Here is a 55,507-nt window from a genome sequence, read left to right on the forward strand (position 1 = left end):
ACACTTTCGATACTATGAAGAGATCTTCCCTTTTGAATTCTTTGATCGCCTTTCCTATGAGTTCCTCCGTGTGTCCTCCTCCGTAGTACTCGGCGGTGTCTATGTGCGTGTATCCCATTCTTATCGCCGTTTTGAGAAGTTCCACCATCTCATCGTCTTTCGAGTAATCTGGTGTTTCAAATCCACCTATTCCCCACGTGCCAAGCCCAAGGGCGGGTATTTTCTCTCCTGTTCTTCCAAGTTCCTTGTATATCATTCTTAACACCTCCTGAATTAGTCTGATATTATTATAACTCATTTTCTGGGAAACGGTGATAGAATTCAAACAAAATCGATGGGAGGTGAGGAAATGATAGATCTTCGTTCTGACACAGTTACAAAACCCACAGAAGAGATGAGAAAAGCGATGGCTCAGGCTGAAGTGGGAGACGATGTGTACGGGGAAGATCCCACAGTTAACGAACTGGAAAAACTCGCAGCGGAGATCTTCGGAAAAGAAGATGCTCTCTTCGTGCCATCTGGCACCATGGGAAATCAAGTAAGCATCATGGCACACACTCAAAGAGGCGATGAGGTGATACTCGAGGCAAACAGCCACATCTTCTGGTACGAAGTTGGAGCCATGGCGGTTCTTTCAGGTGTCATGCCCCATCCCGTTGTGGGAAAAAACGGTGTTATGGACCCCGCCGACGTGAAGAAGGCCATAAGGCCTGAAAACATCCACTTTCCCAGAACCTCTCTCATCACCATCGAAAACACACACAACCGCTCCGGTGGCAGGGTGATACCTCTTGAGAACATGAAAGAGATCTACTCGATAGCCAAAGAATTCGGAATAAACGTTCATGTGGATGGTGCAAGGATCTTCAACGCTTCTGTTGCCTCCGGAATTTCTGTGAAGGAGTACGCCAGGTATGCCGATTCTGTCATGTTCTGTCTCTCTAAAGGATTGTGTGCACCTGTTGGATCGGTGGTGGTCGGTGATAGCGAGTTCATAAAAAGGGCAAGGAAGGCAAGAAAGATGCTTGGTGGTGGCATGAGACAGGTGGGTGTTCTTGCCGCTGCCGGAATAATTGCTCTTACGAAAATGGTCGATCGCCTGAAAGAAGATCACGAAAACGCAAGATTCCTCGCCATGAAATTGAAGGAGATTGGATACCAGGTGAATCCCGAAGATGTAGAAACCAACATGGTGATCCTGAGAACCGACAATCTGAGAGTGAACGCTTCCGTGTTTCTGAAAGAACTCGAAGAAAACGGTGTTCTGGCATCCTCCTTGTCTGACACGGAGATCAGACTGGTGACACACAAGGACGTCTCAAAATCGCAGATAGAAGACGCTCTGAACGCTTTCGAGAAACTCTTCAAAAAACTCTCCTGACACGGAAAAAATTTCACGCTTTTTTCACAGTCGAAGCGATAAGATGAAACCGGAAACTTCGAAGAGGAGGTGGTAGCATGAAGAAGTTTCTTGTGGTGATGATGGTTCTTGTGGCGGCCATGGGACTCTTCGCGGCGGGCAGAGGTTTTGGCGGATACCCCATGGGACCCGGATTCGACAGACAACCCCTGATGTATGAAAAGGAGAACTGTTTTGGCTACGGTGTGCCGGAGTATCGTATGAGAGCCGAGAGAGGCTTCAACTACGGTCTTGGATTGAGGATCAGAGACGAAGAACAGCTGAAACTCGCATTCAAAACAAGAGTGGCAGAAGCGCTAAACCAGTTGAATCTGAGCGATGATCAGCTGAAAGAGCTCTACAACGTCGTCAAAGAGGCAAAAGAAAAGATCGATTCCCTGGAAGAGAAACTGGCACAACTGCGCGAAGAGTACTACAACGCACTGGTGAAAAGAGACACAGAAACAGCAAAAGACCTTCAGGATCAGATGTGGGACCTGAAAGATGAGATCAGCGACACCTACAGAGATTTTGTAAGAAAGGTGGATGACATCATAACAGTCGACCAGTACAGAAGATTCAGAGGACTTGAAAGAATGCTCTTTGTTCTCCTCACAGACGAAGGCTTCGAGGTACTTCAGGATATGGTTCAGGAGTGAATCTCTTTCCCCACCGCCCGACGGGCCCCGCAAGGGGCCCGTTTTTCTTTTTTTGGTTCAATGTTGATAAATTTTGATCTGAATGTTTCTATATGGTAATATTCATATGGAACATCTCTTAAAAATTACTGTAACCTTTAGATAAAAAAGAGGTGGTAGGTTGTACAGAATTCTCGTCATAAATCCTGGATCGAGTTCCACAAAGATCGCCGTGTTCGAGGACGAAAGAAAGGTGTGTGAAAATAGGATCTACCACGATCTGGGGAAGCTGAAAAATTTCAAAAGGGTGATGGATCAAGAACCATTACGAAGAAATGCCATAGAGAGATTCCTGGAAAATAACAACTACAGAATTGAAGATTTTGACGCCATCGCTGCTCGTGGAGGGATACTCGAACCGGTGCCCGGTGGCACCTATGTGGTGGACGATCACATGCTGGATTATCTTTTGAATCACTCTCCCGTAGACCACGTTTCAAACCTGGCTGCCGTCATTGGGTACAGGTTGGGCAGACCTCATGGAATACCCTGCTTCGTTGTTGATCCTGTTTCCGTGGACGAAATGTGCGATGAGGCCAGATTCTCCGGGATCCCCGAAATCGAAAGAAAAAGTTACTCTCATGCACTGAACATCAAAGCCGTGGCACGAAAGGTAGCAGAGGAGATGGGAAGATCCCTCGAAGAGGTTAATATGGTGGTTGCCCATCTTGGAAGTGGCATCTCCGTGAGTGCACTCAAAAACGGCCGGATGATAGATGTCAACAACGCCAACGATGAAGGACCTTTCAGTGTGGAGCGAACGGGAGAACTTCCCGTGGGAGACGTGGTGAAAACAGCCTACTCTGGTACATATTCTGCCGAGGATCTGAAGAGAGAATTCACCAGAAGTGGTGGGTTGATCTCTTATCTTGGAACAGGAGATTTGAAAAAGGCAATGAATATGATGGAAAGTTCAGAGAAAGCCAGACTGATTGTTGAAGCCATGGCCTATCAGATAGCGAAGGAAATAGGTGGTATGTGTGCCGTTCTTGGGAAAAAGCCGGACGCCATAGTGATAACAGGTGGAATGGCTCAGGAGAGAAGGTTTGTGGACATGATTGTTGATTATGTTAGAAGATTCGGGAAAGTGAAAGTAATCCCAGGAGATATGGAGATGGAAGCCCTTGCACTCGGAGTTTTGAGAGTTCTCAGAGGGGAGGAAAAAGCCAGGTATTTTCAAAGGGTGATGCGATGAGATCCTTTTCGGAACTGATAGAAACGGTGAGTTCTTTCAGGAAAAAGATGAAACTTGCTGTGGTGATGGCTCACGATGAAGAGACCATGAAGGCCGTTTTGAAGGCCAAAGAGATGGAAATAGTGGAACCCGTTCTCTTTGGAAACAAAGAAAAGATGAAACTCCTTGCAGATTCAATGGGTGTGACTCTCGACGTGGAGATAATCAACACAGAAGATCCCATCGAGGCATCCAGGATGGCTGTAGAGAGCGTTGCAAAGGATGACGCAGGCATCTTGATGAAAGGAATGGTGAAGACAGGTGAGTTGATGTCCATCTTTCTCAGAAAAGAGTACAACCTCAGAACCGAAAGAATCCTTTCCGCTGTGAGTGTTCATGAGGTTCCCACCTATCAAAAGTTGATCGTCATTTCCGATGGAGGAATGGTCATCTCGCCGAATCTTCAGCAAAGAATAGACATCGTAGAAAACGCAGTCTTTGTTGCTCACTCCCTGGGAATAGAAAAACCAAGAGTCGCTCTTCTTGGAACAGGTAAGGAAGATTCCTTGACAGCCGAGATGATCATCCTGTCGAAGATGTTTCAGCATCGAAGCGACTGCATCGTAGATGGACCGATTACCCTGGACTTTGCACTCAGCAAAGAGGCGGGCTTTTCCGATGTTCTGATCGTTCCGCACATAGAGGCGGGAAACATCCTCAGCAAAGCGCTGGTGTACTTTTCCCACGGCAAAGCCGCTATCGTCGTTGCTGGAAGCAGAGTGCCGATCATCCTCACGTCCCGAGCAGACGGAGAGGAAACCAGATTCCTCTCGATTCTCCTTGGAGTGCTGATAGCCCAGAATGGGGTGAGGTCGAATGTTTAGAATACTCGTCATAAATCCCGGTTCCACTTCCACAAAAATGGCGATATTCGAGGACGAAAATATGGTGAAGATGGAAAACATCGCTCATACACCTGAGGAGATTGGAAGGTATCAAAAGATCGTCGATCAACTGGAGTTTCGAGAAAGCCTGATAAGGAGATTCGTCGAGGATTCTGGTTATTCTCTTTTTTCCTTCTCGGCTTTCGTTGGTCGTGGTGGGCTTGTGGATCCCGTTCCAGGGGGAGTTTACATCGTCGACGATTTGATGGTTGAAACCTTGAAATCGGGAAAAAACGGTGAACACGCTTCGAATCTAGGGGCACTCATAGCGTACGATCTTTCACTTCAAACAGAAGCCCCTGCTTACATCGTTGATCCTGTTGTGATCGACGAGATGGAAGAAGTTGCACGAATCAGCGGACATCCTGATTATCAGAGAAGGTCCATTTTTCATGCACTCAACCAGAAAGCCGTTGCAAGAGAAGTGGCAGGATCTGTAGGAAGAAGATACGAAGAGTTGAACCTCGTTGTCGCTCATATGGGAGGAGGCATCTCAATTGCCGCTCATCGGAAAGGGAAAGTCATCGACGTAAACAACGCACTGGACGGTGATGGCCCTTTCACACCTGAAAGAAGCGGTACACTTCCTCTAATACAGCTCATCGATCTGTGCTTCAGTGGGCGGTTCTCGTACGAAGAGATGAGAAAGCGTGTTGTGGGAAACGGAGGACTCATCGCCTATCTTGGAACCAACGATGCCAGAGAGGTTGTAAGGAGGATCAAAGAAGGTGACAGATGGGCAGAAAGAGTCTACAGGGCGATGGCGTATCAGATAGTCAAGTGGATCGGAAAGATGGCTGCTGTTTTGAATGGAGATGTTGACTACATCGTCCTCACAGGAGGTCTTGCATATGAAAACGAGTTTCTCGTTCCCTGGATAAAGGAGAAGGTGAGTTTCATAGCGCCCGTTCTGGTCTTTCCTGGAAGCAACGAAGAAAAAGCACTTGCTCTTTCAGTATTAAGGGTTCTGAAAGGAAAAGAAAAGGCAAAAAACTACGCAGAAGAGGCAAGAAAGTGGAGAGAAAAGCACGATTTTCATCTGGAACTGATACGATCTCGGGAAAACCGTCTCAGGCAGAGTTCAAAATGAGAGAGCGGGGGTGAAAGGATGAGAGGACACATAACGATCGATTCGGAAAGGTGCAAAGGATGCGGTCTGTGCATCAGCGTTTGTCCAGTCAAGGTGATAGGCTTTTCCAAAAAGTACAACTCGAAGGGTTACCATCCAGCCGAATACAGAGGTGAGGGTTGCATAGCGTGCGGGTTGTGCTACCTCAGCTGTCCCGATGTCTGTATCACAGTCTTCCGTGATGTCAGGAAGAAGGAGAAGGTGAGGGCTTGAGGAGTGATAGTATGAAGAAGATCATGATGAAAGGCAACGAAGCGATAGCAGAGTCCGCCATAAGGGCAGGCTGCAGACTCTACTTTGCCTATCCCATCACACCCCAGAGTGAAATAGCCGAATACATGGCAAGAAGACTCCCGGAAGTGGGTGGGGTTTTCCTTCAAACAGAGAGCGAAGTGGCAACTGTGAACATGGTGTACGGAGCTGCCTGTACGGGAAAGCGTGTTATGACCTCAACATCCTCTCCTGGTTTCAGTTTGATGCAGGAAGGCATATCGTACATAGCAGGCGCAGAACTACCGTGTGTTTTCGTCGACGTGATTCGTGGTGGTCCGGGGCTTGGTAACATTCAGCCTTCTCAGGGCGACTACTTTCAGGCGGTGAAGGGAGGAGGGCACGGAGATTACAGGCTCATCGTTCTGGCTCCTTCAACGGTTCAGGAGGCCGTTGATCTGACACAGCTCGCCTTTGACCTCGCTGATGAGTACAGAAATCCTGTTCTCGTGCTGGCGGATGGAATGATAGGTCAGATGATGGAACCGGTGGTTCTTCCTGAGATGAGAGACATTTCCACACTGCCGGATCATTCAGGTTGGGCGTTAACTGGTGCCAGAAACAGAGAACCACACAGGATCGCCGCTTTCAATATAGATCCAGTTGGACTTGAACAGATGAACATACGCTACCAGGAAAAATACAAGCGTGTCGAGGAAAAAGAGCAGCGATGGGAGGAATACAGAACGGACGATGCCGAATATCTGTTGGTAGGGTATGGAACCGTCGGGAGGATTTTGAAGAGCGTTGTGGACGAACTGAGAGAAGAAAAACTGCCGGTGGGACTTTTCAGGCCGGTAACTCTCTGGCCTTTTCCTAAAAAAAGGTTGGGTGAAATCGCAGAAAAGGTGAAGTGTATCTTCGTGGTGGAGATGAGTTCTGGACAGATGGTGGAAGATGTCAGGCTTTCGGTGAACGGAAAAGTTCCTGTCCATTTTTATGGACGGATGGGCGGAGTTGTTCCAACACCGGAAGAGATACGTCTTGCTTTCAAGGAGGTGATACGATGAAGGTCATATTCGAAAGGCCAAAATCTCTGAACGACAAAGAGTTCACTTACTGCCCTGGCTGTCACCACGGAATAATTCATCGTCTGATAGCCGAAGTGATAGACGAACTGAACATACAGGACAGAACCATAATGGTTGCCCCTGTGGGATGCTCTGTTTTTGCCTACGAGTTCTTCGAGGTGGACGGAACCGTGGCTCCACACGGACGAGCCCTTGCGGTGGCAACGGGTATTAAGAGAGCGTTGCCAGATCGCGTGGTCTTTACCTATCAGGGTGATGGTGATCTTGCATCTATAGGCATAGCAGAAACCATCCATGCGGCCAACCGGGGAGAGAAGTTGACGACGATATTCGTGAACAACGCTGTGTACGGTATGACCGGAGGTCAGATGGCTCCAACGACCCTGTTAGGGCAAAAAACCACCACGAGCCCACGTGGGAGGAACGCGGAAAACGAAGGATTTCCGCTCCATGTTTCCGAACTCCTGAGCACGATCCCGGGTGTTGCGTACCTTGAACGCGCCACCGTCAGTTCTCCTCGAGACATTCTGAACACAAAAAAAGCCATAAGAAAGGCGTTTCTTGCCCAGTTGAAGGGTCTTGGGTTTGGACTCGTGGAAGTGCTGAGCACGTGTCCAACCAACTGGAAAATGACACCTGTAGAGGCTCAGGAATGGCTTCTGAGTAACATGGTGAAGGAATTTCCGCCAAAGATCTTCGTGGACAGAGTGGGGGATTGATATGAGTTATCATGCTGTGGTGATAGCAGGGTTCGGTGGACAGGGCGTCATGCTTGCAGGGCAGATCATAGCAATGGCGGCCGTCATCGAAGGAAAAAACGCCACATGGCTTCCTTCCTATGGTCCGGAGATGAGAGGAGGCACGGCAAACTGCACGGTCATCGTCGATGAAAAGCCCATCAACTCGCCCGTTGTAGATCATCCCACAGAAGTGATAGCGATGAACTTTCCATCGATGATGAAGTTCGGTCCAAGACTGAAACATCGTGGAATTCTTTTTGTGAACTCATCGATAGTTGAACACGTACTGGAGAGAGACGACGTTGAAACAGTCAAAGTTCCTGCAAACGAAATCGCAGAAGAACTGGGGAACACAAAAGCAGCCAACATGGTGATGCTTGGAGCCTTTCTTGAAGTGACAAAAGCGGTGAGTTTTGAGGCTGTCAGAGAAGCCCTCAGCGAGAAAATAACCAGGAAAGATCTTCTGGAAATAGATCTGATGGCACTGGACAGGGGAAGGGAATACATAAAAAAATCACATCGCGGATCCTCTTGACAAGGTATCTCTTTTCTGAGAAAATAGTATTCGGTTCAGGGGACGTGGTGCAGCCCGGTTAGCATGCCGGTCTGTCACACCGGTGGTCGCGGGTTCAAATCCCGTCGTCCCCGCCAGAAAAAATAAGGGGCTCAATGCCCCTTTTTCTTTTTCAACGCTTCTTTCACCCTGAAGAGCTCATCGCGCAGTGCCGCTGCATCTTCGTACCTCAACTCACTCGCAGCCCGGTACATCTCTTCCTCGAGGAGAGCCACGTATTCTTCCAGAGAAAGACTCTCTTTCATGGAAAAGATGTTTTTGATTGTATCACCATACTCGGCAGGTTCTTCTTTCACCATGAACTGTTCGAACACCTCTATTTCAAGGGGTTTCACTATGGAACGCGGTGTGATACCGTGCTTTTTGTTGTACTCAAGTTGTATTCTTCTTCTTCTGTTTGTTTCTTCGATCGCTCTTTTCATGGCGTTTGTTATCCTGTCGGCGTACATGATCACCTTTCCATTCACGTTTCTTGCAGTTCTTCCTATTATCTGAATGAGCGTTGTCTCTGAGCGAAGAAATCCTTCTGTGTCGGCATCCATGATGGCAACAAGGGAAACTTCCGGAAGATCCAGGCCTTCCCTCAACAGGTTCACACCAACCACCACGTCCACATCGCCGCGCCTCAGCTTTTTCAACACCTCAACCCTTTCTATTGCATCCAGTTCCGAGTGAAGATACAGAGACTTTATACCCAGTTCTGTGAGATGCTCGCTCAGAAGTTCCGCCGTTTTTTTGGTGAGAACCGTCACGAGGGCTCTTTCTCCCCTCTGTTTCACCTTCACTATTTCGTTTATGAGATCGTCCACCTGTCCTCTGGTCGGACGCACCTCCACCTCCGGGTCAACAAGGCCGGTCGGTCTTATGATCTGTTCAACCACCTGCTCGGAAACGGAAAGTTCAAAATCTCCAGGTGTGGCTGAAACGAATACGATCTGTCCCACCTTCTTCAGGAACTCCTCGAAGGTGAGAGGTCTGTTGTCGTAGGCAGAGGGAAGACGAAAACCATACTCCACCAGGTTCTTCTTTCTGGATCGATCACCGTTGTACATCGCCCTGAGCTGGGGCACTGTGATGTGTGACTCGTCTATGAAGACTACAAAATCATCATCGAAATAATCAAGCAGTGTGTAAGGGGGCTCTCCCGGCTTTCTTCCGTCGAAATGTCTGGAGTAGTTCTCTATGCCGGGGCAGTATCCCATGGTTTCAAGAAGTTCTATATCGTTCAGGGTTCTCTGTTTCAGTCTTTCGTACTCGAGTATTTTTCCCTGTTTCTTGAGTTCGGCGAGTCTTTCTCTGAGTTCTTCTTTTATCGATTCTATTGCTCTTCTCAGCTTTTCTTCGGTCGTTACGAACTCCACGGCGGGATAGATGATGACCTTATCGAGTTTTTCAAGGGTTGTTCGATTGAAGCGATCTATCAGGGAAATCGCGTCTATCTCATCTCCGAAAAATTCAACACGGATACCTTCATCTTGATAAGTGGGATAGATCTCCAGCGTATCACCTCTTATTCTGAAACATCCGGAGAGAGAGACATCTTCGGTTCTCTGGTATCCTATCTTTGCAAGTTTTTCTGCAAGTTCAAAAACATCCAGTCTTTCTCCCACAGAGAGTTTTATGTTCATCCTGTCGAAATCGTTTGGATCCCCTGTGGCGTAAATACACGAGACACTCGCAACAACAATGACGTCCCTTCTGGTTCTGACCGATTTCAGGGTGGACATGCGCATCCTCACAATCACATCGTTTATATCGGCGTTCTTTTCTATGTAGAGATCCTTTGTGGGTATGTAAGCCTCCGGCTGGTAGTAGTCGTAGTAACTGATGAAGAACTCCACTCTGTTTTCGGGAAAGAAGGTTTTGAACTCCTGATACAACTGTGCAGCGAGAGTTTTGTTTGGCGAGATGACGAGGGCAGGTCTGTTCACACGCGCTATCACGTTGGCCATAGTGAAGGTCTTCCCGCTTCCCGTGACACCGAGAAGCGTCTGAAACCTCATTCCTCTGTTCAATCCTTCCACCAGTTTCTCTATTGCCTGAGGCTGGTCACCGGTGGGCTCAAACTCACTCACCAGCTTGAACACAATTTTTTCCTCCTTGAAAACTTTTTAACATCTCAATAATGGTAGAATCTCAGAAGATGGATGAAAACATTTCCACACATTATTATGACTCCAATCGGAGGAGGTGAAGTTTAACAATGGAAAGATTCCCTTACGAAAAGCTTCCAGAAAGCGAACTCAAAGAACTGAAAGAACTTGGAAGACTCTGCCGCGGAGACATCCTGAAGATGACCTACATCGCAAACTCCGGACATCCCGGTGGTTCCATGTCCTCCATCGATCTGTATCTCACCGTTTTCAAATACGCAAAATTGAAACCCGTCGATGATCCTGCAAGGGATAGAATCGTGATCAGCCATGGTCACACTTCTCCGGGTGTTTACGCTGCAATGGCTCGCCTTGGTTTTGTCGATCTTGATGAAGTTCTCACGGGATTCAGACATCCCGCTTCTGTGTTCGAAGGGCACGTGACCCGTGGAGTCGGAATAGTCGACTGGACCACAGGGAACCTCGGTCAGGGTCTTTCGGCCGGTCTTGGATTTGCACTCGCGTCCAGGTTCACGGGAAGAGATTACCACGTTTTTGTTCTGATGAGCGATGCTGAACAGGCAAAAGGACAGGTGGCAGAGGCAAGAAGAGTGGCGAAGAAGTACGGTGTCACAAACCTCACCGTGATCGTCGACTACAACGATGCCCAGATCAGCGGACGAGCCAGAGACGTCATGCCCGTGAACATAAAGGAGAATTACCTAGCAGACGGATGGAGAGTCATCGAAATTGACGGTCACGATTACGAACAGATCTACCTTGCCTTGAAAGAAGCAGTTGAAGACGAATTGAATCCGGTTGCCATTCTTGCAAAGACGGTCATGGGAAAGGGCGTCTCCTTCATGGAGAACGAAGTCAAATACCACGGAAAACCTCTGAACAGAGAAGAATTGGAGAGGGCCCTTTCAGAACTCGGCATCGAAAACGACGTGGATGTTTACATAGAAAAGAGAAAGAAACTTCCTGTGGAAAAGCACAGAAAAGTCTATAAAACCTACCCTGTGAAGATCGACACGGGGGATCCCATCACCTACACTGAACCCCTTGACAACAGAGGCGCCTTTGGAAAAGCACTTCTCGATCTGGTGAAAAAGAACGCGGGTAACTCTGATGCCACGCCCATCGTCGCTGTGGACTGCGACCTCAAAGGCTCGGTGAAACTGGACCTTCTGGACAAAGAATTTCCGGAAAGGGTTCTGGAAGTTGGTGTTCAGGAACACAACGCCGCCGCCATGGCAGGAGCACTTTCTGCAGAGGGTGTGATCACATTCTTTGCTGACTTCGGTGTCTTTGGAATCTCCGAGACCTACAACCAGCACAGACTGAACGCCATAAACGGAACGAATCTGAAGGTCGTCGTCACGCACTGTGGTCTCAACGTGGGAGAAGACGGAAAAACTCACCACGGACTCGATTACATTTCCGGCCCCATGAACTGGTACGGTTTCAAGGTGATCGTTCCCGGAGATCCGAACCAGACAGACAGAGCGGTAAGATACGCTGCAAAAGAGTACGGAAACTTCGTGATCGCCATGGGAAGATCAAAACTTCCCATCATTCTGGATGAAAACGGAAAACCCTTCTTCGGAGAGGGTTACGCCTTCGAGTACGGAAAGATCGACGTTGTGAGGGAAGGAAACGACGCTGCGATCGTAACGTACGGATCCACCCTCCATCTGGCGGTAGAAGCAGCCGACGATCTCAGAAAAGAAGGGATCAAAGTTTCTGTGCTGAACGTATCCTGCCCTGTGGATCTTGACATAGAGACACTGAAGATGCTCGATGGAAAGCCCGTTCTTGTGGTGGAGGATCACAACGTCTTCACCGGACTTGGAAGTTATCTTGGAACGGTGCTTCTTGAGAATGGAATCCTGCCGAAAAAATACGTCAGGGTTGGTGTTCCAGAGTTTGCCGTATCCGGAGATTACAAACTGCTCTACAAACTCTACGGTCTGGACAAGGAAGGCATCGTTTCAAGACTCAAAGAAATGCTCTGAAAACATCGCTGTTATGGTAAAATTCTACGAGGGGAGAGAATCCCCTCGTAGATTTTGTTATGGGAGGTGTCTGCATGATCGAAGTAGGTGACCTGAAAAAGGGTATGTTCATCATCTACGACGGTGAGATATACAGGGTACTCGAGGCAAGCAAACACTTCATGGGAAGAGGAAGTGGACTTGTTAGAACAAAACTCAAGAATGTGAAGACAGGTCTTGTGAGGGAAGTGAACTTCCCGAGTGGTGAAAAGGTACCCGAAGCAGAACTTTCTTTCAGAAAAGCCCAGTATCTTTACAGAGATGGAGATCACTATTACTTCATGACCCTGGACGATTACGAACAACACGCTCTCAGCGAAGAGGAAATCGGGGATGCCAAGTATTATCTGGTTGAAAACATGGAGGTAGACCTTGTTTTCCACGAGGGTGTTCCTATAGGTGTTGAACTTCCCACCACCGTTGAATTGACCGTTGTGGAAACAGAGCCTTCCTTCAAAGGTGACACTGTCTCCGGTGGTGGAAAACCTGCTGTACTCGAAACGGGACTGAAAATCACCGTTCCTTACTTCATAGAAACCGGTGATAAAATAAAGGTTGACACAAGAACGGGTGAGTACGTGGGAAGAGCATAAAAAAGGGGGGATTGGCATGGCGGAGGAATACAAGAACATCGAAATATCCGACGGAGTGATAAAAGAGATCGCGATCAGAAGCATTGGAGAATTTCTTGGGGACGTCGGCTCCAGAGTGATGAAGAAAATCAGAAAGAGTCTGGATGTCACAAGAAATCCAGATGACAGCCTCGTCATCGAGTTCAAAATCGATGTCCCTTACGGTGAACCCATTCCTGAATACGTTTCCAAACTCACCGAGAAAGTGAAACACGATATCGAGATGATGACCTCCATGAGGGTAGAGTCCATCAACGTAACCGTGGAGAACGTTTTCGAGAAGGAAGAAGAGATCGAAGAAGAGCCTGAGGAGGGCGAAGAGAAACAGGAATAAACATTCGGGAAAGGAGATCCAGACATGAAAACACCGAGGCGAAGAATGAGGCTTGCTGTCTTCAAAGCTCTTTTTCAACATGAATTCAGGAAAGATGAGGATCTTGAGCAGATACTCGAGGAAATACTGGACAACAGTTACGATGAAAAGGCAAAAAAAGATGCAAGACGCTATATTCGGAATATTAAAGAACACCTTCAAACGATAGACGATCTCATCTCCAGGTACCTTGAACGCTGGACGATAGATCGTCTCTCTGCTGTTGACAGAAACATTCTCAGACTCGGTACCTACGAACTCCTTTACGAGAAGGACATTCCCATAGAGGTTACGATCAACGAAGCCATAGAAATAGCCAAAAGATACGGCACTGAAAACAGCGGAAAATTCGTAAATGGCATACTGGATAGAATTGCAAAAGAGAACGCTCCAAAGGAAAAATTCGAGTTGTGAAGGTGATGAATTTGATTCCGATAAAGAAGATCGCAGAGAGTGTGGGGATAGACGAAAACCATCTTTTTCCGTATGGACGATATATCGCAAAGGTAGACCACAGGCTCCTGAAAGAACTCGAGGGCAGGGAAAACGGAAAGTTGATTCTTGTGACGGCGATCACACCAACACCCGCCGGCGAAGGAAAGACCACTACCAGCATTGGACTTTCCATGGCACTGAACAGGATTGGAAACAAATCTTTTGTGACGCTCCGTGAGCCTTCTCTTGGTCCCACTCTCGGCTTGAAAGGAGGAGCAACTGGAGGCGGAAAGGCAAAGGTTATCCCTTCCAATGAGATAAATCTGCACTTCACCGGCGACATGCACGCTGTGGCAAGCGCCCACAATCTGCTGTCTGCGGTTCTGGATTCTCATATAAAACACGGGAACGAACTTGGGATAGATCCAACGAGGATCTTCTGGAAACGAACCATGGACATGAACGATCGCTCTCTCAGAAAAATCGTGATAGGTCTTGGTGGATCGGCAAACGGCATCCCAAGAGAGGATGGTTTCATCATAACCGCAGCCTCCGAGGTAATGGCGATACTCAGTCTGTCTACAGATTTGAAAGATCTGAAGGATCGTCTTGGAAGAATCGTCGTTGCACTCGATTCTAGAGGAAGGCCTGTGAGAGCCTCCGATCTCGGTGTTCAGGGTGCGATGGCTGTCCTGCTGAAAGATGCAATCAATCCAAATCTTGTTCAGACGACAGAAGGAACCCCTGCCTTCGTCCATGGAGGACCCTTTGCCAACATCGCCCACGGAACAAACTCTGTTCTTGCGACGAAACTTGCCTTGAAACTCAGTGATTACGTGGTGACCGAAGCGGGGTTTGGCGCAGATCTTGGAGCAGAAAAGTTCATCGACTTTGTTTCACGAGTTGGAGATTTCTATCCTAACGCTGCCGTTCTTGTGGCGACGGTTCGAGCGCTGAAGTACCACGGTGGCTCTGACATTGACGATCTTCATGAAGAAGATCTGGAAGCGTTGAAGAAGGGATTTAAAAATTTGAAGGTTCACGTGGAGAACCTGAAGAAATTTGGTCTTTCTGTCGTTGTGGCCCTGAACAGGTTCGAAACCGACACAGAAAAGGAGATCTCTTTTGTGATGAATGAATGCGAAAAACTCGGAGTAAAAGCAGCGGTCAGTGAGGTCTTCACAAAGGGAAGTGAGGGTGGGGAAGATCTTGCAAAAGCGGTGACCGAAGCCATCAAAGATTCATCTCCTCACTTTCTCTACGAGTGGGAAGACCCTGTTGAAAAGAAAGTGGAGATCCTTGCAAGGGAGATCTACAGGGCAAAGGATGTTGAGTACACAGATGAGGCCCGAAAGGCTTTGAAGTTCATTAAAAAGAACGGTTTTGATCATCTCCCTGTGATTGTGACCAAAACTCCGAAGTCTCTCTCCCACGATCCAAAACTTCGGGGAGCACCTGAGGGTTACACCTTCGTTGTTCGGGACGCTTACGTCTCGGCAGGAGCTGGTTTTGTTGTTGTTCTGGCAGGAGACATAAATCTCATGCCGGGTCTTCCAAAAAAACCCAACGCCCTGAACATGGACGTAGATGAAGATGGCAACATCACAGGAGTCTCTTGAAGGGGGATCGATTGTGTGGATAGACTGTAAATCCATAGCGAAGTCCATCGAAGAAGACGTCAGAAAGAGAGTGGATCTGCTTTTCTTCACTCCAAAACTCGTCAGCGTGGTGGGAACGGATGATCCTTCCACCGCTTCGTATCTCAGATCTCAGAAAAAAAAGGCAGAAAAACTGGGAATAGATTTTGAAATAATCAAAACGTCTCCGGGAGATTTTCTTTCCACCCTGGAGAAACTCGCTGAAGACAAAAATGTGAACGGTGTCTTCGTTGCAAGACCCCTGCCAGAGGGACTGGATGAAAAACGGGTGTTCTCTGCCGTGCCCGTTGAAAAGGACGTTGAAGGTGTCAATCCTGAAAACCTTGGATTTTTGCTCTATGGAGAAGAGACCTTCCCACCGTGTACCGCAGAGGCCGTTGTGAAAGTCCTAGAGAGTGTCACTGAGATTTCAGGAAAGAAAGTTACGATCGTTGGAAGAAGTGTTACCGTGGGAAAACCTCTTGCGATTATGCTTCTGAAGAAGGGAAGAGACGCCACCGTCACCGTTTGCCATTCCAGAACGCAGAATCTTGGGGAAATCACAAGGGCCAGTGATATCGTCGTCGTTGCCGTCGGAAAGGCCCATTTCCTGAAAAGAGACATGGTGAAGGAAGGAGCCATCGTGATAGATGTTGGGATCAACTACGTGGATGGAAAATGGTGCGGAGATGTGGACTCTGCCGTTGAGGAGATAGCACAGGTTACACCCGTTCCCGGTGGTGTGGGTCAGATCACAACCGCTCTTTTGTTTGAACACGTGGTGAGAGCGGCGGAGCGTCAGAAAGCATGAGAGAGATCGTCTACACCGTCACGGAGATAAGCGAGTATATAAAAAAGCTGCTTGAAGAGGATCCTTATCTCGTCAACGTGAGTGTATACGGTGAAATCACCAATGTGCGCCCTAGAAAGGGCCACATTTTTTTCTCGCTGGTCGATGAAAACGCAAAACTGGATTGTGTCCTGTTCGGTGGGGACAACATGGGAATCCGTCTTCAAGAAGGAAAGATGGCTCTCGTCGATGGCAGCATAAGTGTTTACACACCACACGGAACGTACAGGTTCGTCTGTTCGAACATAAGGTACCTCGACCACATCGGAACTTATCAGATGAAGTTCGAAACGACCCTGAAAAAACTACTCGAAGAGGGCCTTCTGTATCGTCCCAAAAGACCCCTTCCCAGATTTCCAAGGAGAATCGGTGTCATCACCTCCAGAAGTTCAGCGGCATTCCACGATGTGATAAGAACGGCAAAGGAGCGAAAATCCCCCGTTGAGATATACCTCTTCCACACTTCCGTTCAGGGAGATTCTGCGAAGAAAGAGTTGATAGAAGCCTTGAGGAAAGCAAACGAGTACGATCTGGACCTTGTTCTGATAGTCAGAGGCGGTGGATCCAGGGAAGATCTGTGGGTGTTCAACGAAGAGGAAGTGGTGCGAGAGATCCTGAAAATGAAACATCCTGTCGTGACGGGAATAGGACACGAGATAGATCGTGTCATAGCGGATTTTGTGGCAGATGTATCCATGCACACACCAACAGGAGCAGCCGAATACGTCCTTCCCGATCTCAGAGACGTCCATGAAGAACTGAAAAATCTCTATGAGAGAATGAAAGATGCCGTGCTGGAGAAGATAACACGTGAGGAAGAAAGACTGAACAGACTATTTCATTACATCAAAGCGGCAGCGAAAAGAAAGTATGAAATAAACAAATTGACAGCCATCAGGGTCAAAGAAATGGCTGGAAAACTCAGGAGTCTGGTGTTGAATTCTGTGAGAAGAAAACAGGAAAGGGTGGAACATCTCTTCAGAGTCCTTGAGAGTCTGAAACCAACAAGGTTTCTCGACAAAGGATTTGTTCTGGTGAAAAAGGAAGGCAAAATCGTGAAAGAGGCTGCCTCTTTGAACTCAGGAGACATCGTGTTTCTTATCTTCAGAGATGGTGAAAAGAAGGCGAGGGTGATCTAGGTGGACTTCGAAGAAATGATGAAGGAACTGGAAGAGATCGTCAACAGACTCGAAAGCGAAGACCTGTCTCTTGAAGAGTCCATTGAACTCTTTCAAAGAGGTGTGGAACTCTACAAAAAGTGCAGGGAGATCCTTCAGAAAGAACAGTTGAAAATCATCGATGTTCTGAAAGAACTGGAAGGTGATGAAGATGATGCTGGACGAAATCAGGAAGATGAGTCATGAAGAACTGAAAAGTCTCGCTGAGGAGATAAGACAGAGGATCGTAGAGGTGGTTTTGAAGAACGGGGGGCACCTTGCTTCCAATCTGGGGACGGTGGAACTCACACTCGCTCTGTACCGCGTCTTCGATCCCAGAGAAGACGCTGTGATCTGGGACACGGGGCATCAAACGTACACCCACAAAATACTGACGGGACGAGACGAACAGTTTCACACCATAAGAACTTTCGGTGGCCTGAGCGGTTTCGTCACAAGAAGAGAGTCACCACTGGACTGGTTCGGTACAGGACATGCTGGTACCTCCATAGCGGCTGCCCTTGGTTTTGAAAAGGCCTTCGAATTTCTCAAAGAGAAAAGACACGTGGTTGTCGTGATAGGAGACGGTGCTCTCACATCTGGTATGGCGCTCGAGGCGCTGAACCAGCTCAAAAATCTCAACTCGAAAATCAAGATAATCCTCAACGACAACGGAATGTCCATCTCACAGAACGTGGGAGGGCTTGCATACCATCTTTCCAGACTCAGGACAAACCCCATATACCTGAAGGGAAAAAAAGCCCTGAAGAAGGTGCTCGAAAAAACCGAGATAGGCTTCGAGTTGGAAGAAGAGATGAGATACTTGAGAGACGGGTTGAAGGGATTGATACAGGGAACCAACTTCTTTGAAGCACTAGGTCTGAAGTACTTCGGGCCCTTCGACGGTCACGACGTAGAACTCCTCGAAAGGGTTCTGAAGAGAGTGAAAGAATACGATTATCCGTCGGTCGTTCACGTTGTGACGAGAAAGGGCAGAGGGTTCAAAGCAGCAGAAGAGGATCCCACAACGTACCACAGCGCCTCACCCGTTGGAAAACCAAAAAGGCTATCCTACAGTGAACTTCTGGGATACACCCTCTCTAAGATTGCAGAATCCGACGAAAAGATCGTTGCCATAACAGCGGCCATGGCGGATGGTACAGGACTTTCCATTTTTCAGAAGAATCACCCCGAGCGCTTCTTCGATCTGGGAATCACAGAGCAGTCGTGTGTCACTTTTGGTGCGGCGCTGGGACTTCAGGGGATGAAACCGGTTGTTGCAATCTACTCCACGTTCCTTCAGAGGGCCTTCGATCAGATTGTTCATGATGTGGCCCTTCAGAATGCTCCGGTTCTCTTCGCGATAGATCGCTCTGGAGTTGTTGGGGAAGATGGGCCCACACACCACGGTCTTTTCGATATCAACTATCTTCTCCCAATTCCGAACATGAAGATAGTATCTCCATCTTCTCCTCAAGAATTCGTGAACGTTTTATACACCGTTTTGGCCAATCTTGATGGTCCTGTTGCTGTTCGCTATCCTAAGGAATCCTTCGAGGCAGATCTCAACTCACTCTTTGAGAACATGAGAGAGATAGACCTTGGCTGGAAAGTGGTCAGAGAAGGAAAAGACGCGGCGGTGATCGTCACCGGAACTCTTCTAAAAGAAGTGCTCAGGATCCCTCTGGATGTCACGGTGATAAACGCTCTCACCGTGAAACCTCTGGATACACATGTTCTGAGAGAGGTTGCACAGAACCACAGGCTCATATTCACCGTCGAAGAAGCCATGAAGATAGGGGGATTCGGCTCCTACGTTGCTCAAAAGCTCTGGGAGATGGGATGGAAGGGACGTGTGGTGAACATCGGGGTGAACGATCACTTCGTAACCCACGGAAGCAGAAAGGAACTCCTGGAAATGCTGGGACTTGATTCAAAAGGGCTTTCAAAAACTATGCTAACATATATTAAGGTCAGAAGCGAGGAGGGGAAAGCATGAAGATCATGCTTGAACATGGAGAACTCGAAATAACGGTGGAGGCATTGAAGAAGATCGTGTATCTTGCAACGGTTGAAAGCTACGGGACGGTCGGAATCGGAGAATCGCGTTCATTCTTTGAGAGGATCTTCGGAGGGGACAAAGGCATCAAGATTGAAGAACTCGAAGACTCTTCTCTGAACGTCGACGTGTACATAGAAGTTGAGTACGGAGTAAACATAAAAGAAGTTGCCAGAAACATCGCCGATAACGTGGCACACAAACTCAAGACACTGGCCGGTTGTGAGAATCTGAACATAACCGTTCATGTGGTAGGCATCAAATGAAACGGAGGTAGAGATCTTGAAAAAGATCACCGGAAGGTTTTTGAAAACCATCATAAAGAAAGCAACGGAAAACCTTCTAAAACACAAAGATGAAATCAACGCCCTGAACGTTTTCCCTGTTCCGGATGGAGACACGGGCTCCAACATGTGTTCGACGATGCTGGAAGCGTGCAAGTACATAGACAATCTCAAAAGTGATGACCTCTCAGAAGTGTGGAAGGCAATCAAGGAAGGAGCACTGATGGGGGCGCGTGGGAACTCCGGTGTCATACTCTCTCAAATATTGAGAGGACTGGCAGACGCCTCTCCGGAGAACTACATCACTCCAGGAGATTTTATCAAGATGATATCGAACGCAAGGAAAGTCGCGTACAGTGCCGTTATGAGACCCGTTGAAGGTACCATGCTGACGGTGGTGAGGGAACTCGACGAGAAACTGAAGGGTCGTTCCTTTGAAACGTTCGAAGAGTTGTTCGACCAGATCGTGGAGATGATAAAGGATACGGTGAACAGGACTCCCAGCATGCTCTCCAAACTAAGAGAAGCAGGAGTTGTGGATGCGGGAGCAAAGGGGCTTTACTATCTGTTCGAAGGAATGAGGGATGCGATCAAAGGAGATATAGAAGTGAACCTCGAGCAGGTGGAACAGGCCTCAGTGGAAGATCTCAAGAGGATGGCCCTGGAAGAGATAACGAACCAGTACTGCACGGAGGTGGCCGTTCGAAGAGAGCGTGTCTTCGAAAAGTCAGAACTGGAATCCTTCTTGAACGAGATAGGAGATTCCGTTGTTCTTGTAGAGCAGGACGATATCTTCAGACTGCACGTTCATACTAATCATCCGGGTCAGGTGCTTGAGAAGGTACTGGATTTCGGCGAAATAATTAAAGTAAAAGTGGACAACATGAAACTTCAGCACGAACACATCATATCCGCCCAGGTCGAAAAGGAAATAGGTGTGGTTGCTGTCTCTCCCGGGAAGGGAATTTCAGAGATCCTGAAAAGTCTGGGTGTTGACGAAATAGTCCCTGGTGGCCAGACGATGAATCCCAGCTTTGCCGATCTTAAGGCAGCGGTGGACAAAACACACGCGAAGGTGGTCTTTCTCTTTCCAAACAACGCCAACGTTCTTCTCACAGCAAAACAGGTGGCGGAATCGGTGGACGACAAAAGGGTTATCGTCGTTCAGACGTCACACGTTCAGGAGTGTGTTGCCGCGATGGTGGAATACGACCCTGACGAGGATCCTGAAGAACTAAAAAGAAGGTTCGAAGAGGCGATCAACCAGTGTGTTCCCATTTCCATCACAAGGGCGGTCAGAGACTCCAGATACGGAAAAAGGCGTATAAGGAAAGGTGAGTACCTCGTCTTTGTGAGAAAAGAACTTTTAGCGCACGGATTCAACCTCGTGAAGGCATTGAAGGACGTTCTGGAAAAGGAGAACGCAAGAGAAAAAGAGATCCTCACCGTTTTTCTTGGTGACAATTATCGAAAGGCAGAACTCGAGAAGATACAGAACCTCATAGGAGAGGAATTCCCGAACCTCGATCTTGAAATCCACGAGGGTGGACAACCCCATTATCCGTTCTTGATGCTTTTGCAATGAGGGGTGAAAACATAAAGGCAATTGTTTATCTTCCGCTCGATCCGGATAAAGCGAAACAGAACAATCTTCCAGTGAAACTTCCCGTTCTTGCAGAAGACCTTCCCAGAATAGTGGAAGAAGATCGTATCCCTCTCGATGTTGTCCTGAGAGGGCTAGAAGCACAGTACGAAGTATCAAAGGATGAGTATTACAGGTCCTACTACGTCTTCTTCCTCTACGAAAAGTTCAAGGAGCTTCTTCGCGAGCAAAGGTTCGACGAGGCAGAAAAGATCCTGGAAAAAGCGAGGGAAGTCCAATACGATTATCGCTACCACTTCTACAGAGGGCTCCTTCTCAAGCACAGGGGAAATCTTGGCGAAGCCGAGGTTGAAATGCGAATAGCAACATCCATGAAGGAAGACTTCGCGCCGGCTTATTTTGAACTCGCGAACATACTGAAAGAAAAGGGTGAAATAGAGGACAGTCTTCTCTTCTACGAAAAGGCCCATGAAACCAACAGAGATTTTCTGCTTCCGCTCCTGAAGAAAGGAGATCTTCTTCTCGAAGAAGGAAGATTCGAAGAAGCCCTTGAAGAGTACAAAAGAATCCTTGAGAAGGATCCAAACTTCACAGAGGTTTATGAAAGACTCGGGGTCATCTACAATCAACTTCAGCGTTTCAAAGAGGCAGAAAAATTCTTCAGAAAAGCGCTGGAAGCAGAACGAAAGGATCATGTGGAGTTCAACCTCTCCTACACCTTGATAAAACTCGGCAGGTTGTTCGAGGCACTGGGCATTCTGAAAAGACTCTACGAGAAGACACCCGACGATCCCATGCTGGCAAACGAGTACGGACTTCTTCTCAAAACACTCGGCCTGTACGAAGAGGCCCTCGAGGTGTTTGAAGAAGCTTACAGCCGGCACAGAGACGAAGAAATCGTGAAATACAACTACGCTACGATTCTTCTTCACTTCGACAGGGAAAAGGCTATCTCTGTCCTGTCGGAGATCACAGGAGAACTCAAAGAAAGGGCAGAACACATGATTGCTCTTGCAGAGAGCAAGGTGAAAATACCAACCTTTGAAGAATTCGAGTGGTTGAGGGATTATTTCGATGAAGAGGGCGTCATCGATGTGGTTTCCCTGGCGGAGGATCTGGCCTCTTCAAACGAAGAAGTCCAGAAGAGGATCGATGCACTCAGAGAAGGACAGTTTCCGTTTTACGATACGACGATCGACACATCAGAAATGATCGAAACCATGATGGGCATCATCTTCGAATCGCCTGACATATTCAAAATGGAAGAAAATGTCGTGAAGTTCACTTCGGCTTTCTTTGGCAGTTCCATCATGATCGCTTCGAGTCTTGTTCTTGTTCGAATCGTGCAGCATCTTCTGGTGTTCAAGGATCTGCTCATGGACGATCTTTTGAGAGAGATTGTGGCAGAAACTCAGGATATAAACTGGCGATTTGCTCTGAGAATAGCCAGGTTCAGGCACGCGGACAAATTCGATTTCGAGAAGCTCTCCGATCTCGTTGTGGCACTTCTGCAATCTCTGGAGCAGGGTGTTCCCGTTGCCGACGATGACAGACTGAAATACGTGATGGAAAAACTACGCATAAAGGAGGGATGACGATGCTTGATAAACAGAAGTTCGTCTCAAAACTTGTAACAACAAACGATACGAAGATAGTCCTGCTTGTGATGGACGGGCTTGGAGACATTCCGGTGAACGGCAAGACTCCCCTTCAGGCAGCCAGCACACCGAATCTCGACAGCCTGGCAAAAGAGAGCGACCTTGGCCAGACCGTTCCAGTCCTTCCCGGCATCACTCCAGGAAGCGGTCCTGGACACCTTTCACTTTTTGGATACGACCCCATAAAGTATCAGATAGGAAGAGGCATCCTTGAGGCGCTGGGTATAGGTGTTGAAGTTGGTGAAAAAGATGTTGTTGCCAGAGCAAACTTTGCAACCTGGGACGGGAACGTGGTGCTCGACAGAAGGGCAGGAAGGCCTGCCACGGAAGAATCTGCGAAGGTGGTTCAACTTCTTTCAGAAAAGATCAAGAAGATCGAGGACGTGGAAATCACGTTCTATCCCGGTAAAGAACACAGGTTCGTGGTGAAGTTCACCGGTGAAGGTCTTGGCGACAGAGTAACGGACGCAGATCCCCAGAAAGAAGGGCATCCGATGGTCTGGGCAGAAGGGCTGGATGAACCTTCGAAGAAGACGGCAAGGATCGCCAACGAGTTGATCAGGAAAATAGCAGAGGTTCTGAAAGACAACCCGAAGATAAACTTTGCCCTCATCAGAGGATTTTCCAAATATCCTGATCTTCCCAAATTCCCGGAGATCTACAAGTTGAGGGCTGGAGCCATCGCAACCTATCCGATGTACAGGGGCCTTGCGAAACTTGTGGGAATGGAGATAATCGAAACGGGACAAACCGTCGAAGATGAAATCAACACTCTGAAAGAAAAATGGAACGATTTCGATTTCTTCTACGTTCACGTGAAGAAAACGGACTCTTACGGTGAAGACGGAAAGTTCGATGAAAAGGTGAAGGTGATAGAGGAAGTTGACAGAGTGATACCGGAGATCCTCGCATTGAAACCGGACGTTCTTGTGATCACAGGAGATCATTCCACGCCCGTTCCACTGAAGGCCCACAGCTGGCATCCCGTTCCTCTTCTCATCTGGTCCAGGTACACGAGAAGAGGTTTGTCTCAGGCCTTCAACGAATTCGAGTGCGCAAGAGGTACCCTTGGAACGATACACGCCAGCGACGTCATGACGCTTGCTCTTGCGTACGCTGGAAGGCTGGAAAAGTTCGGAGCATGATATTGATCTTCTTTTCTCTGTGTCTGGGGGCGCTTCTGGGCGCCCTCTTTCGTTTTCCCTGGTATGTGTTCTTTCCCGCTGCAATTCCACTCTGGAGAAAAAACAAAGAAATTTCAATTGCTGTGCTCTTCATCCTTTCTGGTGCCTTCTTGTACTCACTTGGAACACTTCCACCTGGAAACTACGAACTTGTAGGACTTGTGGAAGGATCCCGTGTGACACGTGTGAAGGTATTTCAGGGAGAGTGGAAAAAGGTCCGCCCTATCAGGATAAGAACCTCAAAAGATGGGTTCATCTACGCGGTAGGGTACTACGACGGCAGCATCTTTCATCCATCCTACTTGAAAGAACTGGAGAAACCTTCTCTGAGAAGACTGAGAGAAGAGTTTTCAAAAGAAGTGCGGGGAACAGCCTTTTCTCTTCTCTTTGGAGAGAAAGATAACGCCGTGTACAGAAGTGGACTTGGTCACTTTTTTGCCGTTTCAGGTCTTCATGTGGGAATTGCCTTTTCTCTTTACACAACGCTCATTTCTTTTTTCACATGGAGGCGGATGTATCAAGAGCTTGTGGCTCTCCTTCTTCTAATTCCCTACGTGCTTTCCGTGAACACCCCCTCTGTTTTGAGGGCCTATCTGACCATACTGCTCTGGAAAGTTCTCAGGACACTTGGTTTCAAAACAACTCCCTCTTATATAACGGCAACGGTGGGGTCTTTGATGATCGTTCTTGACCCCACCGTTCTTTTCACTCCCTCTTTTCTTCTGTCCTTTTTCGTGACACTGAGTATCCTGAACTCGAAGAACATTTTTGAACTCGTCGTGAAAGCCTACCTTGCTTCCCTTCCATTCCTCTGTCTTTTCTTCGGTGAAACGAACGTTTCGGCACTCCTTTTTTCTATTCCGATGTCTTTTGCCGTGATACCTGTTACGTGGGTTTCTCATCTTTCCTTCCTTCTTTTTCTGCTGGGCCTGAAGACTCCATCGATGGTAGCAGCAGACGTAGCAAACATCGTATCGTTTCCTGTGGATGTACTCGTAAGACTTTCGAACATGATGCCCATCATCCCTCTTCCGAAATTTCTGTTCTTTGTCCTGATTCCGGTGCCTTTGATTCTTCTTTTTGACATTCGGGGCATAATCCGTAGAACTTCAGGTCGTGCCATTTTATGACGTACCCCGTCTTTTCTGAAATGTCCGACACGATCTTTTTGACCTGTTCTGAGTTGATCTCGACTATTTTTCCGCATTTCTGACAAATCACATGCTGATGCGATTCGCGTGTGCTTCGATCTATCAGCTCGTATCTGTACAGTCCTTCTCCGAAGTTTAACTTTCTCAAGAACCCAAGTTCGACCAGAAGTTCCACCGCTCTGTAAACTGTGGCTTTGCTTACTCTGACGTTTCTGTTCAAAAGTTCCCGATAGACTTCATCCACACCCAGATGCCTTCCTTTGGATTCAAGAAAGATCTTGAGGATCATTTCCCTCTGAGCGGTGATTCTGTATTTCCTTTTTTTCAATTCATTTCTCAGTTCTTCGTACATCGAGGCACCTCCTTTTCTGCTTCATAGGTTCATAATGGGTTTGATATCTATCTTCCATCCTGTGAGTTTTGCTGCGAGCCTGGCGTTCTGGCCACCTTTTCCTATGGCAAGAGAGAGCTGCGTTGGCGGTACAAGTACACGCGCCGCTCTGTTTTCTTTGTCGAGTATCTCCACTTCTATGACGGTGGCAGGGGCCAGGGCGTTCGCTATGAGCTGTTTTGGATCGTCTGACCATTTCAAAACGTCCAGTTTTTCACCTTTGAGTTCTCTGAGTATGGCTGCGATCCTGGAGCCACCCTCACCTATGCACGCACCTATCGGATCGACATTTGGATTGTTGGATGTCACAGCCACTTTCGTTCTCACACCAGGTTCTCTGGCGATGGCTTTTATTTCCACGATGCCATTTTCTATCTCCGGAATTTCCAGTTTCATGAGTCCGATGACGAACTCAGGCACCCTTCTGCTTACAAGAATCTTTGGGCCTTTTGTCGTTTTCACTACGTCGATGATATAGACCTTCACCAGGTCTCCCGGCTTTATTTCCTCACCGGGGATCCATTCTTTCTTTGGAAGCCTGGTTTCTAGTTTTCCAATTCGGATGTCTGCCCAATCGCTCGTAACTCTTATCACCTCAGCGGTTGTAACCGTTCCTTTGAGTTCTGAGTACTTTTCGAACTGTTTTTCCTTCTCCAGTTCTCTAATCCTCTGAATGAGCACCTGTTTTGCGGTTTGGGCTGCGATTCTTCCGAAGTTTTTGACATCAAGTTCTTTTCTGATGATCGAACCTATCTCTGCTGTTGGGTCGAGTTTCTTTGCCTCTTCCAGAGAGATCTGAGTGGTGGGATCCTCCACATTTTCCACCACTTCGAGTAACTGATACACCTTTATATTTCCGGTGTTTCGGTCTATCACCACTTCGACATTTTTTGAACTTCCAAAATTCTTCCTGTAGGCGCTCACCAGAGCCTTTTCCAGAATGGGAATAACCTCTTCTTTGGATATTCCTTTTTCTTCTTCAAGCTGATCCAGAGCCTCGAGCAAGCCTATGTTCATGGGAACACCTCCTTAAAATTCTATTTCCAGATTTGCCTTCCTCACATCTTCGATGTCTATCTCATGTTTTCCCTTCTCATCGGAGATGGTTACTATTCCATCGACGAAGGATTCGATTCTTCCTATGAACGTTTTTCCATCTTTTGTGATGATTTTCGCAAGTTTCCCGGTGAATCTTTGATAATCCTTCGGACCCCTCAAGGGTCTGTCGAGTCCAGGAGACGACACTTCGAGAGTGTACGAATGCTCTATGAGATCTTCTCTATCCAGAAACCTCTCCAGTTCTCTGGAAAAGAGTTCGCAGTCTCTCACACTCACGTATCCCACCGGGTTGTCTATAACGACCCTGAGGACCCAGCCTCTGCTTTCTCTTCTGTACTGTATGTCGAAGATTTCCAGGCCTTGCTTTTCAGCAATTCTTTCCGCTTCTTTTCTAACCTTTTCTACAATCATCTCTTCGAACATACTATCAACCACCCCCTAGTGAACGAAAAACCGGGACACAAAGTCCCGGCCTTTCTCTGGCGGAGAGGGTGGGATTTGAACCCACGGGTGGCTTTTGGCCACCACACGCTCTCCAGGCGTGCGCCTTAGACCCCTCGGCCACCTCTCCTCTCCGTACCAAGAAAGTATTATACACTTGTTTTTTCAATAATTCAAGAGGAGCGTGTTTGTTTTTTTAATTTCATGCATTTGAAAGGAGAACCGAACAGAAAGATTGAAAAATTTCTATACTTTGTTTCCATACCTCTAAGGAAGTATTGAAACATGTCCTGACCTTCTTCAACCTGCCTTTTGATATCGGTTTCCATACCTCTAAGGAAGTATTGAAACGTTCATCACGAAGGTGTACACTTACCTGATCATGCAGTTTCCATACCTCTAAGGAAGTATTGAAACCTTTATCAGATGATCAAAAGGCTTGAAAAGGAGGATGGTTTCCATACCTCTAAGGAAGTATTGAAACCCGTTGGATTTCAAAGAAATTATACCACAAAGCATTTCAAAAAGCAAGAGTACATGAGGACATACAGAGAGTGTTTCATCACAGGTGATTCTAACACACAGAAAGACCCAGTCAAGTACTGTTTGGAAAAATGGAATAATTGCATAGTCAATGAAAAACCTAAAGAAAGACAAAATCAAAAGATAAATTATCCTAACCTAGGTCAGGCCATTTTGAGGTGTTTTATGTGAAAATCAACTAGTTCCCGTTTTCACAAATTTACTCAAAAAGGTACTCCTTAAAAGGTTAGAGACTAAGTATATGGTTTCTTTATTTGTGCCAGATACATGAACACAGATGAAGACATATTCTCATATCCTATTTCATATTCTCGCTCACTATTCCATTTTCCATGCATACATCACCTCTCTCAAACCCGCATGAATTTTTTCGTTACCGGTAATTGCATACTCCACATCCTTCTTCTCATGCCCGTTACAATCACCACCCGCTTTGTGAATAAATGGAACTTACCGTGGTTTAGTGAATAAAAAATAGTTGCTAGCATCTTATATATTTCCTTCTAAGTTTCCATAGAGTTCAATGTTAACCTTCTCTTAATTGTTCCCGTTTCAAAACACTGGTACAATAGATCTAAAATGAATAAGACCCGACGGAGGAGCGCCCGAGATGAGTAGGCTGTCCCTTCAGGGGAGGAATCGGGGGCAGCTGAAAGGCGAGGGCGCCGAAGGGTATAGGGTTCCTCCCGCCCTATACGCCTGGGGGTATGGGGAACACCCATGCCACTGTCACGGAGGTCTCTCCGTGGAGAGCCGATCGGGTCTGGAATCGAAAGAATGATTTCAGACCTGATTTGGCGTCTCTTCGGGGAGCGAAGAGACGCTTTTTTTATTAAGACCAGGGAGGGAAGAAGATGAAAGTAGGAGTGGTAGGTGCTACAGGAGAAGTTGGACGAGCGATGGTAAAGGTTCTTGAGGAGTTCAACGTTCCGGTTACAGAACTCAGGCTGTTTGCCTCCGAAAGATCCGTGGGAAAAGAGATTGAGTTCAGAGGAGAAAAGGTAAAAGTGGAACTCCTCACAGAGGAAGCGATGAAGTGGGATTGCGATTACTTCCTGTTTTCGGCGGGTGCAAGTGTTTCACGGAAATTTGCACCCATAGCCGCTGAAAACGGAGTCACGGTGATCGACAACTCTTCTGCTTTCAGAATGGAAAAGGACATACCCCTCGTTGTTCCCGAGGTGAACGCTCATCTGCTCAAGGGGTACACAGGCATAATAGCAAATCCCAACTGTTCCACGATACAGATGATCCTGTCCATATACAAGTTGCACGAAGTTTATGGAATAGAAGAGATCTTTGTGGCAACATACCAGTCCGTTTCAGGAGCAGGTCACAAGGGTATCGAAGAACTTCTATCCCAGGAAAGAGGAGAGAATGTTGTCAGAGTGTTTCCAAAGCCAATTCACAGAAATGTCATTCCCCTCATAGGGGATGTTCAGGACAATCTCTTTACACAAGAAGAGATGAAGATGATAAACGAAACAAGGAAGATCCTCAACGATTACTCGATAAGGGTTTATCCAACAACCGTGAGGGTTCCTGTTCTTTACGGCCACTCCGAAGCAGTTATGGTGAGATTGAAGAGGCCGTTTGAGTCACTGGAGAAGGTGAAAGAGATCATAGCATCGGGAGAAGATGTTGTTGTGACGGATGATCTGGTGACAGCCGTTGACGTTGCCGGAAAGAACGAAACGTACGTCTGCAGGCTGAGAAAGGGGGACGAGCGTTCCATCCTGTTCTGGAACGTGGCGGACAACATCCGTGTGGGTGCCGCAACCAATGCGGTGAGAATCTTGCTGAAGCACGCAAAGATGAACGGAAGGATGTGAAAAAGTGGTCTGCTATTCTGCGAACGGAAACACTTTCCTGATGGTAGACAATACCGAAAAAAAGATCTCCGAGAACGAAAAGCCCGATTTTGTGCGAAATCATGTTGGTGATCTGGATGGTGTGATATTCGTAGAAAAAGTGGGCGAGAAGTTCTTCATGGATTATTACAATCGTGATGGAAGCATGGCAACCTTCTGTGGAAACGGTGCCCGTGCTTTTTCGCAGTATCTGATAGACAGAGGATGGGTGAAACAGAGAAAATTCACCTTTCTTTCAAGAGCGGGGGAAATAAAGGTTTTCCTGGACGATGGAATCTGGGTGAGGATGCCTGCTGTTTCAGAAGTGAAAGAACTCGAAGTGGACGGTTACAGGGGACATTTTGTGGTGGTGGGGGTTCCCCATTTCATTCTTGAAGTGAAGAACGTGGATGAAGTGGATGTGGAGAAACTCGGAAGGCTCTTGAGACACAAAACCAATGCCAACGTCGACTTTTATGAGGTTGCCCAGGGCTTTCTGAAGGTAAGAACGTACGAACGTGGTGTGGAGAGGGAAACGAAAGCCTGTGGAACTGGTGTAACTGCTGTTTTCTTCGTGCACCACAGCAGAACAGGTTCTAAGGAGATGAAAGTTCTGGTACCCGGGGGAACGCTTTTCCTCAGAGAAGAGAATGGGGAAATCTATTTGAAGGGGGATGTGAGAAGATGTTCAGAGGAGTAGGAACTGCGATCGTCACACCTTTCAAAAACGGAGAACTCGATCTGGAGGCTTACGAGAGACTGGTCAGGTATCAACTTGATGGTGGCGTGAGTGCGCTGATCGTTCTTGGAACGACAGGAGAAGCTCCCACGGTGAACGATGACGAGAGGGAAAGACTTGTCTCAAAAACTCTCGAAATCGTTGATGGAAAGATTCCCGTGATTGTGGGTGCCGGGACGAACTCCACGGAAAAAACCCTGAAACTTGTCAAACAGGCAGAAAAACTTGGAGCCGACGGTGTGCTCATAGTCACTCCCTACTACAACAAACCCACTCAGGAAGGGCTCTACCAGCACTACAAATACATTTCAGAAAGAACAGACCTGAAGATCATCGTCTACAACGTTCCGGGAAGAACAGGGGTGAACGTTCTTCCGGAAACCGCTGCAAGGATAGCATCCGATCTCAAGAACGTTGTCGGAATAAAAGAGGCCAATGGAGATATCGACCAGATAGACAGAACAGTCACCCTTACCAAGAGCGCAAGAAGTGATTTCATGGTCTGGTCTGGAAACGACGACAGAACGTTCTATTTGCTGTGTGCAGGTGGAGACGGTGTGATCTCTGTGGTGTCCAACGTGGCACCGAAACAGATGTCTGACCTTTGTGCCGAGTTCTTCAGCGGAAATATCGAAAAAGCAAGGGAGATCCACAGAAAACTCAGACCACTCATGAAGGCCCTCTTTGTGGAGACGAACCCAATACCTGTAAAGGCTGCTCTTTCTCTCATGGGTTATGTGGAAAACGAGTTGAGATTGCCTCTTGTTCCCGCAAGTGAAAAGACTGTGGAGCTCCTCAAGGGAGTTCTCAGGGAGAGTGGTCTGTTATGAAGTATGGAATCGTGGGGTACTCCGGGCGTATGGGACAGGAGATTCAAAAGGTATTCTCCGAAAAGGGACACGAACTCGTCTTAAAGGTGGATGTGAACGGCAAAGAGATAAAAGACTCACCCGACGTGATCGTGGACTTTTCCTCGGCGGATGCTTTACCAGAAACCGTTGATCTGTGCAGAAAATACAAATCTGCCCTTGTTCTGGGGACCACTGCCTTGAAGGAAGAACATTTCGAGATGCTGAGAGAACTTTCAAAAGAAGTTCCCGTCGTTCAGTCTTACAATTTCTCCATAGGGATAAACGTTCTGAAAAGGTTCCTTTCGGAACTTTCGAAGGTTCTTTCAGACTGGGACGTGGAGATCGTGGAGGCGCACCATCGTTTCAAGAAGGACGCCCCCTCCGGAACTGCAATCCTTCTGAAAAATGCCCTGGGAAAGGAAGTTCCCATTCACTCTTTGAGGATCGGTGGAATACCCGGTGATCATGTGATCGTGTTTGGAAACGTGGGTGAAACGATAGAGATAAAGCACAGGGCGATCTCCCGAACGGTCTTCGCCATAGGAGCATTGAAAGCCGCTGAATTTCTCGTTGGAAGAGAACCTGGTTTTTACAGTTTCGAAGAGATCGTGTTTGGAGGTGAATGAAGTGGATGCAAGAGAGATCATAGAGATGATAGCAAAGTCAAAAAAGAAAACTCCCATTGTCGCTTACATAAAGGGAAAACTCGATGGGATAGATTTCTCTAAATTCAAGTTTTTCGGTAACGATCAGTTTGGAGTTCTTTTTGGAGAGTACGAGGACTTCAGAGAGTTACTCGAAAAGTATGGTGAAAAGATAGAAGACTACCATCTGGAAGTGAAGGCAAGAAACTCCGCCCTTCCTCTTGCAGACATCACCAAGTACAGGGCTCGAATCGAACCGGGTGCGATCATAAGGGATATGGTGGAAATCGGTGAAGGTGCCGTGATCATGATGGGAGCAGTGATAAACGTTGGAGCGGTGATTGGTGAGGGAACAATGATAGACATGAACGCTGTCGTGGGTGGAAGGGCCATCATAGGAAAGAAATGTCACATTGGAGCGGGTGCGGTTATCGCCGGTGTTATAGAACCTCCAAGTGCAAAGCCGGTGGTAATAGAAGATGAGGTGGTCGTTGGAGCAAACGCTGTGATACTGGAAGGTGTCACGGTTGGGAAAGGGGCTGTAGTGGCTGCCGGAGCCGTTGTAACAAAAGATGTTCCGCCGTACACCGTGGTTGCAGGTGTGCCTGCGCGTGTGATAAAGCAGATAGACGAAAAGACAAAGGAAAAGACAAGGATCGTTGACGAATTGAGAAATCTCGAATGACGGAGGTTGTTGAGATGAAACTGGTGGTACAGAAGTATGGTGGTAGTTCAGTTGCCACTCCGGAGAGGATAAAAAATGTTGCAATGAGGATAAAGAAGAAGGTTGAAGAAGGTTTCAAAGTGGTTGTTGTGGTCTCTGCCATGGGAAAGACAACCGACGAACTCATAAAACTTGCAAAAGAGGTCTCACCAAAACCCGACGCAAGAGAACTCGATATGCTCCTGGCAACGGGAGAGCAGGTTTCCGCTGCTCTGCTTTCCATGGCTCTGAAGGATCTCGGTGTGAAAGCAAAGTCTCTGAACGCCTTTCAGGTGAGGATAAAAACCACACCGCATCACACGAGTGCTCGCATCATGGACATAGACGATAGTGTGATCATGGAAAACCTCAAGGAGCACGACGCTTTGGTTGTAACCGGTTTTCAGGGAGTGAACGAGAAGGGAGATCTCACCACACTCGGACGTGGTGGATCGGATACATCGGCGGTTGCCCTCGCCGCAAAGTTAAGAGTTCCCTGTGAGATCTACAGCGACGTGGATGGTATCTACACGTGCGATCCCAGACTCATCCCGGGGGCAAAAAAGTTGAAGTACATAACTTATGACGAAGCCCTTGAACTCACTGCACTCGGGGCGAAAGTGCTCCATTCCAGGTCCGTTGAGATTGCCAAAAAGTACAGAATACCTGTGTACTGTGCTTCTTCTTTTGTTGAAGAGGAGGGAACCATGGTGGTGGAAAGACTTCCCGAATGGTTGGAAGAACCTGTTGTGACGGGTGCAACAATTTCCCACGGACAGATAAAGGTTTCGATCTCTTTTCTTCCAAAAGAGGCAGAATACATCACTGCCATATTCGAAGAGGTGGGAAAGCGTTCTCTGAACGTCGATATGATCTCCCTTGTTCCATCGAACGGAAAGGTGTTTCTGTCTTTCACAATACTGGAAGATCACAAAGACGATCTCGACGAGGCGCTCAGAAATGCCTTGAAAAACGTTGAAGGCTGGAAATCCTCCTATGAAGAAGGCTTTGCCAAACTCTCAATCGTCGGTGTTGGAATGAGAACAAGTCCTGGAGTTGCGGCAAGGTTCTTTAGCGCTTTGAAGAGGGTTGGTGTTACTCCAGAACTCGTCACCACGTCTGAGATAAAGATCTCCTGCCTTGTGCCAGAAAAAGATGCTGAAAAAGCTCTGAAGGCGGTGGTTGACGAGTTCGACCTGGCTGAGTAATCATACCGGAGGAGGTGCGTGTCATTAAAACACCGATCACAATGGAAGCACTGAAAAAAGCAGCGGAGATCCACGGGACACCTCTTTATGTGTATTTTGAAGAAACAATACGTGAGCGTGCTCAGAGAGTAAAAGAAGTTTTTCAGGGAATAAACCTTCTTCCCACCTTTGCCGTGAAGGCAAACAACAACCCCAATTTGCTTGCAATTCTAAAAGAAGAAGGCTTTGGAATGGATGTGGTGACAAAGGGAGAACTCTTCGCTGCCAGACTCGCTGGAGTTGATCCTTTTCTGATCGTCTGGAACGGAAACGGAAAGAGCAAGGAGGAGATGCTCCACTTTTTGAAAGAAGGAGTAAGAACGATCAACGTTGACTCCTTTGAGGAGATGGAGATGTGGGAAAGTCTGAGTCCAGAAGACGTGAGCTTTTTCGTCAGAGTGAATCCGGAGGTGGATGCACGGACTCATCCTCACATCTCCACCGGACTCAAAAAACACAAATTCGGTATTCCTCTGAACATGCTGGACAGTTTCATGAAAAGATTCAAAGGGATGAACATAAAAGGCCTTCATGTTCACATAGGTTCTCAGATAACGAAAGTAGATCCTTTCCTTGAAGCCTATGAAAAGGTGGTAGAAGCCTCCAGAAGATACGGCTTTGAAGAGATCAACATAGGAGGAGGATGGGGAATAGACTACCAGGGAGAAGAACTGAACGTTCAAGAGTATCGGGAAAAGGTTGTACCACTTCTTGATGGATTCAAAAGGGTGTTCGTTGAAATTGGAAGATACATCATCGCTCCTGCCGGCTTTCTAGTGCTGAAAGTCATTCTCGTCAAAAGAGGAGAAAACAAGGTGTTTGTTGTAGTGGATGGTGGAATGAACACACTCATAAGACCTGCCCTGTACTCTGCCCATCACAGGATCTTCGTCTATGGAAAAGAAGGATCAGACTTCAAGGCAGATGTTGTAGGCCCCCTGTGTGAAAGTGGAGACGTGATAGCGTACGATCGAAACCTTCCAGCGGTTGAACCGGGAGATTTCCTGTTTGTGGAAAACGCGGGTGCGTACGGTTACACCATGGCGAACAACTACAACTCGACATCAAAGCCTGCAGAGGTCTTGGTGAAAAAAGATGGCGAACTTGTATTGATAAGAAGAAGGGAAAACATAATGGACATCTTCAAGGACGTGGTGATGTGAATGGACGAAATAGAACTGAGACATCTTCTCCACATGAATCCAGAACCCTCCTTTAAGGAATTCAAGACCCAGGAGATTCTCAAATCGGCGATCCAGAAGATCGGTTACGGAAAGATAATGGAGGTTGCCGGAACAGGCCTGGTCGTTGAGAAGAAGGAAACAGAGGGACCCTACGTTGTGTTGAGGGCGGAAATGGACGCACTTCCCATCAAAGAGGAGACAGGATGGGAATTTGCCTCAAGAAACGACTACATGCACGCCTGCGGTCACGACTTTCACATGAGTGCCCTCTTCGGTGCCATGAAACGATTGAAGACTGTACGAAAGAATTTCCTCTTTGTTTTTCAGCCTGCCGAAGAAACCGGTGGTGGCGCAAAGGAGGTTGTTGAGTTTCTAAGAAAAAACTACACCATCAAAGCCGCTGTTGGATTCCACGTGACGGACGAGTACGATGTGGGGACGGTGGCGTCGAGAGCCGGGGTGTTGTTTGCCTCGGCGACGGAATTCGATGTATACTTTAAAGGTGTCCCTGCTCACATTGCCTTTGCCGAAAAAGGAAAAGACGCTTTGAAAGTGGCTGTTTCTTTCCTGCACTGGCTTTATGGCAGAAAGTGGGATGCCCTCGTTGGTGTTGGGAAAATCGTTGGTGGTCGGGTGAGAAACGTGGTTCCTTCAGAGGTGAAGATAGAAGGTACCATAAGAGCAAAATCGTTGAAGATAGCAGAAGAAATATTATCAGAGATGAAGAATCAACTTTTGAGTCTCAAAGATAGTTCTGGTGTTGATTTTTCTCTCGAAAAGGGAAGTGTCTATCCGGAGGTGAAGGTCAACGCAGACCTTCTGGAGATATTGAAGAAAACCTGTGAAAGATTGAACCTCAGGTTCATCGAATGCGAAATGAAGAAGACTGGAGAAGACTTTGGATACTTCACGCAGGTGTTTCCATCTCTTTCCTTCTGGTTTGGTGTGGGAGAAGGGGAAAAGAGAGTTGGACTTCATCATCCTTGCTTTCTTCCAAAGGACGAGTACATACCTCTGGCATCTGAGCTTCTTGCCTTTCTTGCGGAGGCAATATGAGGAGTGTGAACGAGATGAATCTGGAAGAGATTGTCGAACAGTTGAAAGCAAAAAAGATCAAGTTGACGACACAGAGAATGGAAATCATAAAGTTCGTATCGAAGATGGAAAAAGGACACTTCGAAGCAAAGGAACTGTTCTCTGTCCTTTCAAAAAAGATACCATCCCTTTCCATAGCAACGCTGTACAGCACCCTGTACCTTCTTGTGGATCTCGGTGTGATATACTCTTTCAGCGATGGGCAGAAAACTATCTTCGACTTCAACCCTGCACCACACGGACACTTCGTATGCAGGATCTGTGGAAAGATAGAAGACATCGAGATAAAAAAACTGGATCTTGAAAAGATCAGGGGAAAGAGAGAGAAGATAGAAATCGTCATACGTGGTGTGTGTGAAGATTGTCTGAAGAGGGTGAAAGATTGAGGTTTTTCACCCAGTTGTTGTCTATTCTTCTGATAGTTGTGGGCACAATTGGATTTATAGGATGGGTGGCTTTTTATTTCCTTGAACCCTACATTTCCACTTTTCTGGGGGTTAGCGTTCCGAAGAACTTTCTTGCGGTGTTGCTTTCTTTGTTTCTTCCGTTTCTCTTTTCGGGAATTTCCTTGAACTATTACACTTCTTCTGGAAAGAAATGGCTTGCGGTACTTGGTTTTCTTCTTCTTTTTCCTTCCCTGGTAGCCCAGCTCTATGGTCTTTACGTCTTTGGAAATCTTGTTTCCAGACTCATCGGTGTATACGTTCTCTTTTTACTCTTCACCGTGGTGTTGCTTGCCTTCTTTTTGACTGTCATCAGGAGGGATGAGTCCTGAAAGTCCTCGGTGTTGTGGTTGAATACAACCCGTTCCACAACGGCCACCTCTATCATCTGACACAGGCTAGAGAGATCGTAAAACCTGAATACACAATTGCTGTGATGAGTGGGAACTTCTGTCAAAGAGGAGAACCTGCGGTGATAGATAAATTTGCCCGCGCCGAGATTGCCCTGAAAATGGGGATAGACGTTGTCCTGGAACTTCCAACGACTTTTGCCATCCAGGATGCGGGTGGTTTTGCGTTCGGTGCTGTGAGTCTGCTCGACGCAACTGGTGTTGTCACAGATGTTGTCTTTGGAAGCGAGTCCAACGATATAGATTTCCTGTGGCAGGTGGCGAAAATCCTTTTTGAACAGCCTGAGGAATACAAATCGTTTCTGCATGAAGAATTGAAGAAGGGCCATTCTTTTCCAAACGCGCGCAAATTTGCTTTGATGAGGTACTTTTCCCTCAAAGGATGGAACGAAAAGAACGTTCTGAGACTCGAAAAGTCCAACGACATCCTTGGAGTTGAATATCTTCACTCTGCCCTTCGAATAGGATCTTCGATCAGGTTTCACACGATAAAGAGAGTGGGAGCAGAAGAAAAGGACGGTTCTTTCAAAGGAAAATTCTCAAGCGCCACAGCGATCAGAAATCTTTTGAGAGAGGAAAAGTGGAGCGAGGTCAGAGAATCCCTTCCTGAAGCGTCTTACGAGATCCTGATGAGAGAGTTCAAAGAGGGAAGAGGCCCTGTGTTTCTGGAGCACATGGGAGATTTCATGCTGGCGTTTTTCAGGTTGAAAGACAGAGAATACTTTGAAAAAATACACGGGTTTTCCGAGGGGCTGGAAAAAAGGTTTCAAGAGTGTGCCAGACAGACGGGGTCGTACAGAGATTTCCTGGAGTGCGTCAAGGCGAAAAGATTCACTTTTTCACGAATAAGAAGACTGTCTCTCTTCTCTGTTCTGGAAATGAGCAAGGAATTCGTTGAAAAAAGCAACGAAAAGGGGCCTCAGTACATCAGAGTGCTTGGTTTCACTGAAAGAGGAAGAAGGATCCTGGCGATCATGAGAAAGAAAACAAAACTACCCATCGTAACCAACATGTCTCTTTACAGAAAGGTGCTGGAAAAAACAGACCTGCCTGTGGATAGAAACCTCTTCATTGAGCAACTGAAACTCGATGTGAAGGCAACCAATTTTTACTCCACGTTCTTTCCGTCGAGGGAAGAAAGATGCGGAGAAAGGGACTTTGCAATTCACCCGGTTTTTTTGAGGGCAGAGACATAGAACGGTGTAAGGGTCTCGTCTGGTAGCATCAGAAATCCAAAGCCGTCCCACAACCCTTCTACTCCGTAATCCTCCAATCTTTTTCTCAAATCGATCACTTCAACATCAGGGGTTTGCTCAGCGAAGGCTTTTATGACCTCTGTGTTCTCTTCTTTCGTTATGGTGCATGTGCTGTACAGCAAGATGCCTCCTTTCTTCAAGAGTTTCCACGACTGAGAAAGTATTCTAAACTGTTTTTCCGAAAGTTCTTTGAACTCTTCTTTTTTTGCTCTTCTCAACACCTCTGGATGGTTTCTTGCCGTCCCAAGAGAAGAGCACGGTGCATCCACAAGGATTCGATCGAACTCATCTTGAATGAACTCCGTGAGGCGCTCCGCATCTGCGAGTTTGATCTTCACAGAGGAAAGTTTCAGGCGTCTCACGTGTTTTTCGACCAGTTGTAACCTTTCCATGCTCACGTCTGTTGCCAGAATTTCACCTTTATCCTTCATCAGTTCAGCAATGAAGGTTGTCTTTCCACCCGGAGCAGAGCATGTGTCCAGTACTTTCATATTCGGTTCCAGATCCATGAGGAGCGGTACGATCTGAGAAGATTCTCCCTGAACCGTGGCAAGGCCTTCCGTTATGACCTTCGAATCGTTCAGAGGTACTCCCAGTTTCTTTATCACAACAGAAAATGGAGAATGTTTTCCATAAATAGCTTCTGTTCCCTCTTTTGAGAGGATCTCTATGACTTCCTCTCTGGTCGTAACAAGCGAGTTCACACGAAGCACGGTTGGAAGCGGTTTCTGATACCACTCCATGATCCTCAGCACAACTTCTTCTGGAAGAAAGGACCTCCAGTAGTCGACTAGCCACTTTGGATGTGAATAAACAAGATGAAGGTCGCTGGGAGGTGGGACACTCTTCACTCTTCTCAGCACAGCGTTGACAAGTTTTTTGAAGTTTTCGTTTTTGACCAGTTTCACCGTTTCACTCACTGCGGCGTAATCCGGCACACCATCCATGAAGAGAAGCTGATAGACTCCCATTCTCAAGGCTACCCTCACGGCTGGTGGAATGTCTGGATTTCTGAGAAGTTGGTTTATATACCAGTCCAGGAGTTCTTCCTTCCTCATGACTCCCCACACGAGTTCCTTGAGGAATCTCCTGTCTCTATCGTTCAAAACAGAGAGGACGCTGTCCACGTCCTCTCTGTCCAGAAATTTTTCCTTTTCATACTTTCGAAGGAGCCTGTAAGCGAGTAATCTCACGTTTGTTCTCATCTTCTATCACCAAAAAGTCCTGCCAGAGCTATCATTCTGAGAAGCTGGAGGAATGCTGTCAAAGACGAAGCAACGTATGTGAGGGCGGCTGCACTCAGAACCTCTTTGACGCCCTTCAGTTCGTACTCGGGCATCAGCATAGAGGTTTCAAGAAGTTTCACCGCCCGTCTGCTGGCGTTGAACTCCACAGGAAGAGTGATCAGTGTGAAGAGCACTACCAGTGAAAACAGGATTATACCCAACCTTATCAAAAACGGTGTGTAGAAGATGAGACCGAAGAGGAAGATGAACCACGAGAGGTTCGATCCCATTGCAACCGCCGGTACCATCATGTTTCTCAAAGCAAGCAGAGGATACTTTTCTGCATCCTGCATGGCATGCCCCACTTCGTGAGCCACAACTCCAAGAGAGGCAACAGAGGTTCCTTTGAAGTTCTGTGGAGAGAGTCTGAGAACTTTCTTCACAGGGTCATAGTGATCGGAGAGAAATCCAGAAACGACTTCTATTTTTACATTGTAAATACCTGCATTTTCAAGCAATCTCTTTGCGAGTTCGTACCCTGTGAGTCCCAGAGAGGATCTCACCTGTGAGTACCTGGCGTAAGCTGTCTGAACCCGTATCTGTGCCCAGAGTGCCAGCAGCAAGCCCGGAATGAGTATGATGAAGGTCGGATCAAAGAAGAAGAACACACTATCACCTCCTCAGCCAAAGACGTGGACCACCAGACCGCTCAGAAGTTTTGGTTCAAACCAGGTAGACTTTGGTGGCATGGTTTTTCCTTCATCTGAGACTCTCATCAGCGTTTCTATGTTCACGGGATACAGAGCAAAGGCCACATCGAATTCTCCTTTGTCAACGATTCTCTCCAGTTCACAGAGCCCTTTTATCCCACCTATGAAGTCTATTCTATCGTCCTCTCTCGGGTTGGAAATTCCGAAAACTGGTTCAAGAAGTTCGCTCTGGAGTATGTTCACGTCTAGACTTTCGACAACGTCTTCAGGGATTTCCCTGGGAATTAACACATACCATTTTCCATTTCCCACGTACATCGTTATCTCGTGCTCTCTTGAAGGTCTTGCGGGAACAACATAGGACCTGTAAAAGTCGAACTTTTCTGAAACTTGCTCTAGAAGTTCTTCCACAGTGATGTGAGAACGAACAACCCTGTTGTAATCGAATATCCTGAGCTGGTTATGGGGGAATACCGTTGCCATGAAATAGTTGTGTGGTCCCTTTCCTATTTCCTTGTCGAGAATATCACTCACCCTTGCGGCTGCGGCTGCTCTGTGGTGTCCATCTGCTATGTACAGGTTTTCTATGTTTTTGAAAAGGTTCTTTATTTCTTCGATCTCTTTTTCATCGGAGACAACAAAAAATTCGTGAACCACATCCAGGTCGTCCGTTAGCCTGTAAATGGGTTCCAGAGAGTCGGCAAGCTCCATCAGTTTCCTGTCCAGCACTTCCATGGATCTGTAGAAGAGGAAGACCTGTCCCGTGTGAGCCCTTGTTGCCAGGATGTGCTGAACCCTTTCCTCTTCTTTCTTTTTTCTGGTGAGTTCGTGTCTCTTTATGTGACCTTTTTTGTATTCTTCCACGGGAAACAACGCCACAAGACCCGTCTGTATGTGATCTCCCATCTTTTGACGGTATATGTACAGGGCTTCTTTTTCTTCCTGGATCAGGATGCCTTTTTCTATGAATTCCTCAAGGTTTTTTCTGGCTCTCTCCATATCCTCAGGGGTAGGATCCATTTCTATTTCATGCGTTTCTGCCTCAACCCTCGTCACTCTGAGGAAACTGAGCGGGTTGCTTTTGATGGTCTCCTTGGCTTCGAGGAAGGACACCACGTCATAGGGTTTTGCCACGAACTTTTCAACTACGTCCCTTCTTGGCCGGTACCCCCTGAAAGGCTTGATCTCCATTCGTTCCATACCTCCTCTACATAGATATGTTGTTTTTCGAACATCTCTTTTGCGTTTTTATCTTCGAACTCGTGATCGTACCCTGCAAGGTGAAGTATCCCGTGTATTACAACTTCTATCAGTTCTTTCTCAAAGGTGTTGTTGTATTCCTTCGCATTCTCTTCAACGACCTCGGGACAGATGTAGATTTCTCCGTAAACTTCCTCGAAGAGAGGAAAGGTAAGCACATCTGTTGGGAAGTCTTCACCACGGAATTCTCTGTTCATTTCTTTTATTTGATCTTTACTCACGAGTATCACGTTCGTGTTGACGTTTCCTATCTCCTTCTTTACGATTTCGTCTAATTTTTCACTCAAACTTTTTAAGATCTCTTTTCCTTTTCCTTCACCCAGAATTTTGATCATTTATCCTTACCACCTTCTGCAATTTTGCCTCTTCCGGGTATTCTATCCTGGAACTGAATATGTTGACGAGCACCTGTAGGAAGGCATCTGAAATCTTTTCCAGTTCGCTCAGGGTAATACCGGATTCATCGAGTTGTCTTTCAAAGAAGATGGAGGAAATGACATCCTCTACGCATTCTTTTATCTGAGTAACGGAAGGATTCTTCAAACTTCTGGATGCTGCTTCCACAGAATCAGCCAGCATGATGATAGCAGCTTCTTTGAACTGTGGTTTTGGTCCTGGGTAGCGAAACTCTTCCTCTGGTATGTCTTCAAATTGTTGTTTGGCTTTGTAGTAGAAGTACTTCTGTGATCTTGTTCCATGATGCTGAGGGATGATGAACTCCACGAGCAAAGGAAGGCGATGTTTACGAGCAAGTTCTATTCCGTATTTCACATGCTCGTTTAGAACAAGGTGACTCAAAGAAGGTGTTATGTCTTCGTGAGGGTTCTTGCCGTCCCTTATGTTCTCTGTGAAAAAGTGGGGTCTTTTCATCTTACCTATATCGTGATAATAAGCACCAATTCGAGCCAGGACAGGATTTGCACCTATCTTCTCTGCAGCCGCCTCTGCCAGATTTGCCACGATCACACTGTGATAGTATGTCCCCGGTGCTTTCATGGCAAGCATCTTCAGGAGAGGATGGTTCAGGTTTCCAAATTCTATGAGGCCGAGGTTGGAATAAAGACGACTCGTGTACTCCACGTATGGAAGAATACCCAGTACCATTACACCCGAGAGAATCGGGTTGAGAAGAGCCGCTAGAAGATCGTATGGGGTGTACTCAATGTTCAGGCCAAATCTCATGAAGAGGTGAGTTCCCGTAAGTGTCAGTGATGTCAGAGCGGACGATTTCATAACATCGAGTCTTCTGTCAGCGTTTGAAAGGGTTTTTGTGGCGATCAAAACCGTCAGAAGGAAAGGCATGATCAGATTTATATCGTAATACCATCTGTATATGGAAATGATGGAGAGAAGAACACCACTTGTGAGGGCAACTTCAAAATTGAACAGCAAACTCATCAGCGCAACCGGTATGTAAAGTGGTGTCATGAAGGGGCCGATTTCTGGAAGGGAAAATCCTATGAAAACAGTTCCCAGCAGTATCAAGGATAGATGTGTGTAAGTGTAAACCTGGCTGAGAGAGTATTTTCTGAAGTGTCTGACACTTGTTTCCACCAGTGAAAACCAGATTGTGAAAGCAACAATGGCTTCGGATATCATGTTCAGAGGACGAAATCCCGTGCGAATATGTACTATGAACAGGGACAAAAGGATGGTCACCGCTATGACAAGCAGGCGTCTTCGGCTCATGACTTTCTCGACCTTTCGTACTCTTCGTAAGCTTTTATGATCTTTTTCACGAGAGGATGTCTCACAACATCGCTTTCATCAAGGTACACGAATTCTATACCGGGTATACCTTTCAGTATCTTCTGGCACTCTATTAGACCGGATTTCCCTTCCTCTATATCTACCTGGGTGATGTCACCGGTCACAACTGCCTTTGAATTGAATCCGAGTCTAGTCAGAAACATCTTCATCTGCTGATAAGTGGTATTCTGTGCTTCATCCAGAATAATGAAAGAGTTATTCAATGTACGCCCTCTCATGTAGGCAAGTGGCACGATTTCTATGATGCCCCTTTCACGATAACTGTTGAATTTATCTGGAGAAGTGATGTCGATTATGGCATCGTACAGAGGTCTCAGATAGGGTTCCACTTTTTCTGTCAAATCTCCCGGTAGAAATCCAAGTTTCTCTCCTGCTTCAACCGCTGGTCTTGTCAGGATGATTCTGTTCACTTTGCCCATTTTCAGGTAATCAAGGGCGATGGCCACTGCCAGGTACGTCTTTCCTGTACCGGCTGGCCCTATCACGAAAACCACGTCGTTTTTCTCGACAGCTTCCAGGTATCTTTTTTGACCCAGAGTCTTGGGTTTCACCTTTCTTCCAAGAACAGGTCCTCCGTTGCTTTTAGAATAGACATCCTTCACGCTTTCTGCATTTGAAACCTTTTCCACCAGGTACTCAAATTCGGTCCAGTCCAGTAAATGGCCGTCTCTCGTTATGGATATGATCTCGTCCAGGACGCGGTGTGCTGCTTCTACACTCCTTTCGTCTGAACCTCTTATGAGAATTTCACTGCCTCGAACGGTAAGATCCACGTTGAACGTTTTCCTGAGGTATCTTGCCCTTCTGTCGTACTGGCCGAATATCTCCAGCACACCTACATCTTCGGGGATCCTGACTTTCCTTACAGTGATCGTGGTTTCCACCTCCAGACCTGTTATACTTTTTCAAGGAAATTATACTACACATCAGGAGAGTGAAAGTTGTGAAAGATACTGTTGAAAGAGCAAAAAGACTCATTGAGGAAAGAGGTTTGAGTTTGATAGTGATGAGAGACGATCAGGTGATCTTTGAAAGCACAGAAAGCGGTCTGAAACCCCTTGTTGAGGTTTATACGACCTTAAAAGATCTGTCCGGGTGCGTGGTGGTGGACAGACTCGTTGGAAGAGCAGCAGCCTTCTTTTTTGTGGAAATGAGGCCTTCTTTCGTTCACGCCTTTATCATCAGTGAAGGTGCCATCGACCTGTTGAAGAAACACGGTGTGAAATTTTCCTGTGAAGAGAAAGTACCTTTTGTGTTATCAAGGGATGGAAAAAGCATGTGCCCCTTTGAGAAGATCCTCCTGGATGTGAATGATCCGAAAGAAGCCATAGAAAGAATTCTCTCAAAGTTCACCTTATCTTAAACAAACCCTCAAGCTACTTGTGGTAAATTGTTCAGAGGTCTCTTGTGTTGACAATCTTCCGTTTGAAGAGTAAAATAAAACCCTGGCTTGGTCTGAACGAAAGGAAGGGAGGATGAAGATGCCGACCATTAATCAATTGATCAGGCATGGAAGGAAGCCTAAAAAGAAGAAATCTAAGGCTCCTGCTCTTCAAGGAAATCCTCAAAAACGAGGTGTCTGTATAAAGGTTTCCACCATGACCCCGAAAAAGCCGAACTCTGCTCTCAGAAAGATCGCAAGGGTAAGGCTTTCTAACGGTATAGAAGTCACAGCATACATACCCGGTATAGGCCACAACCTTCAGGAACACTCGGTGGTCCTCGTAAGAGGCGGAAGGGTGAAAGACCTTCCTGGTGTCAGGTACAAGATCATAAGAGGTGCCCTGGACGCGGCTGGAGTTGAAGGAAGAAGGCAGTCCAGGAGTAAATACGGTGCCAAGAGGCCCAAGGACCAGAAAAAGTGAGGTGACTGTGGGTGCGTAGAAGAAGAGCTGAAAGAAGACAAATACCACCTGATCCAGTTTATGGAGATGTTCTGGTGGCAAAATTGATAAACAAAGTGATGTGGGATGGAAAGAAGACGATCGCCCAGAAGATCGTCTACGGTGCCTTCGATATCATCAAGGAAAAGATGAAGAAAGATCCCCTTGAAGTCTTCAGACAGGCTGTGGAGAACGTAAAGCCTGTTCTTGAGGTGAGGCCAAGAAGGGTTGGAGGTGCCACGTATCAGGTTCCCATTGAAGTTCAGGAACCAAGAAGAACCTCTCTTGCTATAAGATGGATCGTTGAAGCTGCAAGAGCTAAGAAAGGACGTCCCATGAAAGAAAAACTGGCTGAGGAGATCATGGCAGCCTACAACAACACGGGTACGGCCATCAAGAAAAAGGAAGACACCCACAGGATGGCAGAAGCAAACAGGGCCTTCGCACATTACAGGTGGTGAGAGTATGCAGAGTGTAGAAGCAAGGTATGTTGACCTGGATAAGATTAGGAACATCGGTATAATGGCCCATATCGATGCCGGAAAGACAACCACAACAGAGAGGATCCTCTACTACACGGGAAGGAAACACTTCATCGGAGATGTGGATGAAGGAACAGCAACCACAGACTGGATGCCCCAGGAGAAGGAAAGGGGCATTACGATACAGTCCGCCGCTACAACGTGCTTCTGGAAGGGATACAGGATCAACATAATCGATACACCCGGGCACGTTGACTTCACGGCTGAGGTTGAGAGGGCACTTCGAGTGCTCGACGGAGCGATCGCCGTTTTCGATGCAACGGCAGGTGTTGAACCACAGTCAGAAACCGTCTGGAGACAGGCAGATAAATACAACGTTCCCAGAATAGCCTTCATGAACAAGATGGACAAGGTCGGTGCAGACTTCTACATGGCAGTCGAGACTCTCGTTACAAAACTCAGAGCAAATCCCATACCCATCCAGATGCCGATTGGAAGCGAAAAGGACTTCCAGGGAGTGATAGACCTCATAAAGATGAAAGCGATCTACTGGACCAGCGAGGATGGATCTGTGTACGAAGAAAGAGAAATCCCGGACGAATTGAAAGAAGAAGCAGAACTCAGAAGAGAAGAGATGCTGGAAAAAGTGGCAGAACTGGATGAAACGATACTCGAGAAATACCTCGAGGGTGAGGAAATCACCGAGGAGGAAATCAAGAAAGTTCTGAGGAAGGCCACCATAGAGAACAGAGCAGTTCCCGTTCTATGTGGAGCGGCGAAAATGAACAAGGGAATACAGCCATTACTGGATGCCGTAATAGACTATCTCCCATCTCCTCTGGATCTTCCTCCTGTTAAGGGATGGAGACTCTCAGACGGCGAGGTCGTCTACAGGAAACCAGACGAGAATGAGCCGTTCACGGCCCTTGTTTTCAAGGTTCAGGTGGATCCGTACATAGGAAAGCTGGTGTACTTCAGGGTGTACTCTGGAAGACTGGAAAAGGGAAGTTACGTCTACAACTCTACCAAAGGACAGAGAGAGAGAATCTCGAGAATCGTTTTCATGCACGCAGACAAGAGAGAGGAAGTTGACTACGTCAGACCCGGTGATATAGCGGCAGGGGTCGGCCTCAAAGTTTCTCAGACTGGAGATACACTCTGCGACGAAAAAGAGCCTGTAATCCTCGAAAAGATCGACTTCCCAGAACCTGTTATTTCTCTTGCTATTGAACCGGCCACGAAAGCCGATGAGGAAAAACTCGTGAAGGCACTGCTTGCTCTCTCTGAAGAGGACCCCACCCTTCAGGTGAAGGTGGACAAAGAAACTGGTGAGACGATCATCTCCGGTATGGGTGAACTCCATCTTGAAATAATCGTCGACAGGTTGAAGAGAGAGTTCGGTGTGAACGTTAGAGTTGGTCAACCTCAGGTTGCCTACAGAGAAACCATTAAGAAAGCCGCTGAAGCAGAAGGTAAGTACATCAGGCAAACCGGTGGTAGAGGTCAGTACGGTCATGTGATACTCAGGATAGAGCCTATTCCAGAAGAGGAAGGTAAAAACTTTGAATTCATCGATAAAACCGTTGGTGGTGTGATACCAAAAGAGTTCATGCCAGCCATAGAAGCGGGAATCAAAGAAGCAATGATGTCTGGTCCTCTTGCTGGCTATCCTGTTGTGAGAATAAGAGCGATTGTGCTCGACGGATCGTATCACGAAGTAGACTCTTCAGAGATGGCGTTTAAAATTGCAGCCTCTCTGGCGTTCAAAGAGGCAATGAAGAAGGCACAGCCAGTTCTTCTTGAGCCGATCATGAAGCTGGAGATCACCACTCCAGAAGAGTACATGGGTAACATCATCGCCGATCTCAATTCCAGAAGGGCAAAAGTAGAAGCTCTTGAAACAAGAGGCCATCTGAAAGTCATAGTGGCAAAGGTCCCACTCTCTGAAACGTTTGGATATGCTACAACACTGAGATCTCTGAGTCAGGGAAGAGCAAGCTACATCATGCAATTCTCTCACTATCAAGAGGTCCCGGAGAAAATCGCCGAGAAGATCATTAAAGTTGTTTAAGGAGGGAGAACATGGCAAAGGAAAAGTTTGTAAGAACAAAACCCCATGTTAATGTTGGAACCATCGGGCATATCGACCACGGAAAATCCACGCTGACAGCCGCTATAACAAAGTACCTTTCTCTCAAGGGTCTTGCGCAATACGTTCCCTACGATCAGATCGACAAGGCTCCTGAGGAAAAGGCAAGAGGTATCACTATCAACATCACGCACGTTGAATACGAAACCGAGAAAAGGCACTACGCACACATTGACTGTCCCGGACACGCTGACTACATCAAGAACATGATCACCGGTGCTGCCCAGATGGATGGAGCCATACTCGTTGTTGCAGCAACGGATGGACCTATGCCACAGACAAGAGAACACGTGCTTCTTGCAAGACAGGTTGAGGTTCCTTACATGATTGTTTTCATCAACAAAACAGATATGGTCGACGATCCCGAACTCATCGAACTCGTCGAGATGGAAGTGAGAGATCTTCTGAGTCAGTACGAATACCCCGGTGACGAAGTGCCTGTTATAAAAGGATCCGCTTTGAAAGCTCTCGAAGCCCCAGACGATCCAAACCACGAGGCTTACAAACCCATTCAGGAACTGCTCGACGCCATGGACAACTACATTCCAGATCCTCAGAGAGACGTTGACAAACCGTTCCTCATGCCCATCGAAGACGTTTTCTCCATCACGGGAAGAGGAACGGTTGTTACAGGAAGAATCGAAAGAGGAAGAATCAGACCCGGTGACGAAGTCGAGATCATAGGACTCAGTTATGAGATCAGAAAGACAGTCGTTACAAGCGTTGAAATGTTCAGAAAAGAACTCGACGAAGGTATCGCTGGTGACAACGTGGGATGTCTGCTCAGGGGAATCGACAAGGACGAAGTCGAAAGAGGTCAGGTTCTTGCAGCTCCTGGTAGCATTAAACCCCACAAGAGGTTCAAAGCAGAGGTCTACGTTCTGAAGAAAGAGGAAGGTGGAAGGCACACACCGTTTACAAAAGGTTACAAACCTCAGTTCTACATAAGAACAGCTGACGTTACTGGTGAAATAGTGGGACTTCCGGAAGGAGTCGAAATGGTTATGCCTGGAGACCACGTTGAGATGGAAATAGAGCTCATCTACCCCGTTGCTATTGAGAAAGGGCAGAGATTCGCTATAAGAGAAGGCGGAAGAACAGTTGGAGCTGGCGTTGTCACAGAAGTTATCGAGTGAGGGGGAGTTATTCTCCCCCTCCTTCTTGAGAGAAGAGGGAGGGTGCTTAGAATATGCCTGGACAGAGGATAAGGATAAAACTCAAAGCTTATGACCACGAACTGCTAGATGAGTCGGCAAAAAAGATCGTCGAAGTTGCAAAATCAACAAACTCCAAGGTGTCCGGTCCAATTCCTCTCCCAACGGAGCGGACGCTTTACTGTGTGTTGAGATCTCCTATGAAGCACAAAGACTCCAGAGAACACTTTGAGAAGAGAGTGCACAAGAGACTCATAGACATTATAGACCCGTCTCCAAAAACCATTGATGCCCTGATGAGGATAAACCTCCCAGCAGGTGTCGACGTTGAGATCAAACTGTAATCCCTGGAGGTGTCTTTGATGAAGATGATAATAGGAAGAAAAATCGGTATGACAAGGGTTTTTATCGGTAATGAAGCGGTCCCGGTTACCGTCATAAAAGCCGGGCCCTGTGTTGTCGTGCAGAAGAAAACAGTTGAAACGGATGGTTACAACGCCGTACAACTTGGATTTGAGAAAGCAAAAAAAGTGAACAAGCCCCTTGCTGGTCACTTCAAAAAATTCGGTGTTGAACCGATGAGAGTGCTCAGAGAATTTAGGGTGGACAACCCCGACGAGTACGAACCTGGTCAGGTTATAAAGGTCGATATATTCGAAAAAGGCGAATACGTGGATGTCACCGGCTGGTCCAAGGGAAGAGGATTCGCGGGAGCAATGAAAAGATGGGGGTTTAGTGGAGGTCCAAAAAGCCATGGTTCCAAATTCCATAGAGAACTCGGTTCTGTAGGTCAGCACACCGAACCTGCGAAGATATGGAAAGGCAAGAAGATGCCGGGAAGATATGGAAACGAAAGGGTAACTGTTAGAAACCTGCAGGTTGTAGATGTCGATCCAGAAAACGATCTGATAGCGGTCAAAGGTGGTGTCCCTGGAGCGAGGGGCGGGCTCGTTTTGATAAGGAGCGCCAAGGCCCCGAAAAAGTAACAGTGGAGGAGGAATAGAAAATGGCTCAGGTGGATCTTCTCAATGTGAAGGGAGAGAAAGTTGGAACTCTTGAAATCAGTGATTTCGTCTTCAACATCGATCCTAACTACGACGTGATGTGGCGATACGTGGACATGCAGCTCTCCAACAGGAGAGCAGGTACCGCTTCCACAAAGACAAGAGGAGAGGTTTCCGGAGGCGGTCGAAAACCATGGCCGCAGAAACACACGGGAAGAGCCAGACACGGATCCATAAGATCTCCTATCTGGAGACACGGAGGAGTTGCCCACGGTCCAAAGCCCAGAGACTGGAGTAAGAAACTCAATAAGAAGATGAAGAGACTCGCTCTCCGTTCTGCGCTGTCTGTCAAGTACAGAGAGAACAAACTTCTGGTGCTCGAAGATCTAAAACTTGAAAGGCCAAAAACAAAATCTTTAAAAGAAATCCTTCAGAACCTTGACCTTGCTGACAAGAAGGCGTTGATCGTTCTACCCTGGAAAGAAGAGGGTTATGTCAATGTGAAACTCTCTGGAAAGAATCTTCCAAACGTAAAAGTGATAATAGCGGACAATCCCAACAACAGTAAAAACGGTGAAAAAGCCGTAAGGATAGATGGTCTCAACGTTTTTGACATGCTCAAGTATGACTATCTGATTCTCACCAGGGATATGGTTGCTAAGATAGAGGAGGTGCTCGGAAATGAAGCAAGAAAAGCTCTCACTGCATGATGTGCTGGTCAGACCCATAATCACAGAAAAGGCTCTCAGACTTCGCGAGCAGAGGAAATATGTCTTTGAGGTGAACCCTCTTGCGAACAAGAACCAGATAAAAGAGGCCGTGGAGAAGATATTCAACGTCAAGGTGGATAAGGTCAACGTCATCAACATGAAGCCCAAACCGAAGAGAAGGGGAATATTCGAAGGAAGGACCCGCAGCTGGAAGAAGGCAGTGGTGACTCTCAAAGAAGGCTATACCATTAAAGAACTGGAAGGCGAACACTGAGAGGGGTGAAGTTATGGGACTCAAAAGATTCAAACCAGTTACCCCGGGCAGGCGTTTCATGGTAATCTCCGATTTTTCTGACATCACGAAAACAGAACCGGAAAAATCTTTGCTTGCGCCTCTCAAAAAGACCGGTGGAAGGAACCACCACGGAAGAATTACGGTAAGACACAGAGGTGGCGGACACAAGAGAAGGTACAGGATCATAGATTTCAAAAGGTACGACAAAGCAGGCATTCCAGCAAAAGTTCTGGCCATCGAATACGATCCAAACAGATCCGCAAGAATTGCCCTTCTCCTCTACGCAGATGGAGAAAAGAGGTACATTCTCGCTCCAAAAGGAATAAAAGTTGGAGATACACTCATGAGTGGTTCTGATGCAGAGATAAAGCCCGGGAACGCTTTGCCACTGGAAAAGATCCCTGTTGGAACACTCGTGCACAATGTTGAGTTCACTCCTGGAAAAGGAGGACAGATCGCAAGAGCAGCCGGGACTTACTGTCAGATCATGGCAAAAGAAGGAGATTACGCTCTTCTTAGAATGCCATCTGGCGAGCTGAGAAAGGTACATATCAAATGTTACGCAACGGTGGGTGTTGTTGGTAACGAAGATCACAAGAACGAAGTCCACGGAAAAGCAGGAAGGGTAAGGTGGCTTGGCAGAAGGCCTCATGTCAGAGGTGTTGCCATGAACCCGGTGGATCATCCACACGGTGGTGGTGAAGGAAGAGGTAAAGGACACCATCCAACCAGTCCATGGGGTCTGCCCACCAAGGGTTACAAGACAAGACGCGGAAAGAGACCTTCTGACAAATTCATTGTCAGAAGAAGAAACGAGGTATAAGGGGGTGAACTGAATGGGTCGTTCCAAGAAAAAGGGCCCCTATGTAGATAGAAAACTTCTGGAAAAGATAAGAAAACTCAACGAAACTGGAGAAAAGAAGGTCATAAAGACCTGGAGCAGAGCTTCAATGATCATTCCAGAAATGGTCGGACATACGATAGCCGTTTACAACGGTATGAAGCACATACCTGTTTACATTACGGAAAACATGATAGGACACAGACTGGGAGAGTTCGCTCCAACCAGAAGGTTTGGGGGTCATGCCGATAAAAAAGCCAAAAAAGGCGAGTTGAAGAAGTGAGGAGGGAAACGATGAAACTCCAGATACCAAGGAACGGACTGAAGCGTTCTCTTTTCCATAAAAAAAGAAAGGAACTTCTGGATTCTCTTCCAAAGATAGAGGCCAGAGCTGTTGCAAAATACATCCGCATTTCTCCAAGAAAGGCGAGGGCTGTTGCGAACACGATAAGAGGAAAGTCCGTTGAAGAGGCGTTCAGAATACTCGCCTTCTCACCGAAGAAGGCTGCCAGGATTATCGAAAAAGTCCTGAGATCGGCTGTTGCGAACGCCGAAAACAACTTCGGACTCGATGCTGCCAATCTTTATGTTGCCGAGTGTTATGTGAACGATGGGCCAAGACTGAAGAGAATCTGGCCCAGGGGACGAGGAAGGGCGGACATAATCAAAAAGAGAATGTCCCATATCACCGTCGTTGTAAGAGACCGCACCAGAGAAGAAGAGTACAGAAAGGCTTTGGAAGAACTGGAAAAAAGGATATCATCAGAAGAGTGAGGTGATAAAGTGGGTCAGAAGGTGCATCCTCGAGGATTCAGGCTCGGGCTGAGCGCCGATTGGCAGGCAAAATGGTTCAACGAAAAAAATTACAAAGAATGGCTTCTTGAGGATGAAGAGATCAGAAAGATAATAAAGAACAAGTACTACCACGCCGGAATCAGTGAAATATACATAGAAAGACCCGACGCTGAAAGGGTCAACATCACGGTGAAAACCGCAAGACCTGGTATCATCATAGGAAGGAAGGGAGCAGAGATTACAAGCCTGAGAGAAGAACTGGAGAAGAGGTTCAACAGAAGGATGGTCATCAACATCGAAGAAATAAAAACGCCCGAGCTCGATGCACAGCTTGTCGCCGAATCCATTGCTTCCCGTATAGAAAAGAGGGCATCGTACAAAGTGGCCATGAAGAGGGCTATCATGAACGCAATGAGGAAGGGTGCCCAGGGAATAAAGGTGATGGTTGCCGGAAGACTTGGTGGGGCGGAAATAGCAAGGAGAGAGTGGTACCTCAGAGGAAGACTGCCCCTTCAGAAGATAAAGGCAATAATAGACTACGGAACGGCTGTTGCCTGGACGAAATACGGAACCATTGGTGTCAAGGTGTGGATTTACAAAGGAGACGCTGATATTTAAAGGAGGTAATCACCATGTTGATGCCAAGAAGGGTCAAATACAGAAAACAACAGAGAGGAAGAATGAAAGGAAAGGCAAAGGGAGGAACGCTCGTTCAGTTTGGTGAGTGGGGCCTCAAGGCGCTTGAGCCGGCCTGGATAACGGCCCAGCAAATAGAAGCCTGCAGAATAGCGATGATGAGGGTTATGAAAAGAGCCGGAAAGATCTGGATAAGAATATTCCCCGACAAACCTTACACGAAGAAACCCGCTGAATCCAGGATGGGTAAAGGAAAGGGTAACGTGGAAGGTTGGGTCGCCGTTGTGAAACCTGGAAAGATTCTCTTTGAAATAGCCGGGGTCGACGAAGAAACAGCCCATGAAGCCCTCAGATACGCTGCCAGCAAGTTGCCGATAGCCACGAAAGTAGTACCCCGTCACCACATTGGGGGTGAGGCAGTATGAAGGCTTCTGAACTCAGAAATTACACAGACGAAGAACTCAGAAATCTTCTCGAAGAGAAGAAGAGACAGTTGATGGAGTTGAGGTTCCAGCTGGCCATGGGGCAGTTAAAAAATACATCTCTCATAAAACTGACAAAAAGGGATATCGCACGGATAAAGACCATACTGAGAGAAAGGGAGCTAGGTATAAGGAGGTGAAATCATGCCCAGGAAACGAATGATAGGTGTAGTTGTGAGCGATAAAATGGATAAAACAGTCGTTGTGGCAGTAGAAAGACACGTGCAGCATCCCCTCTATAAAAAATACATCAAGAGAACCAAAAAGTACCACGCTCACGATGAGAAGAACGAATGCAGAGTAGGGGACGTTGTTGAAATAGAAGAAACCAGACCTCTCAGCAAGACCAAAAGATGGAGAGTTGTGAAGATCATAAAGAGGTTTGAACCTGAGAGAATCCTGAAGGAAGAAGAGGAAGTTCAGGACGAACTTGAAGAAATCGAAGGGGAAGTGGTTGAGGAAAAAGGAGGGGCTGAGTCATGATCCAGCAGGAAACCTATCTCAACGTGGCTGACAACTCCGGGGCCAAAAAACTCAGAGTGATAAGAGTTCTTGGTGGTTTTCACAAGAAGTACGGAACGGTTGGGGACATCGTTGTATGTTCTGTCAGGGACGCTATTCCCAACTCCGATGTGAAGAAGGGAGACGTAGTAAGGGCTGTCATCGTGAGAACAAAGAAAGAGATCAGAAGAAGCGATGGTACCTACATCAGATTCGATGACAACGCTGCTGTTCTGATCGACAAGTTCAATGCCCCAAGGGGAACGAGAATATTCGGACCCGTTGCGAGAGAACTTCGTGAAAAAGGTTTCATGAAAATCGTATCTCTTGCACCAGAAGTTTGGTGAGGTGATATGAGGATGAGGATAAAAAAGGGAGATCTGGTTGAGGTAATCTCCGGGAAAGATAAAGGTAAGAGAGGAAAGGTGCTCAGGGTTTTGCCGAAGGAGGACAAGGTGATAGTCGAGGGTGTGAACATGGTAAAGAGGCACCAGAGACCCATTCCACAGCTTCGAGAAGGTGGAATCATAGAGAGAGAAGCACCAATTTATGCCTGCAAAGTTATGGTTGTCTGTCCCGCCTGTGACAAGAGAACAAGGGTGGGATACAGGTTTACCGAAGATGGAAAAAAGGTGAGATACTGTAAGAAGTGTGGTGAGATCATTGACAAAGACTGAGGGAGGAATCGGTATGAGATTCGAATACGTTCCTCTGAAAGAAAAGTATGAAAAGGAAATTGTTCCGGCTTTGATGAAGGAGTTCAACTACAAGAACATTCATCAGGTGCCCAAACTGGTCAAGATCGTTGTTAACATGGGAATCGGTGAAGGATCCAGAAACTACGATATCATAGAAAGACATGCAAACGAACTTGCAAAGATCACCGGGCAAAAGCCCGTTGTTACCAGGGCAAGAAAAAGCATATCCAACTTCAAGATAAGAAAGGGAATGCCCATAGGTCTCAAGGTTACTCTCAGAAAAGCCATGATGTACAACTTTCTCTACAAACTCATAAACATCGTTCTTCCAAAGGTGAGAGACTTCAGGGGACTGGATCCGAACTCTTTCGATGGAAGAGGAAACTACTCCTTTGGCCTCTCTGAACAGCTGGTGTTTCCAGAACTAAGCCCCGATGAAGTGAGAAGGATTCAGGGAATGGACATAACCATAGTCACAACTGCCAAGACGGACCAGGAAGCCAGAAGACTGCTTGAACTCTTTGGAATGCCTTTCAAGAAAGGATAATGGAGGTGAGATGAATGGCCAAGAAAGCGATGATAGAAAGATGGAAGAAACCCAAAAAATACAAGGTTCGTGAATACACCAGATGCCACATCTGTGGACGTCCAAGGGCAGTTTATCGAGAATTCGGCCTGTGCAGGGTTTGCTTTAGAAAACTTGCTCTGGAAGGAAAGCTCCCTGGTGTTCGGAAGGCAAGCTGGTAAGGGAGGGATGATGCTGTGTGGAGTGACCCAATCGCCGATATGCTAACGAGGATCAGAAATGCAAACATGGTTTTCAAAGAATACACCGACATACCCGCTTCTAATCTCAAAAGGAAGATATGTGAAATCTTGAAGAGGGAAGGTTTCATAGCCGATTACAAATACATCGAAGATGG

General features: G+C 47.0%; 66 protein-coding genes, 2 tRNA genes, 1 CRISPR repeat array and 1 riboswitch (2 of these 70 only partly in view). Of the genes, 56 read left to right on the forward strand and 12 right to left on the reverse strand.

Going from position 1 to position 55,507, the window contains the following annotated elements; translation table 11 throughout:
* Nucleotides 1-256 carry the 5' end (the start) of an aldo/keto reductase gene (locus TRQ7_RS06040; protein ID WP_041844231.1) on the reverse strand. Its footprint begins 569 nt before the window's first position, so only the first 256 of its 825 coding nucleotides appear in the window; it begins with the start codon at nt 254-256; the stop codon falls past the left edge of the window.
* A 93-nt stretch (nt 257-349) separates the two neighbouring features.
* On the opposite strand from TRQ7_RS06040, the gene ltaE reads away from it, so the two are divergent.
* From ltaE to TRQ7_RS06090, 10 genes are all read left to right on the forward strand, one after another.
* Nucleotides 350-1,381 carry a low-specificity L-threonine aldolase gene (ltaE, locus tag TRQ7_RS06045; protein WP_041844232.1) on the forward strand — a complete coding sequence of 344 codons (1,032 nt, stop codon included), beginning with the start codon at nt 350-352 and terminating at the stop codon, nt 1,379-1,381.
* A gap of 77 nt (nt 1,382-1,458) precedes the next feature.
* Entirely contained in the window at nt 1,459-2,058 is a 600-nt protein-coding gene (locus tag TRQ7_RS06050; protein WP_041844233.1) for a hypothetical protein, read from the forward strand.
* A gap of 160 nt (nt 2,059-2,218) precedes the next feature.
* The gene (gene buk, locus TRQ7_RS06055; RefSeq protein ID WP_041844234.1) at nt 2,219-3,292 is read left to right on the forward strand and encodes a butyrate kinase; all 1,074 of its coding nucleotides are present in this window, start codon (nt 2,219-2,221) and stop codon (nt 3,290-3,292) included.
* Between the two features lie 47 nt (nt 3,293-3,339).
* A complete protein-coding gene (locus TRQ7_RS06060; RefSeq protein WP_236681685.1) occupies nt 3,340-4,155 on the forward strand; it encodes a phosphate acyltransferase in 816 nt (271 codons plus the stop codon).
* On the forward strand, nt 4,148-5,305 hold the full coding sequence (buk, locus tag TRQ7_RS06065) for a butyrate kinase (protein ID WP_015919439.1): 1,158 nt from the start codon (nt 4,148-4,150) through the stop codon (nt 5,303-5,305). The genes TRQ7_RS06060 and buk (TRQ7_RS06065) overlap by 8 nt, the downstream gene beginning before the upstream one ends.
* A gap of 18 nt (nt 5,306-5,323) precedes the next feature.
* The gene (locus tag TRQ7_RS06070) at nt 5,324-5,557 is read left to right on the forward strand and encodes a ferredoxin family protein (protein ID WP_038067330.1); all 234 of its coding nucleotides are present in this window, start codon (nt 5,324-5,326) and stop codon (nt 5,555-5,557) included.
* 11 nt (nt 5,558-5,568) lie between these two features.
* Nucleotides 5,569-6,624, forward strand: a complete 1,056-nt coding sequence (locus TRQ7_RS06075) for a 3-methyl-2-oxobutanoate dehydrogenase subunit VorB (protein WP_041844236.1) — start codon at nt 5,569-5,571, stop codon at nt 6,622-6,624.
* On the forward strand, nt 6,621-7,364 hold the full coding sequence (locus tag TRQ7_RS06080) for a thiamine pyrophosphate-dependent enzyme (RefSeq protein ID WP_041844237.1): 744 nt from the start codon (nt 6,621-6,623) through the stop codon (nt 7,362-7,364). The genes TRQ7_RS06075 and TRQ7_RS06080 overlap by 4 nt, the downstream gene beginning before the upstream one ends.
* Before the next feature lies 1 nt (nt 7,365).
* Nucleotides 7,366-7,920: a 2-oxoacid:acceptor oxidoreductase family protein gene (locus TRQ7_RS06085; protein WP_041844238.1), complete on the forward strand. Its 555-nt coding sequence runs from the start codon at nt 7,366-7,368 to the stop codon at nt 7,918-7,920.
* A 38-nt stretch (nt 7,921-7,958) separates the two neighbouring features.
* Nucleotides 7,959-8,036, forward strand: a tRNA-Asp gene (locus TRQ7_RS06090).
* A gap of 15 nt (nt 8,037-8,051) precedes the next feature.
* Here TRQ7_RS06090 and uvrB read toward each other — a convergent pair.
* The gene (uvrB, locus tag TRQ7_RS06095) at nt 8,052-10,046 is read right to left on the reverse strand and encodes an excinuclease ABC subunit UvrB (protein WP_041844239.1); all 1,995 of its coding nucleotides are present in this window, start codon (nt 10,044-10,046) and stop codon (nt 8,052-8,054) included.
* 116 nt (nt 10,047-10,162) lie between these two features.
* Between uvrB and TRQ7_RS06100 the strand changes: the two genes are divergently transcribed.
* The 14 genes from TRQ7_RS06100 to TRQ7_RS06165 all read left to right on the forward strand — a co-directional run bounded on the left by TRQ7_RS06100 (nt 10,163) and on the right by TRQ7_RS06165 (nt 25,111).
* Nucleotides 10,163-12,070, forward strand: a complete 1,908-nt coding sequence (locus TRQ7_RS06100) for a transketolase (RefSeq protein ID WP_041844240.1) — start codon at nt 10,163-10,165, stop codon at nt 12,068-12,070.
* A 74-nt stretch (nt 12,071-12,144) separates the two neighbouring features.
* Entirely contained in the window at nt 12,145-12,702 is a 558-nt protein-coding gene (gene efp, locus TRQ7_RS06105; protein WP_015919446.1) for an elongation factor P, read from the forward strand.
* 16 nt (nt 12,703-12,718) lie between these two features.
* A complete protein-coding gene (locus TRQ7_RS06110; protein ID WP_015919447.1) occupies nt 12,719-13,075 on the forward strand; it encodes an Asp23/Gls24 family envelope stress response protein in 357 nt (118 codons plus the stop codon).
* Between the two features lie 24 nt (nt 13,076-13,099).
* Complete coding sequence (gene nusB / locus TRQ7_RS06115; protein ID WP_038067336.1) at nt 13,100-13,528, forward strand: transcription antitermination factor NusB; 429 nt, start codon at nt 13,100-13,102, stop codon at nt 13,526-13,528.
* Between the two features lie 5 nt (nt 13,529-13,533).
* Complete coding sequence (locus TRQ7_RS06120; protein ID WP_236681761.1) at nt 13,534-15,168, forward strand: formate--tetrahydrofolate ligase; 1,635 nt, start codon at nt 13,534-13,536, stop codon at nt 15,166-15,168.
* A gap of 13 nt (nt 15,169-15,181) precedes the next feature.
* Nucleotides 15,182-15,997, forward strand: coding sequence for a bifunctional 5,10-methylenetetrahydrofolate dehydrogenase/5,10-methenyltetrahydrofolate cyclohydrolase (locus TRQ7_RS06125; protein WP_041844242.1), 816 nt, complete (start codon nt 15,182-15,184; stop codon nt 15,995-15,997).
* Nucleotides 15,994-17,175: an exodeoxyribonuclease VII large subunit gene (gene xseA, locus TRQ7_RS06130; protein WP_015919451.1), complete on the forward strand. Its 1,182-nt coding sequence runs from the start codon at nt 15,994-15,996 to the stop codon at nt 17,173-17,175. The genes TRQ7_RS06125 and xseA overlap by 4 nt, the downstream gene beginning before the upstream one ends.
* On the forward strand, nt 17,176-17,400 hold the full coding sequence (locus TRQ7_RS06135; protein ID WP_015919452.1) for an exodeoxyribonuclease VII small subunit: 225 nt from the start codon (nt 17,176-17,178) through the stop codon (nt 17,398-17,400).
* The gene (dxs, locus tag TRQ7_RS06140) at nt 17,366-19,192 is read left to right on the forward strand and encodes a 1-deoxy-D-xylulose-5-phosphate synthase (RefSeq protein ID WP_041437623.1); all 1,827 of its coding nucleotides are present in this window, start codon (nt 17,366-17,368) and stop codon (nt 19,190-19,192) included. Before TRQ7_RS06135 ends, dxs begins: the two co-directional genes overlap by 35 nt.
* Nucleotides 19,189-19,518 carry an Asp23/Gls24 family envelope stress response protein gene (locus TRQ7_RS06145; RefSeq protein ID WP_015919454.1) on the forward strand — a complete coding sequence of 110 codons (330 nt, stop codon included), beginning with the start codon at nt 19,189-19,191 and terminating at the stop codon, nt 19,516-19,518. Before dxs ends, TRQ7_RS06145 begins: the two co-directional genes overlap by 4 nt.
* A 16-nt stretch (nt 19,519-19,534) precedes the next feature.
* Nucleotides 19,535-21,121, forward strand: a complete 1,587-nt coding sequence (locus TRQ7_RS06150; RefSeq protein ID WP_041844243.1) for a DAK2 domain-containing protein — start codon at nt 19,535-19,537, stop codon at nt 21,119-21,121.
* A gap of 71 nt (nt 21,122-21,192) precedes the next feature.
* On the forward strand, nt 21,193-22,734 hold the full coding sequence (locus tag TRQ7_RS06155; RefSeq protein ID WP_236681686.1) for a tetratricopeptide repeat protein: 1,542 nt from the start codon (nt 21,193-21,195) through the stop codon (nt 22,732-22,734).
* Between the two features lie 2 nt (nt 22,735-22,736).
* Nucleotides 22,737-23,942 (forward strand): 2,3-bisphosphoglycerate-independent phosphoglycerate mutase, encoded by a 1,206-nt coding sequence (locus TRQ7_RS06160; RefSeq protein WP_015919457.1) that lies wholly within the window; start codon nt 22,737-22,739, stop codon nt 23,940-23,942.
* Nucleotides 23,939-25,111 (forward strand): ComEC/Rec2 family competence protein, encoded by a 1,173-nt coding sequence (locus TRQ7_RS06165; RefSeq protein ID WP_015919458.1) that lies wholly within the window; start codon nt 23,939-23,941, stop codon nt 25,109-25,111. Before TRQ7_RS06160 ends, TRQ7_RS06165 begins: the two co-directional genes overlap by 4 nt.
* On the opposite strand, the gene TRQ7_RS06170 is transcribed toward TRQ7_RS06165, so the two are convergent.
* From TRQ7_RS06170 to TRQ7_RS06185, 4 genes are all read right to left on the reverse strand, one after another.
* Nucleotides 25,002-25,484, reverse strand: a complete 483-nt coding sequence (locus TRQ7_RS06170; protein WP_015919459.1) for a Fur family transcriptional regulator — start codon at nt 25,482-25,484, stop codon at nt 25,002-25,004. The two genes, TRQ7_RS06165 and TRQ7_RS06170, sit on opposite strands and share 110 nt — an antisense overlap.
* Nucleotides 25,485-25,505: 21 nt before the next feature.
* Nucleotides 25,506-26,540, reverse strand: a complete 1,035-nt coding sequence (nusA, locus tag TRQ7_RS06175; protein WP_041844244.1) for a transcription termination factor NusA — start codon at nt 26,538-26,540, stop codon at nt 25,506-25,508.
* Nucleotides 26,541-26,552: 12 nt separating this feature from the next.
* Nucleotides 26,553-27,005, reverse strand: coding sequence for a ribosome maturation factor RimP (gene rimP, locus TRQ7_RS06180; protein WP_015919461.1), 453 nt, complete (start codon nt 27,003-27,005; stop codon nt 26,553-26,555).
* A gap of 57 nt (nt 27,006-27,062) precedes the next feature.
* Nucleotides 27,063-27,153 (reverse strand) — tRNA-Ser (locus tag TRQ7_RS06185).
* Nucleotides 27,154-27,278: 125 nt separating this feature from the next.
* Nucleotides 27,279-27,507: direct repeats of the CRISPR family, unit length 30 nt; unit sequence GTTTCCATACCTCTAAGGAAGTATTGAAAC.
* Nucleotides 27,508-28,152: 645 nt separating this feature from the next.
* Nucleotides 28,153-28,331: riboswitch (Lysine riboswitch) on the forward strand.
* An 89-nt stretch (nt 28,332-28,420) separates the two neighbouring features.
* Between TRQ7_RS06185 and TRQ7_RS06195 the strand changes: the two genes are divergently transcribed.
* The 11 genes from TRQ7_RS06195 to TRQ7_RS06245 are packed head-to-tail and all read left to right on the forward strand — an operon-like array spanning nt 28,421 to nt 37,928.
* On the forward strand, nt 28,421-29,398 hold the full coding sequence (locus TRQ7_RS06195) for an aspartate-semialdehyde dehydrogenase (RefSeq protein WP_041844245.1): 978 nt from the start codon (nt 28,421-28,423) through the stop codon (nt 29,396-29,398).
* 4 nt (nt 29,399-29,402) lie between these two features.
* Complete coding sequence (gene dapF / locus TRQ7_RS06200; protein WP_015919464.1) at nt 29,403-30,116, forward strand: diaminopimelate epimerase; 714 nt, start codon at nt 29,403-29,405, stop codon at nt 30,114-30,116.
* The gene (dapA, locus tag TRQ7_RS06205) at nt 30,101-30,985 is read left to right on the forward strand and encodes a 4-hydroxy-tetrahydrodipicolinate synthase (RefSeq protein WP_015919465.1); all 885 of its coding nucleotides are present in this window, start codon (nt 30,101-30,103) and stop codon (nt 30,983-30,985) included. Before dapF ends, dapA begins: the two co-directional genes overlap by 16 nt.
* Entirely contained in the window at nt 30,982-31,632 is a 651-nt protein-coding gene (gene dapB, locus TRQ7_RS06210; RefSeq protein WP_015919466.1) for a 4-hydroxy-tetrahydrodipicolinate reductase, read from the forward strand. Before dapA ends, dapB begins: the two co-directional genes overlap by 4 nt.
* Nucleotide 31,633: 1 nt before the next feature.
* Nucleotides 31,634-32,335 carry a 2,3,4,5-tetrahydropyridine-2,6-dicarboxylate N-acetyltransferase gene (gene dapD, locus TRQ7_RS06215; protein WP_083941426.1) on the forward strand — a complete coding sequence of 234 codons (702 nt, stop codon included), beginning with the start codon at nt 31,634-31,636 and terminating at the stop codon, nt 32,333-32,335.
* 14 nt (nt 32,336-32,349) lie between these two features.
* A complete protein-coding gene (locus TRQ7_RS06220) occupies nt 32,350-33,561 on the forward strand; it encodes an aspartate kinase (protein WP_041844246.1) in 1,212 nt (403 codons plus the stop codon).
* A gap of 14 nt (nt 33,562-33,575) precedes the next feature.
* The gene (gene lysA / locus TRQ7_RS06225; protein ID WP_255347881.1) at nt 33,576-34,763 is read left to right on the forward strand and encodes a diaminopimelate decarboxylase; all 1,188 of its coding nucleotides are present in this window, start codon (nt 33,576-33,578) and stop codon (nt 34,761-34,763) included.
* Complete coding sequence (locus TRQ7_RS06230) at nt 34,764-35,840, forward strand: M20 family metallopeptidase (protein ID WP_041844248.1); 1,077 nt, start codon at nt 34,764-34,766, stop codon at nt 35,838-35,840.
* Nucleotides 35,837-36,265, forward strand: a complete 429-nt coding sequence (locus tag TRQ7_RS06235) for a Fur family transcriptional regulator (RefSeq protein WP_015919471.1) — start codon at nt 35,837-35,839, stop codon at nt 36,263-36,265. The genes TRQ7_RS06230 and TRQ7_RS06235 overlap by 4 nt, the downstream gene beginning before the upstream one ends.
* Entirely contained in the window at nt 36,262-36,654 is a 393-nt protein-coding gene (locus tag TRQ7_RS06240; RefSeq protein ID WP_038067410.1) for a hypothetical protein, read from the forward strand. Before TRQ7_RS06235 ends, TRQ7_RS06240 begins: the two co-directional genes overlap by 4 nt.
* Nucleotides 36,651-37,928 carry a nucleotidyltransferase gene (locus TRQ7_RS06245; RefSeq protein ID WP_041844249.1) on the forward strand — a complete coding sequence of 426 codons (1,278 nt, stop codon included), beginning with the start codon at nt 36,651-36,653 and terminating at the stop codon, nt 37,926-37,928. Before TRQ7_RS06240 ends, TRQ7_RS06245 begins: the two co-directional genes overlap by 4 nt.
* Here the strand turns inward: TRQ7_RS06245 and TRQ7_RS06250 are convergent.
* The 6 genes from TRQ7_RS06250 to TRQ7_RS06275 are packed head-to-tail and all read right to left on the reverse strand — an operon-like array spanning nt 37,898 to nt 43,844.
* Complete coding sequence (locus tag TRQ7_RS06250) at nt 37,898-39,193, reverse strand: 16S rRNA (cytosine(967)-C(5))-methyltransferase (RefSeq protein ID WP_015919474.1); 1,296 nt, start codon at nt 39,191-39,193, stop codon at nt 37,898-37,900. The genes TRQ7_RS06245 and TRQ7_RS06250 overlap by 31 nt on opposite strands.
* The gene (locus TRQ7_RS06255; RefSeq protein ID WP_015919475.1) at nt 39,190-39,882 is read right to left on the reverse strand and encodes a zinc metallopeptidase; all 693 of its coding nucleotides are present in this window, start codon (nt 39,880-39,882) and stop codon (nt 39,190-39,192) included. Before TRQ7_RS06255 ends, TRQ7_RS06250 begins: the two co-directional genes overlap by 4 nt.
* 12 nt (nt 39,883-39,894) lie before the next feature.
* On the reverse strand, nt 39,895-41,115 hold the full coding sequence (locus TRQ7_RS06260; protein ID WP_038067414.1) for a DUF1015 family protein: 1,221 nt from the start codon (nt 41,113-41,115) through the stop codon (nt 39,895-39,897).
* On the reverse strand, nt 41,070-41,519 hold the full coding sequence (gene ybeY / locus TRQ7_RS06265) for an rRNA maturation RNase YbeY (RefSeq protein ID WP_015919477.1): 450 nt from the start codon (nt 41,517-41,519) through the stop codon (nt 41,070-41,072). The genes TRQ7_RS06260 and ybeY overlap by 46 nt, the downstream gene beginning before the upstream one ends.
* Nucleotides 41,500-42,873, reverse strand: a complete 1,374-nt coding sequence (locus tag TRQ7_RS06270) for an HDIG domain-containing metalloprotein (RefSeq protein WP_015919478.1) — start codon at nt 42,871-42,873, stop codon at nt 41,500-41,502. Before TRQ7_RS06270 ends, ybeY begins: the two co-directional genes overlap by 20 nt.
* The gene (locus TRQ7_RS06275; RefSeq protein ID WP_038067418.1) at nt 42,870-43,844 is read right to left on the reverse strand and encodes a PhoH family protein; all 975 of its coding nucleotides are present in this window, start codon (nt 43,842-43,844) and stop codon (nt 42,870-42,872) included. Before TRQ7_RS06275 ends, TRQ7_RS06270 begins: the two co-directional genes overlap by 4 nt.
* A 53-nt stretch (nt 43,845-43,897) precedes the next feature.
* Between TRQ7_RS06275 and TRQ7_RS06280 the strand changes: the two genes are divergently transcribed.
* The 21 genes from TRQ7_RS06280 to rpsH all read left to right on the forward strand — a co-directional run.
* Nucleotides 43,898-44,317, forward strand: coding sequence for a DUF1893 domain-containing protein (locus TRQ7_RS06280; RefSeq protein WP_144399105.1), 420 nt, complete (start codon nt 43,898-43,900; stop codon nt 44,315-44,317).
* A 118-nt stretch (nt 44,318-44,435) separates the two neighbouring features.
* Nucleotides 44,436-44,819 (forward strand): 30S ribosomal protein S12, encoded by a 384-nt coding sequence (gene rpsL / locus TRQ7_RS06285; RefSeq protein WP_038067420.1) that lies wholly within the window; start codon nt 44,436-44,438, stop codon nt 44,817-44,819.
* 11 nt (nt 44,820-44,830) lie between these two features.
* On the forward strand, nt 44,831-45,298 hold the full coding sequence (rpsG, locus tag TRQ7_RS06290; protein WP_015919482.1) for a 30S ribosomal protein S7: 468 nt from the start codon (nt 44,831-44,833) through the stop codon (nt 45,296-45,298).
* A gap of 4 nt (nt 45,299-45,302) precedes the next feature.
* On the forward strand, nt 45,303-47,390 hold the full coding sequence (fusA, locus tag TRQ7_RS06295; RefSeq protein WP_041844250.1) for an elongation factor G: 2,088 nt from the start codon (nt 45,303-45,305) through the stop codon (nt 47,388-47,390).
* Nucleotides 47,391-47,401: 11 nt separating this feature from the next.
* Complete coding sequence (tuf, locus tag TRQ7_RS06300; protein ID WP_015919484.1) at nt 47,402-48,604, forward strand: elongation factor Tu; 1,203 nt, start codon at nt 47,402-47,404, stop codon at nt 48,602-48,604.
* A gap of 53 nt (nt 48,605-48,657) precedes the next feature.
* Complete coding sequence (gene rpsJ, locus TRQ7_RS06305) at nt 48,658-48,966, forward strand: 30S ribosomal protein S10 (protein WP_015919485.1); 309 nt, start codon at nt 48,658-48,660, stop codon at nt 48,964-48,966.
* 18 nt (nt 48,967-48,984) lie between these two features.
* On the forward strand, nt 48,985-49,608 hold the full coding sequence (rplC, locus tag TRQ7_RS06310) for a 50S ribosomal protein L3 (RefSeq protein ID WP_038067423.1): 624 nt from the start codon (nt 48,985-48,987) through the stop codon (nt 49,606-49,608).
* Between the two features lie 20 nt (nt 49,609-49,628).
* Nucleotides 49,629-50,336, forward strand: coding sequence for a 50S ribosomal protein L4 (gene rplD / locus TRQ7_RS06315; RefSeq protein WP_015919487.1), 708 nt, complete (start codon nt 49,629-49,631; stop codon nt 50,334-50,336).
* Entirely contained in the window at nt 50,308-50,610 is a 303-nt protein-coding gene (gene rplW / locus TRQ7_RS06320) for a 50S ribosomal protein L23 (protein ID WP_015919488.1), read from the forward strand. The genes rplD and rplW overlap by 29 nt, the downstream gene beginning before the upstream one ends.
* A 13-nt stretch (nt 50,611-50,623) precedes the next feature.
* Entirely contained in the window at nt 50,624-51,454 is an 831-nt protein-coding gene (gene rplB / locus TRQ7_RS06325) for a 50S ribosomal protein L2 (protein WP_015919489.1), read from the forward strand.
* Nucleotides 51,455-51,467: 13 nt separating this feature from the next.
* Entirely contained in the window at nt 51,468-51,755 is a 288-nt protein-coding gene (rpsS, locus tag TRQ7_RS06330) for a 30S ribosomal protein S19 (RefSeq protein WP_015919490.1), read from the forward strand.
* An 11-nt stretch (nt 51,756-51,766) separates the two neighbouring features.
* On the forward strand, nt 51,767-52,246 hold the full coding sequence (gene rplV, locus TRQ7_RS06335) for a 50S ribosomal protein L22 (protein WP_038067426.1): 480 nt from the start codon (nt 51,767-51,769) through the stop codon (nt 52,244-52,246).
* Between the two features lie 9 nt (nt 52,247-52,255).
* Nucleotides 52,256-52,885 (forward strand): 30S ribosomal protein S3, encoded by a 630-nt coding sequence (gene rpsC, locus TRQ7_RS06340; RefSeq protein WP_015919492.1) that lies wholly within the window; start codon nt 52,256-52,258, stop codon nt 52,883-52,885.
* 14 nt (nt 52,886-52,899) lie between these two features.
* Nucleotides 52,900-53,328, forward strand: a complete 429-nt coding sequence (rplP, locus tag TRQ7_RS06345) for a 50S ribosomal protein L16 (RefSeq protein WP_015919493.1) — start codon at nt 52,900-52,902, stop codon at nt 53,326-53,328.
* Entirely contained in the window at nt 53,325-53,525 is a 201-nt protein-coding gene (rpmC, locus tag TRQ7_RS06350) for a 50S ribosomal protein L29 (protein WP_015919494.1), read from the forward strand. Before rplP ends, rpmC begins: the two co-directional genes overlap by 4 nt.
* Nucleotides 53,526-53,529: 4 nt before the next feature.
* Entirely contained in the window at nt 53,530-53,868 is a 339-nt protein-coding gene (rpsQ, locus tag TRQ7_RS06355; RefSeq protein ID WP_015919495.1) for a 30S ribosomal protein S17, read from the forward strand.
* Entirely contained in the window at nt 53,865-54,233 is a 369-nt protein-coding gene (gene rplN, locus TRQ7_RS06360) for a 50S ribosomal protein L14 (RefSeq protein WP_015919496.1), read from the forward strand. Before rpsQ ends, rplN begins: the two co-directional genes overlap by 4 nt.
* Nucleotides 54,234-54,239: 6 nt before the next feature.
* Complete coding sequence (gene rplX, locus TRQ7_RS06365) at nt 54,240-54,563, forward strand: 50S ribosomal protein L24 (protein WP_015919497.1); 324 nt, start codon at nt 54,240-54,242, stop codon at nt 54,561-54,563.
* A 13-nt stretch (nt 54,564-54,576) separates the two neighbouring features.
* Entirely contained in the window at nt 54,577-55,131 is a 555-nt protein-coding gene (gene rplE / locus TRQ7_RS06370; protein ID WP_038067434.1) for a 50S ribosomal protein L5, read from the forward strand.
* Between the two features lie 14 nt (nt 55,132-55,145).
* Nucleotides 55,146-55,331: a type Z 30S ribosomal protein S14 gene (locus TRQ7_RS06375; protein WP_008195018.1), complete on the forward strand. Its 186-nt coding sequence runs from the start codon at nt 55,146-55,148 to the stop codon at nt 55,329-55,331.
* Between the two features lie 15 nt (nt 55,332-55,346).
* Nucleotides 55,347-55,507 carry the 5' portion of a 30S ribosomal protein S8 gene (rpsH, locus tag TRQ7_RS06380; protein ID WP_015919499.1) on the forward strand. It continues 244 nt past the right edge of the window, so the window shows 161 of its 405 coding nt (coding positions 1-161); its start codon is at nt 55,347-55,349; the stop codon falls past the right edge of the window.

Source organism: Thermotoga sp. RQ7 (genome assembly GCF_000832145.1).
GTDB classification, from domain to species: domain Bacteria; phylum Thermotogota; class Thermotogae; order Thermotogales; family Thermotogaceae; genus Thermotoga; species Thermotoga neapolitana.

Coding starts and splice junctions, on each gene's coding strand:
- rplW (WP_015919488.1), top strand. CDS start 50,308: ATGAAGCAAGAAAAGCTCTCACTGCATGATGTGCTGGTCAGACCCATA.
- TRQ7_RS06075 (WP_041844236.1), top strand. CDS start 5,569: ATGAAGAAGATCATGATGAAAGGCAACGAAGCGATAGCAGAGTCCGCC.
- TRQ7_RS06260 (WP_038067414.1), bottom strand. CDS start 41,115: ATGGAGATCAAGCCTTTCAGGGGGTACCGGCCAAGAAGGGACGTAGTT.
- TRQ7_RS06060 (WP_236681685.1), top strand. CDS start 3,340: ATGAAACTTGCTGTGGTGATGGCTCACGATGAAGAGACCATGAAGGCC.
- rpsS (WP_015919490.1), top strand. CDS start 51,468: ATGGGTCGTTCCAAGAAAAAGGGCCCCTATGTAGATAGAAAACTTCTG.
- efp (WP_015919446.1), top strand. CDS start 12,145: ATGATCGAAGTAGGTGACCTGAAAAAGGGTATGTTCATCATCTACGAC.
- TRQ7_RS06250 (WP_015919474.1), bottom strand. CDS start 39,193: ATGAGAACAAACGTGAGATTACTCGCTTACAGGCTCCTTCGAAAGTAT.
- rplN (WP_015919496.1), top strand. CDS start 53,865: ATGATCCAGCAGGAAACCTATCTCAACGTGGCTGACAACTCCGGGGCC.
- rplX (WP_015919497.1), top strand. CDS start 54,240: ATGAGGATGAGGATAAAAAAGGGAGATCTGGTTGAGGTAATCTCCGGG.
- TRQ7_RS06375 (WP_008195018.1), top strand. CDS start 55,146: ATGGCCAAGAAAGCGATGATAGAAAGATGGAAGAAACCCAAAAAATAC.
- rimP (WP_015919461.1), bottom strand. CDS start 27,005: ATGTTCGAAGAGATGATTGTAGAAAAGGTTAGAAAAGAAGCGGAAAGA.
- rpsQ (WP_015919495.1), top strand. CDS start 53,530: ATGCCCAGGAAACGAATGATAGGTGTAGTTGTGAGCGATAAAATGGAT.
- ltaE (WP_041844232.1), top strand. CDS start 350: ATGATAGATCTTCGTTCTGACACAGTTACAAAACCCACAGAAGAGATG.
- TRQ7_RS06170 (WP_015919459.1), bottom strand. CDS start 25,484: ATGTACGAAGAACTGAGAAATGAATTGAAAAAAAGGAAATACAGAATC.
- TRQ7_RS06050 (WP_041844233.1), top strand. CDS start 1,459: ATGAAGAAGTTTCTTGTGGTGATGATGGTTCTTGTGGCGGCCATGGGA.
- tuf (WP_015919484.1), top strand. CDS start 47,402: ATGGCAAAGGAAAAGTTTGTAAGAACAAAACCCCATGTTAATGTTGGA.
- rplP (WP_015919493.1), top strand. CDS start 52,900: ATGTTGATGCCAAGAAGGGTCAAATACAGAAAACAACAGAGAGGAAGA.
- rplB (WP_015919489.1), top strand. CDS start 50,624: ATGGGACTCAAAAGATTCAAACCAGTTACCCCGGGCAGGCGTTTCATG.
- TRQ7_RS06070 (WP_038067330.1), top strand. CDS start 5,324: ATGAGAGGACACATAACGATCGATTCGGAAAGGTGCAAAGGATGCGGT.
- TRQ7_RS06120 (WP_236681761.1), top strand. CDS start 13,534: ATGAATTTGATTCCGATAAAGAAGATCGCAGAGAGTGTGGGGATAGAC.
- TRQ7_RS06160 (WP_015919457.1), top strand. CDS start 22,737: ATGCTTGATAAACAGAAGTTCGTCTCAAAACTTGTAACAACAAACGAT.
- fusA (WP_041844250.1), top strand. CDS start 45,303: ATGCAGAGTGTAGAAGCAAGGTATGTTGACCTGGATAAGATTAGGAAC.
- rpsJ (WP_015919485.1), top strand. CDS start 48,658: ATGCCTGGACAGAGGATAAGGATAAAACTCAAAGCTTATGACCACGAA.
- rpsL (WP_038067420.1), top strand. CDS start 44,436: ATGCCGACCATTAATCAATTGATCAGGCATGGAAGGAAGCCTAAAAAG.
- TRQ7_RS06235 (WP_015919471.1), top strand. CDS start 35,837: ATGAGGAGTGTGAACGAGATGAATCTGGAAGAGATTGTCGAACAGTTG.
- rplD (WP_015919487.1), top strand. CDS start 49,629: ATGGCTCAGGTGGATCTTCTCAATGTGAAGGGAGAGAAAGTTGGAACT.
- TRQ7_RS06080 (WP_041844237.1), top strand. CDS start 6,621: ATGAAGGTCATATTCGAAAGGCCAAAATCTCTGAACGACAAAGAGTTC.
- TRQ7_RS06100 (WP_041844240.1), top strand. CDS start 10,163: ATGGAAAGATTCCCTTACGAAAAGCTTCCAGAAAGCGAACTCAAAGAA.
- TRQ7_RS06165 (WP_015919458.1), top strand. CDS start 23,939: ATGATATTGATCTTCTTTTCTCTGTGTCTGGGGGCGCTTCTGGGCGCC.
- dapA (WP_015919465.1), top strand. CDS start 30,101: ATGTTCAGAGGAGTAGGAACTGCGATCGTCACACCTTTCAAAAACGGA.
- TRQ7_RS06230 (WP_041844248.1), top strand. CDS start 34,764: ATGGACGAAATAGAACTGAGACATCTTCTCCACATGAATCCAGAACCC.
- rplC (WP_038067423.1), top strand. CDS start 48,985: ATGAAGATGATAATAGGAAGAAAAATCGGTATGACAAGGGTTTTTATC.
- xseA (WP_015919451.1), top strand. CDS start 15,994: ATGAGAGAGATCGTCTACACCGTCACGGAGATAAGCGAGTATATAAAA.
- rpmC (WP_015919494.1), top strand. CDS start 53,325: ATGAAGGCTTCTGAACTCAGAAATTACACAGACGAAGAACTCAGAAAT.
- dapB (WP_015919466.1), top strand. CDS start 30,982: ATGAAGTATGGAATCGTGGGGTACTCCGGGCGTATGGGACAGGAGATT.
- TRQ7_RS06085 (WP_041844238.1), top strand. CDS start 7,366: ATGAGTTATCATGCTGTGGTGATAGCAGGGTTCGGTGGACAGGGCGTC.
- rplE (WP_038067434.1), top strand. CDS start 54,577: ATGAGATTCGAATACGTTCCTCTGAAAGAAAAGTATGAAAAGGAAATT.
- TRQ7_RS06270 (WP_015919478.1), bottom strand. CDS start 42,873: ATGAGCCGAAGACGCCTGCTTGTCATAGCGGTGACCATCCTTTTGTCC.
- TRQ7_RS06220 (WP_041844246.1), top strand. CDS start 32,350: ATGAAACTGGTGGTACAGAAGTATGGTGGTAGTTCAGTTGCCACTCCG.
- TRQ7_RS06110 (WP_015919447.1), top strand. CDS start 12,719: ATGGCGGAGGAATACAAGAACATCGAAATATCCGACGGAGTGATAAAA.
- TRQ7_RS06145 (WP_015919454.1), top strand. CDS start 19,189: ATGAAGATCATGCTTGAACATGGAGAACTCGAAATAACGGTGGAGGCA.
- TRQ7_RS06195 (WP_041844245.1), top strand. CDS start 28,421: ATGAAAGTAGGAGTGGTAGGTGCTACAGGAGAAGTTGGACGAGCGATG.
- ybeY (WP_015919477.1), bottom strand. CDS start 41,519: ATGATCAAAATTCTGGGTGAAGGAAAAGGAAAAGAGATCTTAAAAAGT.
- dxs (WP_041437623.1), top strand. CDS start 17,366: ATGATGCTGGACGAAATCAGGAAGATGAGTCATGAAGAACTGAAAAGT.
- buk (WP_015919439.1), top strand. CDS start 4,148: ATGTTTAGAATACTCGTCATAAATCCCGGTTCCACTTCCACAAAAATG.
- nusB (WP_038067336.1), top strand. CDS start 13,100: ATGAAAACACCGAGGCGAAGAATGAGGCTTGCTGTCTTCAAAGCTCTT.
- rplV (WP_038067426.1), top strand. CDS start 51,767: ATGAAACTCCAGATACCAAGGAACGGACTGAAGCGTTCTCTTTTCCAT.
- nusA (WP_041844244.1), bottom strand. CDS start 26,540: ATGAACATAGGCTTGCTCGAGGCTCTGGATCAGCTTGAAGAAGAAAAA.